At 56.8% G+C, this 57,671-nt stretch carries 48 protein-coding genes and 1 pseudogene (1 of these 49 running past the window's edge); 20 read left to right on the forward strand and 29 right to left on the reverse strand.

Going from position 1 to position 57,671, the window contains the following annotated elements:
• The 9 genes from C2U68_RS00005 to C2U68_RS00045 all read left to right on the forward strand — a co-directional run.
• On the forward strand, positions 1–580 hold a 580-nt coding region (locus C2U68_RS00005; protein WP_140910453.1), incomplete at its 5' end, for an ABC transporter substrate-binding protein.
• A gap of 160 nt (positions 581–740) precedes the next feature.
• Positions 741–1,754: an ABC transporter permease gene (locus C2U68_RS00010; RefSeq protein ID WP_140910454.1), complete on the forward strand. Its 1,014-nt coding sequence runs from the start codon at positions 741–743 to the stop codon at positions 1,752–1,754.
• A gap of 42 nt (positions 1,755–1,796) precedes the next feature.
• Entirely contained in the window at positions 1,797–3,515 is a 1,719-nt protein-coding gene (locus C2U68_RS00015; RefSeq protein WP_140910511.1) for an ABC transporter ATP-binding protein, read from the forward strand.
• Between the two features lie 38 nt (positions 3,516–3,553).
• Positions 3,554–4,867 (forward strand): alginate export family protein, encoded by a 1,314-nt coding sequence (locus C2U68_RS00020; RefSeq protein WP_140910455.1) that lies wholly within the window; start codon positions 3,554–3,556, stop codon positions 4,865–4,867.
• A gap of 63 nt (positions 4,868–4,930) precedes the next feature.
• Entirely contained in the window at positions 4,931–6,154 is a 1,224-nt protein-coding gene (locus C2U68_RS00025; RefSeq protein WP_140910456.1) for an NAD(P)/FAD-dependent oxidoreductase, read from the forward strand.
• A 10-nt stretch (positions 6,155–6,164) separates the two neighbouring features.
• Positions 6,165–8,846, forward strand: a complete 2,682-nt coding sequence (locus tag C2U68_RS00030) for a nitrate reductase (protein WP_140910457.1) — start codon at positions 6,165–6,167, stop codon at positions 8,844–8,846.
• A gap of 19 nt (positions 8,847–8,865) precedes the next feature.
• Positions 8,866–10,041, forward strand: coding sequence for an EAL domain-containing protein (locus C2U68_RS00035; RefSeq protein WP_140910458.1), 1,176 nt, complete (start codon positions 8,866–8,868; stop codon positions 10,039–10,041).
• Positions 10,042–10,140: 99 nt separating this feature from the next.
• A complete protein-coding gene (locus C2U68_RS21700; RefSeq protein ID WP_140910459.1) occupies positions 10,141–11,505 on the forward strand; it encodes an ATP-binding protein in 1,365 nt (454 codons plus the stop codon).
• A gap of 413 nt (positions 11,506–11,918) precedes the next feature.
• Positions 11,919–12,866: a histone deacetylase family protein gene (locus tag C2U68_RS00045; protein ID WP_140910460.1), complete on the forward strand. Its 948-nt coding sequence runs from the start codon at positions 11,919–11,921 to the stop codon at positions 12,864–12,866.
• Between the two features lie 22 nt (positions 12,867–12,888).
• Here C2U68_RS00045 and C2U68_RS00050 read toward each other — a convergent pair whose 3' ends face one another.
• Both C2U68_RS00050 and C2U68_RS00055 read right to left on the reverse strand, forming a co-directional pair.
• Positions 12,889–13,380, reverse strand: coding sequence for a cytochrome P460 family protein (locus C2U68_RS00050; RefSeq protein WP_140910461.1), 492 nt, complete (start codon positions 13,378–13,380; stop codon positions 12,889–12,891).
• Positions 13,381–13,390: 10 nt separating this feature from the next.
• Positions 13,391–13,624 carry a hypothetical protein gene (locus C2U68_RS00055; RefSeq protein WP_140910462.1) on the reverse strand — a complete coding sequence of 78 codons (234 nt, stop codon included), beginning with the start codon at positions 13,622–13,624 and terminating at the stop codon, positions 13,391–13,393.
• Between the two features lie 139 nt (positions 13,625–13,763).
• Here C2U68_RS00055 and C2U68_RS00060 point away from each other — a divergent pair, with 139 nt between their 5' ends.
• The 6 genes and pseudogenes from C2U68_RS00060 (at position 13,764) to C2U68_RS00090 (ending at position 23,062) form a co-directional block, all read left to right on the forward strand.
• A complete protein-coding gene (locus tag C2U68_RS00060) occupies positions 13,764–14,837 on the forward strand; it encodes a HupE/UreJ family protein (protein WP_140910463.1) in 1,074 nt (357 codons plus the stop codon).
• Positions 14,834–17,257 (forward strand): annotated as a pseudogene (locus C2U68_RS00065) (TonB-dependent receptor). Before C2U68_RS00060 ends, C2U68_RS00065 begins: the two are co-directional and overlap by 4 nt.
• Positions 17,258–17,273: 16 nt before the next feature.
• Complete coding sequence (locus C2U68_RS00075; RefSeq protein WP_140910466.1) at positions 17,274–17,996, forward strand: ABC transporter ATP-binding protein; 723 nt, start codon at positions 17,274–17,276, stop codon at positions 17,994–17,996.
• Positions 17,993–19,405 carry a DUF3526 domain-containing protein gene (locus C2U68_RS00080; protein ID WP_140910467.1) on the forward strand — a complete coding sequence of 471 codons (1,413 nt, stop codon included), beginning with the start codon at positions 17,993–17,995 and terminating at the stop codon, positions 19,403–19,405. The genes C2U68_RS00075 and C2U68_RS00080 overlap by 4 nt, the downstream gene beginning before the upstream one ends.
• A complete protein-coding gene (locus tag C2U68_RS00085; protein WP_140910468.1) occupies positions 19,402–20,784 on the forward strand; it encodes a DUF3526 domain-containing protein in 1,383 nt (460 codons plus the stop codon). The genes C2U68_RS00080 and C2U68_RS00085 overlap by 4 nt, the downstream gene beginning before the upstream one ends.
• Positions 20,785–20,980: 196 nt before the next feature.
• Positions 20,981–23,062, forward strand: coding sequence for a carbon starvation CstA family protein (locus tag C2U68_RS00090; protein WP_140910469.1), 2,082 nt, complete (start codon positions 20,981–20,983; stop codon positions 23,060–23,062).
• Between the two features lie 131 nt (positions 23,063–23,193).
• On the opposite strand, the gene C2U68_RS00095 is transcribed toward C2U68_RS00090, so the two are convergent.
• The 11 genes from C2U68_RS00095 to ccmA all read right to left on the reverse strand — a co-directional run bounded on the left by C2U68_RS00095 (position 23,194) and on the right by ccmA (position 33,885).
• The gene (locus tag C2U68_RS00095) at positions 23,194–25,422 is read right to left on the reverse strand and encodes a PKD domain-containing protein (protein WP_140910470.1); all 2,229 of its coding nucleotides are present in this window, start codon (positions 25,420–25,422) and stop codon (positions 23,194–23,196) included.
• A 294-nt stretch (positions 25,423–25,716) separates the two neighbouring features.
• Positions 25,717–27,096: an oxygen-independent coproporphyrinogen III oxidase gene (gene hemN / locus C2U68_RS00100; protein WP_186289451.1), complete on the reverse strand. Its 1,380-nt coding sequence runs from the start codon at positions 27,094–27,096 to the stop codon at positions 25,717–25,719.
• The gene (gene ccmI, locus C2U68_RS00105; protein WP_140910472.1) at positions 27,096–28,313 is read right to left on the reverse strand and encodes a c-type cytochrome biogenesis protein CcmI; all 1,218 of its coding nucleotides are present in this window, start codon (positions 28,311–28,313) and stop codon (positions 27,096–27,098) included. Before ccmI ends, hemN begins: the two co-directional genes overlap by 1 nt.
• Entirely contained in the window at positions 28,310–28,765 is a 456-nt protein-coding gene (locus C2U68_RS00110) for a cytochrome c-type biogenesis protein CcmH (protein WP_140910473.1), read from the reverse strand. Before C2U68_RS00110 ends, ccmI begins: the two co-directional genes overlap by 4 nt.
• Positions 28,762–29,292: a DsbE family thiol:disulfide interchange protein gene (locus tag C2U68_RS00115; RefSeq protein WP_140910474.1), complete on the reverse strand. Its 531-nt coding sequence runs from the start codon at positions 29,290–29,292 to the stop codon at positions 28,762–28,764. The genes C2U68_RS00110 and C2U68_RS00115 overlap by 4 nt, the downstream gene beginning before the upstream one ends.
• Entirely contained in the window at positions 29,289–31,235 is a 1,947-nt protein-coding gene (locus C2U68_RS00120) for a heme lyase CcmF/NrfE family subunit (RefSeq protein WP_140910475.1), read from the reverse strand. The genes C2U68_RS00115 and C2U68_RS00120 overlap by 4 nt, the downstream gene beginning before the upstream one ends.
• Positions 31,232–31,666 carry a cytochrome c maturation protein CcmE gene (gene ccmE, locus C2U68_RS00125; RefSeq protein ID WP_140910476.1) on the reverse strand — a complete coding sequence of 145 codons (435 nt, stop codon included), beginning with the start codon at positions 31,664–31,666 and terminating at the stop codon, positions 31,232–31,234. The genes C2U68_RS00120 and ccmE overlap by 4 nt, the downstream gene beginning before the upstream one ends.
• On the reverse strand, positions 31,663–31,830 hold the full coding sequence (gene ccmD / locus C2U68_RS00130; RefSeq protein WP_140910477.1) for a heme exporter protein CcmD: 168 nt from the start codon (positions 31,828–31,830) through the stop codon (positions 31,663–31,665). Before ccmD ends, ccmE begins: the two co-directional genes overlap by 4 nt.
• A complete protein-coding gene (locus C2U68_RS00135) occupies positions 31,827–32,588 on the reverse strand; it encodes a heme ABC transporter permease (RefSeq protein ID WP_140910478.1) in 762 nt (253 codons plus the stop codon). Before C2U68_RS00135 ends, ccmD begins: the two co-directional genes overlap by 4 nt.
• A complete protein-coding gene (ccmB, locus tag C2U68_RS00140) occupies positions 32,588–33,262 on the reverse strand; it encodes a heme exporter protein CcmB (RefSeq protein WP_140910479.1) in 675 nt (224 codons plus the stop codon). The genes C2U68_RS00135 and ccmB overlap by 1 nt, the downstream gene beginning before the upstream one ends.
• Positions 33,253–33,885, reverse strand: coding sequence for a cytochrome c biogenesis heme-transporting ATPase CcmA (gene ccmA / locus C2U68_RS00145; protein WP_140910480.1), 633 nt, complete (start codon positions 33,883–33,885; stop codon positions 33,253–33,255). Before ccmA ends, ccmB begins: the two co-directional genes overlap by 10 nt.
• Before the next feature lie 153 nt (positions 33,886–34,038).
• Here ccmA and purE point away from each other — a divergent pair, with 153 nt between their 5' ends.
• Together purE and C2U68_RS00155 are read left to right on the forward strand one after the other, a co-directional pair.
• Positions 34,039–34,536, forward strand: coding sequence for a 5-(carboxyamino)imidazole ribonucleotide mutase (gene purE / locus C2U68_RS00150; RefSeq protein WP_140910481.1), 498 nt, complete (start codon positions 34,039–34,041; stop codon positions 34,534–34,536).
• The gene (locus C2U68_RS00155) at positions 34,533–35,627 is read left to right on the forward strand and encodes a 5-(carboxyamino)imidazole ribonucleotide synthase (RefSeq protein ID WP_140910482.1); all 1,095 of its coding nucleotides are present in this window, start codon (positions 34,533–34,535) and stop codon (positions 35,625–35,627) included. The genes purE and C2U68_RS00155 overlap by 4 nt, the downstream gene beginning before the upstream one ends.
• 111 nt (positions 35,628–35,738) lie before the next feature.
• Here C2U68_RS00155 and C2U68_RS00160 read toward each other — a convergent pair whose 3' ends face one another.
• From C2U68_RS00160 to C2U68_RS00220, 13 genes are all read right to left on the reverse strand, one after another.
• Positions 35,739–36,467 (reverse strand): esterase family protein, encoded by a 729-nt coding sequence (locus tag C2U68_RS00160; RefSeq protein ID WP_140910483.1) that lies wholly within the window; start codon positions 36,465–36,467, stop codon positions 35,739–35,741.
• Between the two features lie 3 nt (positions 36,468–36,470).
• Positions 36,471–37,430 (reverse strand): acetylxylan esterase, encoded by a 960-nt coding sequence (locus tag C2U68_RS00165; RefSeq protein WP_140910484.1) that lies wholly within the window; start codon positions 37,428–37,430, stop codon positions 36,471–36,473.
• Positions 37,431–37,553: 123 nt separating this feature from the next.
• Positions 37,554–37,859 carry an integration host factor subunit beta gene (locus tag C2U68_RS00170; RefSeq protein WP_054759678.1) on the reverse strand — a complete coding sequence of 102 codons (306 nt, stop codon included), beginning with the start codon at positions 37,857–37,859 and terminating at the stop codon, positions 37,554–37,556.
• Between the two features lie 67 nt (positions 37,860–37,926).
• Positions 37,927–39,588 carry a 30S ribosomal protein S1 gene (gene rpsA, locus C2U68_RS00175; protein ID WP_140910485.1) on the reverse strand — a complete coding sequence of 554 codons (1,662 nt, stop codon included), beginning with the start codon at positions 39,586–39,588 and terminating at the stop codon, positions 37,927–37,929.
• A 97-nt stretch (positions 39,589–39,685) separates the two neighbouring features.
• On the reverse strand, positions 39,686–40,342 hold the full coding sequence (cmk, locus tag C2U68_RS00180; RefSeq protein WP_140910486.1) for a (d)CMP kinase: 657 nt from the start codon (positions 40,340–40,342) through the stop codon (positions 39,686–39,688).
• A gap of 3 nt (positions 40,343–40,345) precedes the next feature.
• On the reverse strand, positions 40,346–41,665 hold the full coding sequence (gene aroA / locus C2U68_RS00185) for a 3-phosphoshikimate 1-carboxyvinyltransferase (RefSeq protein WP_140910487.1): 1,320 nt from the start codon (positions 41,663–41,665) through the stop codon (positions 40,346–40,348).
• A gap of 5 nt (positions 41,666–41,670) precedes the next feature.
• Positions 41,671–42,552, reverse strand: a complete 882-nt coding sequence (locus tag C2U68_RS00190) for a prephenate dehydrogenase (protein ID WP_140910488.1) — start codon at positions 42,550–42,552, stop codon at positions 41,671–41,673.
• Complete coding sequence (gene hisC / locus C2U68_RS00195; protein WP_140910489.1) at positions 42,545–43,648, reverse strand: histidinol-phosphate transaminase; 1,104 nt, start codon at positions 43,646–43,648, stop codon at positions 42,545–42,547. Before hisC ends, C2U68_RS00190 begins: the two co-directional genes overlap by 8 nt.
• Positions 43,649–43,656: 8 nt before the next feature.
• On the reverse strand, positions 43,657–44,742 hold the full coding sequence (gene pheA / locus C2U68_RS00200; RefSeq protein ID WP_140910490.1) for a prephenate dehydratase: 1,086 nt from the start codon (positions 44,740–44,742) through the stop codon (positions 43,657–43,659).
• Positions 44,743–44,748: 6 nt separating this feature from the next.
• Positions 44,749–45,828, reverse strand: a complete 1,080-nt coding sequence (serC, locus tag C2U68_RS00205) for a 3-phosphoserine/phosphohydroxythreonine transaminase (protein WP_140910491.1) — start codon at positions 45,826–45,828, stop codon at positions 44,749–44,751.
• Positions 45,828–48,428 (reverse strand): DNA gyrase subunit A, encoded by a 2,601-nt coding sequence (gene gyrA, locus C2U68_RS00210; RefSeq protein ID WP_140910492.1) that lies wholly within the window; start codon positions 48,426–48,428, stop codon positions 45,828–45,830. Before gyrA ends, serC begins: the two co-directional genes overlap by 1 nt.
• Before the next feature lie 127 nt (positions 48,429–48,555).
• Positions 48,556–49,275, reverse strand: a complete 720-nt coding sequence (locus C2U68_RS00215) for a dienelactone hydrolase family protein (protein WP_140910493.1) — start codon at positions 49,273–49,275, stop codon at positions 48,556–48,558.
• A gap of 22 nt (positions 49,276–49,297) precedes the next feature.
• Positions 49,298–49,966, reverse strand: a complete 669-nt coding sequence (locus C2U68_RS00220; RefSeq protein WP_409563838.1) for a low molecular weight protein-tyrosine-phosphatase — start codon at positions 49,964–49,966, stop codon at positions 49,298–49,300.
• On the opposite strand from C2U68_RS00220, the gene C2U68_RS00225 reads away from it, so the two are divergent.
• Positions 49,965–51,665, forward strand: coding sequence for a methyl-accepting chemotaxis protein (locus C2U68_RS00225; protein WP_260839143.1), 1,701 nt, complete (start codon positions 49,965–49,967; stop codon positions 51,663–51,665). The genes C2U68_RS00220 and C2U68_RS00225 overlap by 2 nt on opposite strands.
• 128 nt (positions 51,666–51,793) lie before the next feature.
• Positions 51,794–52,627, forward strand: coding sequence for an HDOD domain-containing protein (locus tag C2U68_RS00230; RefSeq protein ID WP_140910496.1), 834 nt, complete (start codon positions 51,794–51,796; stop codon positions 52,625–52,627).
• 23 nt (positions 52,628–52,650) lie between these two features.
• Here C2U68_RS00230 and C2U68_RS00235 read toward each other — a convergent pair whose 3' ends face one another.
• Both C2U68_RS00235 and C2U68_RS00240 read right to left on the reverse strand, forming a co-directional pair.
• Positions 52,651–53,298 carry a response regulator transcription factor gene (locus C2U68_RS00235; protein ID WP_140910497.1) on the reverse strand — a complete coding sequence of 216 codons (648 nt, stop codon included), beginning with the start codon at positions 53,296–53,298 and terminating at the stop codon, positions 52,651–52,653.
• Complete coding sequence (locus C2U68_RS00240; RefSeq protein WP_140910498.1) at positions 53,295–54,605, reverse strand: sensor histidine kinase; 1,311 nt, start codon at positions 54,603–54,605, stop codon at positions 53,295–53,297. Before C2U68_RS00240 ends, C2U68_RS00235 begins: the two co-directional genes overlap by 4 nt.
• Before the next feature lie 241 nt (positions 54,606–54,846).
• Between C2U68_RS00240 and C2U68_RS21740 the strand changes: the two genes are divergently transcribed.
• Entirely contained in the window at positions 54,847–55,140 is a 294-nt protein-coding gene (locus C2U68_RS21740; protein ID WP_409563839.1) for a GNAT family N-acetyltransferase, read from the forward strand.
• Between the two features lie 67 nt (positions 55,141–55,207).
• Here C2U68_RS21740 and purL read toward each other — a convergent pair whose 3' ends face one another.
• Positions 55,208–57,671: the 3' portion of a phosphoribosylformylglycinamidine synthase gene (gene purL / locus C2U68_RS00250; protein ID WP_186289452.1), read on the reverse strand. Its footprint extends 1,424 nt past the window's final position; only the last 2,464 of its 3,888 coding nucleotides appear in the window; its start codon lies beyond the right edge, outside the window — the gene reads right to left on this strand; the stop codon is at positions 55,208–55,210.

The following is a 57,671-nucleotide window of genomic DNA, read 5'->3' on the forward strand; positions in this document are numbered from 1 at the left end:
GACCCAAGCTTGGGCGGAAAAATATCCCAACACCTTTTTAGCCGTCACCAAAGCGCTGATTCGCGCCTCGATGTGGCTGGATGCGGAAAGCAACAAGAACCGTAAAGAAGCCATCGAAATGCTCTCGCAAAAACAATACGTGGGTGCAGACGTTGAGGTATTGGCGGCCAGTATGAACGGCACCTTTGAATACGAAAAAGGCGACAAGCGTTCGCTGCCCGACTTCAATACCTTCTTCCGTCACGGCGCCAGCTATCCGTCTTACAGCAGCGCGGTCTGGTATTTAACCCAATTACGCCGCTGGGGCATGATCAACGAATACAAACCTGACAACTGGTACATGGAAACCGCGAAAAAAGTCTATCGCCCTGACATTTATCTGGCTGCAGCGAAAGAATTGATCGCCGAAGGCAAAGCCAAAGCCGAAGATTTCCCGGCAGATACCAGCATCAAGCCGTCGCAAAACTTCTTCATCGACAAAATTCCGTTCGATGCCAACAAACCTAACGATTATCTGGCCAAATTCCCGATTGGCTTGAAAGGCAAACAAACCGTCTCCGGCGGCAAGATTGTCGAGTAACAAACTCTGGTGGGTGCTCTAACAGGGACGTTGTTTGGTGCAGGGAAGCACATCTTTTTTAAAGAATTAACGGACTGGATCTTCAGGCGTATTCGAGCAGCCTGAACAAGCAACATGGGGTACTCGTCGCGTACCTTGATTTCCTGAAGAGGAACATTTTATGAGTAACAAATTGATCAAATTCTTCAATATTACGGGCCTGACCTGGTTCGTACCTTTGGTGAAAATGGCGGCCGGCGAGAACCCGGCCCAACAAATGCGCCAATTGTTTCTGATCATGGGCGTGCCCATCATCGCCTTCGCTATTTTCCTGGGCATGTGGAGCGTCTCTGCATCCGGCGTAAAAACCAGTTTGGGTGCGATTCCGGGACCGGTTGCGGTTTGGGACGAGGTCGGCGGATTGATCGACGAGCACATTTCCGAACGCACCAAAAAAGCCGAGTTTTACCAACGCCAGGAACAGCGCAACAAGGAAAAGCTGGCCGAAGATCCAAACGCGGAAATCAAGATTCGCCCTTACACCGGCAAACCGACTTACCTCGATAAAATTCTGACCAGCCTGCGCACCGTATTCGCCGGCTTTGTGATTGCGACCTTGGTGGCGGTGCCGCTCGGTATCCTGTGCGGCATGAGCCCGGTGCTCAATACCGCGTTCAACCCGCTGATCCAAATCTTCAAACCTGTATCGCCGCTGGCCTGGCTGCCGATCGTGACACTGGTGGTCAGCGCGCTCTACGTCACCAGCGAAGACTCTTGGTTCGAAAAGTCTTTCATCACCTCGGCCATCACCGTAACGCTATGCTCGCTATGGCCGACGCTGATCAACACCGCGGTCGGCGTGTCGTCGATCGATCGCGATCTGGTCAACGTCGGCAAGGTATTACGACTGGATTGGCCGACCCAGATCAAACGCATCATCCTGCCGTCTGCCCTGCCCTTCATCTTTACCGGCATGCGCTTGTCGCTGGGCGTGGGCTGGATGGTATTGATCGCTGCGGAGATGCTGGCGCAAAACCCCGGTCTGGGCAAATTCGTCTGGGACGAGTTCCAAAACGGCAGTTCCAACTCGCTGAGCCGGATCATGGTGGCAGTGTTCACGATCGGCATCATCGGCTTCGTGCTGGACCGGATCATGCATTCGCTGCAAAACCTGTTCTCGTTCCAAAAAATTTAAGGTGCCGCCATGACCGCTGCCGCCAAAATCATCGACTTATCCATGCATAAACATACGAGCGCTTCCCCGGCCAACGACTCCAGCAAACCGTTGGTGGAACTGAAAAACGTCTGCAAATCCTACGGCGAGGGCAAAAGCCGGACTTCGATTCTGAAAGACATCAATCTGGATATTAAGGAAGGCGAATTCATTGCCATCGTCGGCTTTTCCGGCAGCGGCAAAACCACCTTGGTGTCGCTGATCGCCGGCTTGATCTATCCCGATAGCGGCGAACTGTTAAAAAACGGCCAAACCATCGGCGAACCGGGGCCGGATCGCGGCGTGGTGTTTCAAAACTATTCGTTGATGCCTTGGTTGACCGTTTACGAAAACGTGGCGCTGGCGGTGGATGCGATCTTCAAGGACTGGACCCCAGAGCAACGTCGCGCCCACACCGAAAAATACGTCAACATGGTCAATCTGGGCCGGGCGATGGATAAAAAACCGTCGGAACTGTCCGGCGGTATGCGGCAGCGAGTCAACGTCGCGCGCGCTTTGGCGGCTAACCCGGACATCCTGCTGCTCGACGAACCGCTCAGCGCGCTGGATGCCTTGACCCGCGGCAATCTGCAGGACGAAATCCTGCAAATCTGGGAGCAAGACCGGAAAACGGTGATTCTGATCACCAACGATGTCGACGAAGCCATCTACATGGCCGACCGGGTAATTCCGTTAAATCCGGGGCCGGATGCCACTTTCGGCCCGGATTTCGTCATCGACCTGGAACGCCCGCGCAACCGTACCGCCCTGAACCACGACCCGGAGTTCAAACGCCTGCGCGCCGATATCACCCGTTACCTGATGGACATCGGCATGCAAAAAGCCCAGGCCGAAATCGGTGACAAGCTGAAATTGCCGGATGTGCGTCCCAACACCAGCAACGACTGGAAACTGGATACCTCGGCCCTGAAGCCGGACCAACGCGACCTGGGCAAGGCCCGCTATCTGGAGTTTGCCAACCTGTCGAAAATCTACCCGACCCCCGACGGCAACGGCACCGTAAAAGTAGTCGACGGTTTTGATCTGAAAATGAAGAAGGGCGAATTCATCTCGATTATCGGCCACTCCGGCTGCGGCAAATCGACGGTGTTATCGATGACCGCCGGTCTGAACGAGATCTCCGAAGGCGGTATCGTGCTCGACAACCGCGAAATCGACGGCGCCGGCCCGGACCGCGGCGTGGTGTTCCAGGCGCCGAGTCTGTTTCCGTGGTTGACGGCATTCGACAATGTCATGCTCGGCGTCGATAAAGTTTATCCCCATGCCAGCCAGGACGAGCGCGAGGACATCGTCGAGTATTACCTGACCCGGGTCGGCTTGGCCGACAGCATGTTCAAAAAAGCGGCCGACATGTCCAACGGCATGCGCCAACGGGTCGGCATCGCCCGCGCTTTTGCCTTGTCGCCTAAACTGTTATTGCTCGACGAGCCGTTCGGTATGCTCGATTCGTTGACCCGCTGGGAATTGCAGGAAGTTCTGATGGAAGTCTGGGAACGCACACACGTCACCGCCATCGTCGTCACCCACGACGTCGACGAAGCCATTTTATTGGCCGACCGGGTGGTGATGATGACCAACGGCCCCCACGCCAAAATCGGCAAAATCCAGGAGATCGACCTGCCCCGCCCGCGCAGCCGCAAGGCCTTGCTCGAACACCCCGACTATTACAAATACCGGGAGAGCCTGCTGACCTTCTTGTCCGAATGCGACCATACCCACTGATTTCGCTTCTCTGTATTTCATTTGCTTAGGGGATCTATATGCCATTACCGAAACATCAACTACCTACCGCCACGCTACTGTCGATGGCAATCGCCAGTACCACCGCATCCGCTGACCTGACCAAGGAAGTGGAAGATGCGCTGAATTTTTACCATTACGGCAGTAACGGCGCGGTAAAAATGGATTTGAACTATCGCTGGGAAAACCTTGACCAGGATCAAGGTCCGGTCATTCCGGGCAAGGCGCCGCGCCGGGTCGAAACCGCTAACGCCAACACCGCCCGCCTGCGGCTGGGTTTGCTGTCGCCGACGTTCTACGACTTCCAGGCCTATGCCGAATACGAAGGTAACTACGCCTTACAGGAAGACTACGACCAAGGCGGTACCACCACTAACCGCCACCGCGACTATTCGCTGATAGCCGACCCCGACCGCAGCGAATTGAATCAATTTTGGCTCAGTTACAAAGGCATCCCCGACACCTTGATCAAAGTCGGCCGGCAACGGATCAAGTTAGACGACGACCGCTTCATCGGTAACGTTGGTTGGCGGCAAATGGAGATGACTTACGACTCGATACTGCTGACACACAACAATCAGACCATTTTCGGCCTGACCGTCAACGCCGGCTATCTCGACCACATTCAAAACATCTTTGGCGAAACCGAAACCATCAACGCCCCGATCCTGAATCTGAACTACAAGGTCAACGACTGGGGCAACCTGATCGGTTACGGCTATTGGCTGGACTATCGGCAACGCGAGAACTATCACAAATCGTCGCAAACCTACGGCCTGCGTTTTGACGGTAAGTCGCCGCAGTTTTTCGATCGGGTGAATTTTCTGTATACCGCCGAATGGAGCAACCAGCTCGACTACGGCGACAACCCCAACGACTACCAAGCCGACCGCTTCAATTTCATGGGCGGTGTCAGCGCCTTCAACCTGAGTCTGCAAGGCGCCATCGAGCAGCTCAACGGTTACGGCTACACCGGCAACCGCGTTACCACCAACGGCACCACCTACAAATCCTTCCAGACCCCGTTGGGAACCAACCACGCCTTCCAGGGTTGGGCGGATTTGTTCCTGACCACGCCCGCCGCCGGTATTCGCGACGTGTTCGCCACCGCCACGTACAAAATGATGAACGACAGCCTGATCGTCACCGGCGTCTACCACGACTTCTACGACGATACCGGGGGCATCGAGTACGGTAGCGAATGGGATTTCTCGATCTTGAAGAAATTCGGCAAACACTACTCCTTGTTAGCCAAGTACGCCAACTTCAATACCGAGAACACTGCATATACCGACACCCAAAGAATCTGGCTGCAAGCCAACGTCAGCTTCTAAGTCCCCGCCGGCCGGGCGTCACATGCCCGGCCGGCATCGATTCCACAGTTGTTAGATATAGTCATGAAACTGAAACTGGTAGTCATCGGCAATGGCATGGCGGGGATGCGTACCGTCGACGAATTGCTGCAGTTGGCGCCCGAACGCTATCAAATCACCGTGTTCGGCGCCGAGCCGCACGGCAATTACAACCGGATCATGTTGACTCCGGTATTGTTCGGCGCCAAAAGCATCGCCGAGATCATGATTCACGATTTCGACTGGTACCGCAAACACGAGATCACCTTGTACTGCGGTACCGATAAAGCAGTAGTCGGCGTCGACCGTCACAGGCGTCGAGTTGTGGCTCAGGACGGCACCGAAGCGGAATACGATTATTTATTGCTGGCCACCGGTTCCCTGCCATTGATGCTGGACATCCCCGGCCGCGATTTGCGCGGTGTGTTGGGTTTTCGCGATATCGCCGACGTGCAGAGCATGATTGCCGCTGCAGCGAGTAAGACGCACGCCGTGATTCTGGGTGGCGGCTTGCTGGGCCTGGAAGCGGCTAACGGCCTGTTGCAACGCGGTATGCAGGTCAGTGTCATCAACCGCGCCGGGCATTTATTGAACAAACAACTGGATAGGCAGGCGGCCGGCTTTTTGCAACAGCAATTAGCGGACAAGGGCATAAAATTTCATTTGGGCTGTACCATCGATCGCATCCTCGGCGACGACGGCCATATTCAACAGGTGCAGCTCAGTAACGGCGAAATACTGCCGGCCGATTTGCTGGTGATGTCGACCGGTATCAAACCGAACATCGCCTTGGCCGAACGCATCGGCTTGCAATGCGAGCGCGGCGTCATCGTCGACGACCTGATGCAAACCAGCGATCCGCGGGTGTTCTCGGTCGGCGAATGCGTCCAGCACCGCGGCGAATTGTTCGGTCTGGTGGCGCCAGTGTACGAACAGGCCAAAGTCTGCGCCCGCCAATTGTCGGGTCATGACGGCAGCATTTATCAAACCTTGTCGTCGGCGACGATGCTGAAAGTGACCGGCATCGACTTGTTTTCGGTCGGCGATTTCGAGGGCGACCCCGACTGCCAAATTCTGCAATTGATCGACCACGGCCTCGGCGTCTACAAAAAAATCGTATTGCGCGGCGATATCGTGATCGGCGTGATCTTGTACGGCGACACCAGCGACAGCGCCTGGTATTTGAACCTGGTCAAGGACAAAACCCCGATCGCTGCGATCCGCGATCGCCTGATGTTCGGCCAGACGCCGTTGGCCGCCGCCGCTTAACCGTTACGCCATGACTCTAGCAACCGTTAAAACCACCTGCCCCTATTGCGGCGTCGGCTGCGGCATCGAAGCCACGGTCGAAGATCCCGCCGCGCATCGGGTCACCATCAAAGGCGATCCGGAACATCCGTCCAACTTCGGCAAACTGTGTTCGAAGGGCGCCACGCTGGGCGATACCGTCACGCTGGAAAACCGCTTGCTCTACCCTGCCGTCAACGGCCAACGTTGCGATTGGGATAGTGCGCTGGACCACGTCGCCGGCCGCTTCCGGCAGATCATCGCCGAACACGGACCGGACGCCGTCGCGTTTTATGTGTCGGGCCAATTGCTGACCGAAGACTATTATGTCGCCAACAAGCTGATGAAAGGTTTCATCGGCTCGGCCAACATCGACACCAATTCCCGTTTGTGCATGTCGTCGGCTGTGGTCGGCTATAAACGCGCTTTCGGCGCCGATACCGTGCCCTGCAGTTACGCAGACCTGGAATTGGCCGATTTGATCGTGCTGGTCGGTTCCAACGCCGCCTGGTGCCACCCGATTGCGTTTCAACGCATCCGCAAAGCCAAGGAAAGCAATCCGCAGTTAAAAGTCGTCGTCGTCGATCCGCGCCGCACCGCCAGTTGCGATATCGCCGACCTGCATCTGCCGTTGAAGCCGGGCATGGACGCGCTACTGTTCAACGGCCTGTTATGCCACCTGCAGCGCGATGGCCGCATCGACCACGACTACGTCGCCAATTTCACCAACGGTTTCGCCGAGGCGCTGCGCCAAGCCGAGGCCAGTGCCGGTTCGGTGACCGCGGTCGCCGCCGGCTGCGAGCTGGACCCGGCCGATATCGCCCAATTTTTCGCTTGGTTCGCAGCAACCGAACGCAGCGTCACGGTGTATTCGCAAGGCATCAACCAATCCAGCTCCGGATCGGACAAATGCAACGCCATCATCAACTGCCATCTGGCGACCGGCCGGCTGGGCAAACCCGGCATGGGACCGTTTTCGTTTACCGGCCAACCCAATGCGATGGGCGGCCGCGAAGTCGGCGGTCTCGCCAACATGCTGGCAGCGCACATGGACTTGGACAATCCGGTGCATGTCGACCGCGTCGGCCGGTTTTGGCAAAGCGAACACGTGGCGAACAAAACCGGATTGAAAGCGGTGGACATGTTCGAGGCCGTCGCCGCCGGCCGGGTCAAGGCGGTCTGGATCATGGCCACCAATCCGGTGGTGTCGATGCCGGACGCCGACCGGGTGAAGCAAGCGCTGCAACGCTGCGAATTCGTCGTGGTATCGGATTGCATCGCCGAGACCGACACGGCCCAACTCGCGCACGTGTTGTTGCCGGCCACCGGCTGGAGCGAAAAGGACGGCACCGTGACCAATCTGGAACGGCGCATCTCGCGGCAACGGCCATTGTTCCCGGCTTCCGGCGAAGCTCGCCACGACTGGTGGATCATTAGCCGGGTGGCGCAACGCATGGGCTTTACCGAGGCCTTCGCTTACCAATCCAGCGCCGAAATCTTTCGCGAACATGCGGCGCTGTCGGCCTTCGAGAACGACGCCGAACATCAATTACGCGACTTCGATTTGTCGGCCTTCGCCGCGATCGATCAGACCGAATTCGATGCCTTGCAACCGGTACAGTGGCCGGTTAGCCGCGACCGACCGCAAGGCCGGCCGCAGCTGTTCGACGACAAGCTTTTTTATACCGCCGACCGCAAGGCCAGATTTGTTCCGGTCGCGCCGCACGGGCCGCGCCATAGCGTCGACGCCGACTACCCGTTCACGTTGAACACCGGCCGCTTGCGCGATCAATGGCACACCATGACCCGCACCGGCTTGGCCGCCAAATTGAACGCGCATCGGCCGGAGCCCTTCGTCGAAATCCATCCCGCCGACGCCGAGCGCTTACAACTGAAGCACCGCAGTCTGGCCCACATCGAAAGCCGTTGGGGGCAAATGTTGGCCCGGGTCGAAATCGGCGCCGGCCAACGTCAGGGCAGCTTGTTCGTCCCGATGCATTGGACGGCGCAACTGAGCAGTCACGGCCGGATGGGGGCTTTGGTCAACCCGGTGGTGGACCCCTACTCCGGCCAGCCGGAAAGCAAGCAGACTCCGGTCAGGATCTCAGCCTGGCCGGCGACTTGGTACGCGACGATTCTGGCCCGGCAACCATTGGCGATCCGGGATTGCGAATATCAAGTCAAAATCCGCGGCGACCAGTTTTTCCGTTACGAGCTGGCCGGCAGCGGCGCCGGTAAAGACTGGCGCCAGTGGAGCCGGGAATTGTTTGCCGAGCACGGCATGGCCGGGGCGGGCGACTGGCTGGAATACAGCGATCTGCAGGCCGGCTATTACCGTTGCGCCTACGTCAGCGACAATCGACTGCAAGTCTGTCTATTGGTCGGACCGGATTTCGAGTTGCCGGAGCCGGGCTGGCTGTGCAGTTTGTTCCCGAAACCGGAACTGAGTCGCAGCGAACGTTTGGCCTTGCTCAGCGGCCAGCCGCCGAAAGGCGAAGCCGATATTGGCCGAATCGTCTGTTCGTGTTTCAATGTCGGCGAGAAAACCATTCAACAAGCGGTGCAAACCCATAAGTTACAAAGCGTGGCGGATATCAGCGCCTGCCTCGGCGCGGGCAGCGGCTGCGGTTCCTGCGTCGCCGAATTGAAGGAGTTTTTGCCTCAGCCCGGTTAACTCGACGCGCACAAGGACCATGCCAGAAAAATCAACGCTATTTCCCTATTTTCAGCCCATCATTGCGATAGCCAGCAGCAAAATCGTCGGTTACGAAGCCTTGGCCCGCCAATACGATGCCAAGGGCAATGTGGTTTCTGCCGGCGCCCTGTTCTCCTCCGCCGATGTGGACATCAAACAGCGTACCGAACTGGATCGACAGGTACGCTGGCAAGCCCTGGAAAAATTCTCGCAGCAAGCCGATAGCCAAACCTATCTGGCGCTGAACATTTCGGCGGCCTGGATCGAGAATCTGCGCCAACTCAATGCCTTGCCGACCCTGCGCATGCTGGAAGAATTGAATATCGACCGCCAACGCATCGTCGTCGAAATCTCCGATGCTCACGTCGATCCGCACAAGTTGAAACAGATCGTGCAGCGTTACCGCAAACACGGCCTGCGGGTGGCGATCGGCGACTTCGGCGCCGGTTCCTCGCAACTGGAACGGGTGATCGCGATCCAGCCCGACATCATCAAAATCGATATGCGGTTGTTCAAGCGTGCCGCCCGCGGCAGCAGCATCGCTACCGACATCGTGCATCTGATGTCGCGCCTGGGCCAGCGCACCGGCGCCCGCATCGTCTGCGAAGGCGTGGAAAGCGACGAGGAATTTTTATTCGGCTTGAACTGCGGCGCCCAATTCATGCAGGGTTTTTTGTTCGCCAAAGCCGAAGCCGATTTCCTGCCCATCAACAGTTTCGAACAGCACGCCGCATCGCTGCGCAGCAAATTCGTCAAGAACACGCTGCCGCGGGTACAAATGGAAATCAACGCGATCAACGCCATTAAGGCTTTGATTTACCGCTTGGCCCAAGCACTACAGGACGACTTCAACCTGAACGAACTGGTCAGTTGGAATTTCAGCCAAAGCGGCGTGATCCGGTTTTACCTGTGCAACAATCAGGGCGACCAGATTTCGCCGGATTTCAATTTCAGCGAAAACCAATGGTTTACCGATCCGCGCAAGATCGGCTTCAACTGGTCCTGGCGGCCGTACTTCTTTCAGTTGCTGGCGCTGGAAAACTGCGGCGATCGCAACCGCATCGTCACCTCCGAACGCTATCGCGATTTCGAAACCAGCCTGCTATGCAAGACTTTGGCGCTACGCCTGGACAATGAGCGAATTTTATTGGTGGATACCGTGGTAGGTGACTAGACTCATCTGTCCCGAACGGCACCGGCAACTGGCCGCGGCCGGCTTTTTACTATAATCAGTGCGACATGGTAACTGGCTGGAGCATGCAAAGGCGGCGAGATGAGCGACGACGAGAACTTATCGAAAATTCTGGTGATCGACAGCGACAGGCCGGCGATTTTGGTTGTCGGCAGCGATCCGGAATTGGCAACCCGCCTCAACCGGTTGTTCAATCGGACGGCAGTGGCCGATAGCAGCCAAATTTCCGGAAAACCGAGCTACGCCGTACATTGGTCCGGCAATGCAGCGCATGCGGCACAGGCGATTGCCGACGGCTTAGCCGCAAACGCCCCGTTTAATTTGGTTTTTGTGCTGCATCCTTTGCCGCAAGCCAGCGGCGTGGCCTTGATAAAACACCTGTGGGAATTGGATTCCGGTTTGAACGCGGTGCTTTGCAATGCCGATCCGGGACTTTACTGGCCACAGATCGCCGAAACGCTGGGCGAGAGCGATCAGTTGCTGATTTTACAGCAACCGGTTTGCGACTTGGTCGTACGCCAAGTGGTCCATGCCATGGTCAGGCAATGGCAATTGGTGAAGCAAACCCAAGACGTCATGCAATTTATCGTGATGCAGAACCAACGGCTCGACGCGACCAACCACAAGTTGCAGGACATGCAGGCGCAGTTGCTGCAATCGGAGAAAATGTCATCGATCGGTCAATTGGCTGCGGGCGTTGCCCACGAAATCAACAATCCGATCGGATTCGTCAAATCCAATCTAAATACTCTGAAGGGATATACCGAAGACTTATTAGCCCTGGCCGAGACTTACGAACAGGCCGAGGCAGCGATAGCCGACCCGGTCCTGCGTGCCGAAATCGACTCGGTCAAACGCCGGATCGACTTCGACTACTTGCGAGACGACGCGCCGGATTTGCTCAACGATTCGCTGGACGGTATTAACCGGGTTGCCAAAATCGTTCAGGACTTGAAGGACTTTTCCCATCCGCAACACGACGGCGACGCCTGGCAGTGGGCCGATCTCAACGCCAACCTCGATAGCGCCTTGAACATTGTTTACAACGAACTCAAATACAAAGCGGACATCGTCAAACACTATGGCGAGCTGCCTTTGGTCAATTGCTTGGCTGGCCAACTGAACCAGGTCTTCGTCAACTTGCTGGTCAACGCCGCATACGCGATTGACAAGCGGGGCGTCATCACCATTGCCACCGGCAGCGGCGAAGGCCGGGTCTGGCTAGAAATTTCCGACACCGGCTGCGGGATTGCCGACGAGCAACTGAACCGGATTTTCGATGCCTTTTACACCACCAAGCCGGTCGGTAAAGGGACCGGGCTGGGATTGACAATTTCCTACGGCATTCTCAAAAAACACAGCGGCGAAATCAGCGCGCGCAGCCGAGTCGGCGAAGGCACCACCTTGCGCATTGAACTGCCGGTCAATGCCGAACCAAGCCAGTGAAACCCTTACGGCATTCGCCGGCCGCCGCGGTTGCACCAGCCCCCATCCGTAACGTGAGTGTTTGATTTCGGAACGATTTTGATGGCTTTAAGTTTCACGGGAAACTCGTAACAAAGCACTTTAGCCAGCATTAAGTTTATCCCGTAACTCACTTCAAGAATATTTTACAAGATATTGATGTTAAACGTTTTGTTGTATTTTAAGCCAAATTATCGGACTAAGGCGAGTTGATGGCAACGATAAACCGAATTCCTCAGCCACGGCCGGGCGGATTCCGCGCCAATCGCGGCGTCGGCCGGCTCGAACATTGTAAACAATTAATATCCATAGAGTTTTCGTGCGACTTTAAGATAAACTGCAGCCAGGCGAACCGAAACCGAATACCTTGAAGCACGTTTCGCGGGAGTATGTTTATGCGCACACTGTATTACAGTCATCCGGATTTTCTGGCCCACGATACCGGGCTGGCCCATCCGGAATGCCCCGAGCGGCTGCGAGTCATTGCCGAAGTGCTCGCGGCACCGAAGTTCGCCGCACTGACGCATGTACAAGCGGTATTGCCGGACGACATTGAAGACAAAATCGGGTTGGTTCACGGTCGGGCCATGATCGCCAAACTGCTGGCCGAGATACCGGAACACGGTCTGACCAACCTGGATGCCGACACAGTGGTTTCGCCCGGTTCGCGCCAGGCGGCGCTACTGGCCGTCGCGGCGGTATGCGATGCAGTGGATAAAGTCTGCGGCGGCTCAGCCGACAATGCCTTCTGTGCGGTGCGCCCGCCCGGACACCATGCCATGCCTGACTACCCGATGGGTTTTTGTCTGTTCAACAACGTGGCGATAGCCGCCGAGTATGCGCGCAAGGGCTACGGCCTGGAGCGGATCGCGATCGTCGATTTCGACGTGCACCACGGCAACGGCACCCAGGCCGCGTTTTACGACCAGCCGCAAGTGCTCTACATATCCAGCCACCAATGGCCGCATTACCCCGGCAGCGGCCATCCTTCGGAACACGGTGCCGGCAATATCCTCAACCTGGCGCTGGCGACCGGCAGCGACGGCGAGGTGATTCGAGCCAAATATCGCGATACGGTATTCCCCGCCTTGAGCAAATTTGCACCGCAGTTGGTTTTGGTTTCGGCCGGATTCGACGCGCACAAAGACGACCCGCTCGCCTCGTTGCGCTTGACGGAAGCAGACTACCATTGGCTGACCGAACAATTGCGAGCGATCGCCGAGGAGTATTGCCAGGGGCGTCTGATTTCGGTGCTGGAGGGCGGCTACAATTTGCGGGCGCTGGCAAACAGCGTCGCCGCGCATGTGGCGGCTTTGATCGGTTTGGGCAACGAGGGCGTTTGACCGCCCTCTTTCCCATCCGTTGTTATTGCAGATTCGGCAGGGTATAGACGTAGTCGGCGTCCTTCATCGGCGCGTGGCAGGCGAAGCAAGGCGCTGATTGCTCCTTGTCGTACATTTTCAAAGTCTTGCCTTCCCAGATACCGAAGCCCCAACCGCCGGTCTCAGCGTATTTCTTGCTGTCTTTGACCATCGCTTCGGCGGCGGTAAATTCGCCGGGCACCGAGGCTTGTTCCCAATTCGGATGCTTGCGCTCGGCCCATTTGATCTTGGCGATAATGCTGCCGTCCGGCCAGGGCTTGGTCTTGCCGGCCCGCGCGGCATTGATGGTGATGTCGTTGCCGACGATCGCCCGCATGCTGTTCTTCTCGTGGCGTAGCGACACGCCCAACAGCCGCCAATCCCGATATTCGCCGTGCTCCGGTTTCGCCGCCGGCACGGTTTCGGCGGCAACGCCATTGGCAACCAAAATCAAAGCGGCGGCCAGCAGCCGGCCGCCGGAAATCGTTTTGTACATACACCCTCCGTTAATAGTCATGTAAACCAGCGGCGCGGATTGTAACGGCTCCATAGGGCGGCGACCAATACAAAACCGCAAAGCCCGGCCAGTATTTCTTCAGCCAGCCGCCCTCAATGTCGTTAAGAGCTTGATCGCGGGCATGGCCTGCTCCTACCATCCTTGACATAACGCCGCTGCGATGCAGATTCGCTTGGTGCTCTATCGCTCCGGTAATGCCTGCCGGAGCAATCGTTTCGTTCAACAGCAGCGTCTTTCCCCGTGGTCCCTAGTGGGACGGACTCTTAGCCCGCGGGAATGGTTTTGTTGGCTTATGCAACTTGCGCCATCCCTAAACGGCTGTTTAGAATGTGAAGTTAATCTCAAACTTCATAAACTCAACGATGCGCGATACTTTTCATTCCTCAAGCCCGGTGATTCCAGCAGCCGATAGCCGCCGGCTATGGGTGCTGGTCGCGCTGATGGCAGTGGCTGGCTGGTTTTTGTTGACGAATGTCCAACGCGACGGTTTGAGCAGCGGTTTCGCCCATCCGTTTGCCGGTAACGATCATTTGGTCACGATGTTGGCGGTTGGCATCTGGGCCGCACAATTACGCGGGCATGCGATTTGGATGCTGCCGGCCACGTTCGTCGGCGTCATGAGCCTGGGCGGTCTGGCCGGAGCGCTCGGCTGCTACCTGCCACAGATCGAAACGATTGTTCTGCTGTCATGCGCCGTATTCGGCATATTGATCGTGCGCAACCTGCGCTTCAGCACCAATACCAACTTAGCGATCGTTGCATTGTTCGGTTTTTGCCACGGCTTTGCCCACGGCCAGGAGATTTCGGCTTCCGCCGGTTTGATTTCTTACGTGTGCGGTTTCGTATCGGCAACTTTGCTATTGCACGGCGCCGGGATCGTCTTCACCAAAGGCGTAGTATTGGCGGTGGGCTGTTTTTTCTCGATGACGCTGGCGCAACAGCCTGCAATCGGTGCGGTAAAGGTGAATATTCCGGACGCGCTGCTCGCCGTTTCCAAGCGGATGCAGACCGAAGCCGTGGAGCGGGTTCAAGCGCGGTTCAGGCAAACGGCCCCTGCCGACGCCGGATGCTTCCCGCCCCAAATCGAATCGGCGCCGCCGGCCGCGGTTGCTTACCGATTCAGACGGCTATTTCCGGAGATTAACCACTCGCCGGGTTTGAGCATGACCAGTAACGGCGTCGGCCGTACCTCGCCGCCGCCATTGCCTGTTATTACCGTATCGCTAGCCTCGTCCGCCATACTGCTCGCGCCCCAGCCCTCGACGGCATTGGCCCCTGCTCCATCTCCCGCTTTCAGCCTTCCCGGCTTTCAGTGCGTTTGCACCAGTTTCTCCGCTGCCGCGCAACGGCAACTTCCGGCGATATCGCCAATGCTACCCGCCGCTAGTGGGTACTTTCCCGATTTTATTCAGCAATCAAGGCTCGCATACCCATGAAAATTCCAGAGCAACTCGCCAAAACCGTATTGGCGTTTACCATCGCTTCCGTCGTCGGACCTAGCGTTAAAGCAGACCCGCGCGCGACTACCGCGCCCGCTAAAGACAAAGCCCAGGATTCGGCGCAAACGTTGAGCGAAGTGGTCGTCGATTCGGAAACAGGCAAACCCAAGTTTCCCAACACCACCAAAGCCACGCCAAGTTTGACGGTAAACCGGGCGGATATCGAAACCAAAGTCAACGAAGTTACCATCGAGGACGCGTTGCGCTACCTTCCCGGCGTCAACGTCCGTCGCCGCTACCCGGGCGATGCGAACGCGCCGATCGCGATGCGCGGTTCAAATATCACCCAGTCCGCCCATACCATGGTGTTCGCGGACGGCATGCCGATTTACAACATGGTCAACGCCGGCCACACCGCCGCACCGCGCTGGTCGATGGTCGCGCCGAACGAAATCGAATCGGTCGACGTGCTGTTCGGGCCATTTTCCAGTCAGTACGACGGCCACTCGTTCGGCGGCGTGATTAATTTCAACACCCGCATGCCGGATAAATTCGAAGCGGAAATGAGCGCCACCGGCATCTTTCAGGACATGCACCGCGGCGGCCGCGATCAGGTATTGCAGGGGTTTCGTACCTTCGTGTCCGGCGGCGACCGTATCGATAAATTTCGGGTGTACCTGTCATACAACCACATGGAAAACCAAGGCCAACCGATGGACCCGATCGGCACATCAGCCGCCTCGCGTGGTTTACCGAGCAATCTGGCCGCCGGCGCCACGGCCATCCCGGTCACCGGGGCACAACTGATTCCGAGCCCGACCGGCGGCCGGAATTTTATTTTCGGCGACTCGGGCATCGATCGGGCCGAAACCGATTTGTTTAAACTGAAAACCTCTTACGACCTGACGGATGACTTGCAGGCTCGATTTACTATTGCCTACGAAGAACGTAACAGATACAACAACGATCCGCTGGCCCTGTCCAAAAGCTCTGCCACCGGGCAAACCCTGTTTAGCAATAGCACCAACAACAACGGGCGTTTTACCAATTACTATACGCAAGACGGCTATAACTTCACGGTGCCGTTGAATGGCTTCCGTTTGCAGGAACAGAACCGCCAAGCCTTGAATTACGGCTTGAGCCTGAAAGGCAAGATCAGCGAGCGCTGGCACATCGACACCACGGCCAGCTTTTACGACGCCTTTAAGGATACCAGCCTGCAATCCCGGGGTGCCCAACTGGACCCCAACGCCCTGGTCGCCGGCCAGTTGCCGGGACAAATCACCGATGTCAGTACCTGGTGGGCGACTTACGACCTGAAACTCGCCACCGACCAGTTATTCGGCCGCGACGATTTATCCTTTATGGGCGGCTACCAGTTGGTGCACGGCAACAATAATAACCGGGTCTATGACAGCAGCGTTTATGCGAGCGGCATGCGCGGTAACGAAGTCAGCGACTCGGGCGGACAAACCCAGACCAACAGCTTGTTTTCGCAGCTCGAATGGCGTTTCCTGCCGGATTGGAGCGTAATGGCCGGCTTGCGCTACGATCATTTTCAGACGATAGGCGGCCATTTTTACAACTACAACCGTAGCGCTACCGACGTCAGGCGCATCCAGAATTACGAAGACCGCAGCCAGGCCCGCATCTCGCCTAAAGCCGCGATCGAGTATTCGCCGGATAATTGAACTTTGCGTTATTCGTTCTCCAAAGCCTATCGTTTTCCGGTGGCTGAAGAATTATTTGCCAGCAAGAATACCGTCGCCGGAACCACATTCTCCGATCCAAACCTGGGGCCGGAAAATGGTTATTTTCATAACTTCATGGTTCAGTACGACCTGCACCAGGGCTTGGTCAGGGCCAACTTTTTTTACGACCAAATCAACGATGAAATATTTTCCTATAACCCGCTGCTGGCGGGCGGCAACGGGCCGAACACCTATCTGGCCATCGGGCAAACCGAATCGATCGGTGTCGATTTGACGTATCAGAAATACGGTTTGTTCGGCCTGCCGCTGGATTTTGCAGCCAATACCATTTTCCTGAACAAGCAAATCGTCAATAATCCCCAGGCGCCGGGGCTGGCCGGTAACGAGTGGCCGCGGACGCCTCGTTTGCAGGCCAATGTTCAGGCGACTTACCATATACTGCCGGAATGGGATGTCACGCCATCGGTCCGCTACCGTAGCGACATGTTCCACCAAATTACCAACGTCGATACGGAAGCCAACGTATTCAACGGCTCGGACGAATACACGCTGGTGGATTTCAAAACCAACTACAGACTGCCGACATACCACAATCTGAAAAGCACGATGTCGGCCGGTATCGATAATATTCTGGACCAGGATGTCTACGAAAATAATCCGCTGGCGCAACGCACCTACTATGTCAGCTTATCCGTTAAGTACTAAACCCAACTGTTCAGCCATGACGACAACCCACATTCTCGAAACCCGCAATCTGGTGGTGGAATACCAACAGCATCGGGCGATCGACCAACTGAATTTAGCGGTACCTGCGGGCTGCGTTTACGCCTTGCTGGGCGGCAACGGCGCCGGCAAAACCACGACGATCAGCACCTTCTTGGGATTTAACCGTCCCAGCAGCGGCCAGGTCTTGATCGGCGGCCGCTCGCTGCAGGACCAACCGGAGCTGGTCAAGTCCGAACTGGCCTATCTGCCGGAAAACGTGGCCTTGTACGACCTGCTCAGCGGCGCGGAAAACCTGCGGTTTTTCTGTGCGCTGGCCGGAATCGAATTGAACCGGGACCAGGCCGGCCGGCTGTTGAGCGACAGCGGCTTGCAGGCGGATGCCCACGACAAGCGGGTCGGCCACTATTCCAAAGGTATGCGGCAAAAGGTCGGTTTGGCGATCGCCAGCGCCAAGCACGCCAAAGCCATGTTGCTGGACGAGCCCACCTCCGGCCTGGACCCGAGCGCCGCCAACGATTTTGCCCAACGCATCCGCGCCGCGGCGGACGGCGGCATGGCGGTGTTAATGGCGACCCACGATTTGTTCAACGCCAAGCAAGTCGCGGACCGCATCGGCATCATGAAGCAAGGCCGGCTGGTCGAGGAGTTCGATGCCCACAGCGTGCAACACGACGAATTGGAAAGCAAATATCTGGCGCATGCCCGGGGGTTGGCATGATCGCCATTGTCATGCGCAAGGAGCTGGCCACTACGTTGCGCGACGGCCGTTTGCTGGTGCTGGGCCTGTCGCTGTTTGTTTTGTTCGCCGGCTTTTTTCTGTTTTCCAGTTACCAGTTGCAGGCACAGCGCCAGGAAAAACAGCGCGTCGGCGCGACGGCCAAGGAACAGTGGAATTCGCAGAGCGTCAAGAATCCCCATGCCGCCGCGCACTACGGTATTTACGTGTTCAAGCCGGATTTGCCCAGCGCGGCGATAGATCCTGGCTTGACGCCGTTTACCGGTCAGTCGCTGTGGCTGGAGCCGCACAAACGCAACCTGACCCGTTTCAATCCGAGTGCCGACGACGTATTGGCCAATCGATTCGGACAGGCCAGCAGCAGCTTCGTGCTTTATGCCTTGTTGCCGCTGTTGATCGTCGCGCTCAGTTTCAATTCGGTGTCGCAAGAGCGCGAACGCGGCACCTTGCGCATGTTGCATAGTTTAGGAGTGGCGCCGCGGGCCTTGTTGTTCGGCAAGTTGCTCGGGCTGTTGACGGCGTTCTGGCTGGTGATGTCGCCCGCCGTGTTACTGGCGGCGCTGACGCTGGCCGGCCAATTCGAGCTGGCTATCGACGACCTGCTGCGTTTGAGTTTACTGCTGGCCGGCCTGCTGGCGTATTACACGGTGTTCGCCGCCTTGTCGATTGCCGCCTCCGCCTACTTTCGCACCAGCCGCAACACCTTGTTTTGCTTGCTGGGGTTCTGGATGGGCAGCGTGTTCGTCGCTCCGCGGCTGGGCGCCGCGATCGGCGATGTGCTTGCGCCCAACCCCAGTGCCAGCCAATTTTGGGATGCGATCAAGACCGATATCGCCCAAGGCCTGCCCGGCGACGGCTCCAAGCAACAACGCGAAACGGCCTTCGAAGCCCAAGTGCTGACCCAATACGGCGTTGCCAGCAAAGAACAGCTACCGGTGGGTTTTGTCTCGCTGAATCGGCAATATAACGACGTTTACTCCAGCAAAGTCCACCAGTTGCATTTCGATCGCCTGCGCGCCAACTTCGCCACTCAACAGCAACTGGCGCATCTGGCCGGTTGGCTGGGGCCCAGCCTGGCGCTGCGTTCGTTGTCGATGGCCATAGCCGGCACCGATTTGGCGCACCAACGCGATTTCGAAGACGCCGCCGAGAGATATCGGCGTTATTTCATCGATCTGACCGAAGACTGGGACCGCGAACGCAGCCACGGCACCGAACGCTCCGCCAAAGGCGCGGAAACCGATTGGCGCAGCGTGCGAGACTTTGCTTACGCCGTTCCCACGGTCGGATTTTCGCTAAAAGCCAGCCTGCTGCCGCTAGCGGTGCTGGGCGCCTGGTTGGGGGCGGCACTGTGGCTGTTGGCCAATTCGGCACGGAGGTTGGCACCATGATGGCTATCGTCAAAGTGGAATGGATCAGAATCCGGCGCAATCCGCTGAACGCGGCGATATTACTGATTTTTGCGGTCTTGATGGGGCTCAGCGCCGTCTGGTCCGGGCTCAGGGCCAGCGAGATTCGCGCTGCCGCGGCGGCGCCGCAAATCGCGGCATCGGCCGCCAATGCCGCGGAAATGCACGACGCGCCGAAGGCGGACGCGCATGACGGCGGCGATGGGGCCTACGCCGCCAGCAACGACCGGGCACCACTGCAATTGCCGCTGCTGGGCGGTTTGGTGCTGAATGTCAGCCAAGCCGATTTGGTCGGCACGTCCATTAAAGTCTCCAGTCGCAGCCGCCATACCGACGGCCGCAACAGCGACCAATTGTTCAATCCGTTGAGTTACGAATTCGGTTTACTGGACTTTGCCAGCGTGTTCGCGCTGTTGACGCCGCTGGTCGTCATCGCCTTGAGCTACGGCTTGGTGCAGGAGGAACGCGAAAGCGGGGTCTGGCGCCTGGTCTGCACCCAAACCGCGCGGCCGTGGCAATTGGTGTTGTGCAGCCTGGGCTGGCGTTTGCTGTTGGTGGCGCTGGTCGCTTGCGCCAGTTCGCTGCTGGCGTTTTTGCTGGATAGCGGTTCTGACCTGGCGGCGCTGGCTTACTGGTGTTTGATCAGCCTGAGCTACGTGCTGTTCTGGTTCAGTCTGGCCGGCTTGTTCCTGCTGCTGCCGATTTCTTCGGGCGCGGCGGCGATAGGCTTGCTCGGCAGTTGGCTGATCTTGACCTTCGGCGTGCCGGCGACGCTGCATTGGGCCGCCGACCAGACCCGGCCCAAGCCGTCGCGCATGGCCGCCATTATCGAAATCCGCCGGTTGCAGGAACTCTCCAACCAGCAGCGGCAAAATTTGCTGGCGGACTGGTTTAAGGCCCATCCCGAGCTGCTGGGCGACACGCCGCTTGCCAAGCTGTCGCGGGAAGTCGCCGGCTTGCCGGCCGCCCTGGAACTGGACAGCCAGATTCGGCCGCTGATGCTGCAATTCGAAACCCACCGCGCCGAGCAATTCGGATTCATGCAACGCTGGTCCTGGACTTCGCCGGCCTTGGCCGTGGCGTTGATGGCGGATCGTTTATCCGGCCTGGACGCACCCCGGCACGCCAGCTTCGTCGCCGCCGTCAACGATTTCGAAGACCGCTGGCGAGCGTACTTCGTGCCGTCCATCATGGCCCGCGCCGCCTGGAGCGAAGCGCAGCAAGCGGCGCCGCCGCAATTCGATTTCGATCAGTCCTTCGACATTGCCGAGCTCAACGGCCTGATCGGCTTGCAGGCGCTCTCGGCGGCATCGATGCTGGCAGTTCTGCTCGCGCTACGGCAGCGCTTCTCGCAATTTTAGCGTTGGCGGCTCCGGTCCCGGTCGGTACACAACACCGCGATCTTGCCTATGGGCAAGCGCGATGCGGCCGGACCGGCTGCACTCGGTTGCGAACGGCAGGGTTTTAGGGATAAAGCGCCTGCCGCGAACGCCGGCGGCGTGCTACCATTTTGCGAAATCCATCGCATCCCAATCCGACTTTCAGACAGGAATCGTCATGTCAGGCAACAAGCACTCGCTTCCCATCAACCTATTCTGGGGCCTCGTCGCTCTGGCCGCGGCCGGCGCCATCGCCGGTATTGCTTTGCAGCGCGGCGAAACCATCAGCAGCATGTGGCTGATCGTCGCCGCAGTCTGCGTTTACGCGCTCGGCTACCGCTTTTACAGCGCCTTCGTCGCCGCCAAAGTCCTGGTGCTCGATGCCAGCCGCGCCACGCCGGCCGAACGCTTCGACGATGGCCGCGACTTCATGCCCACCCACAAATGGGTGGTGTTCGGCCACCATTTCGCCGCCATCGCCGGCCCCGGCCCGTTGATCGGGCCGACGCTGGCGGCCCAGTTCGGCTATCTGCCGGGCACCTTGTGGATCCTGATCGGCGCGGTGCTGGGCGGCTGCGTGCAGGACTTCGTGACCCTGTTTTTCTCGGTCAGGCGCGACGGCCGCTCGCTGGGGCAGATGGCCAAGGACGAATTGGGCAACATTGGCGGCGGCGCCGCGATGCTGGGCGTGATGACGATTATGGTGATCCTGATTGCGGTGCTGGGCCTGGTCGTAGTCAATGCGATGAAACACAGCCCCTGGGCGACCGCCACCGTCGCCGCGACGATACCGATCGCGATGTTGATGGGCATGTATCTGAACCATTTGCGGCCGGGGCGGGTACTGGAAGCGACGCTGATCGGCGTGTCGTTACTGGTGTTTGCCGTGGTCGGCGGCGGCTGGATCGACGAAAACCCTGCCATTCGCGGCTGGTTCGATTACGACGCGCCGGAACTGGCGTTGATGGTGATTGGTTACGGCTTCGCCGCCGCGGTGTTGCCGGTCTGGCTGCTGCTGGCGCCGCGCGACTACCTGTCCACCTTCATGAAACTGGGCACCATTGCCGCGCTGGCCGTGGCGATTCTGATCTTGCGGCCCGAGCTGAAAATGCCGGCCTTGACCCAGTTTATCGACGGCAGCGGCCCGATCTTCGGCGGCAAACTGTTTCCGTTCGTGTTCATCACCATCGCCTGCGGCGCAATTTCCGGCTTTCATGCGCTGATTTCGTCGGGCACCACGCCCAAGTTGCTGGCTAACGAAACCGACGCCCGTTTTATCGGCTACGGCGCAATGATGATGGAATCCTTTGTCGCGATCATGGCGATGATCGCGGCGTCGGTGTTGGAGCCGGGGGTTTATTTCGCCATCAACAGCCCGGCCGGCGTGGTCGGCAAGGAAGCGGCGGAAGCGGTGGCGAAAATCAGCAGCTGGGGCTTTCCGGTGGCCGTCGAGCAAATGCAGCAACTGGCGCAGACCATGGGCGAATCGACCTTGTTCGCCCGCACCGGCGGCGCGCCGTCGCTGGCGGTCGGCATGGCCAGTTTGTTCGCCCAGGTGTTCGGCCAACATCTGCTGGCGGCCTGGTACCATTTCGCGATCATGTTCGAAGCCTTGTTCATCCTGACCACGCTGGACGCCGGCACCCGCGTCGCCCGCTTCATGCTGCAGGATATCCTCGGTAACTTCAATATCGGCCGTGGCAGCAGCGGCGGTTATGCCAGCATCTTACTGACCAGCGCCGCCGTGGTTGGCGCTTGGGGCTATTTCCTGTACATGGGCGCGATCGATCCGCTGGGCGGCATCAACAGCCTGTGGCCCCTGTTCGGCATCGCCAACCAAATGCTGGCGGCGATCGCGCTGTGCGTGGCGACGACGATTCTGGTCAAATCCGGCAAGCTCAGGTACGCCTGGGTGACCGCCCTGCCGCTGTCTTGGCTGATTATCGTCACCAGCAGCGCGGCCTGGCAGAAATTGTTCGCCGAGGATTTACGCATCGGTTTTCTGGCGCACGCCGCCGATTTGTCCGCAAAAATCGCCAGCGGTTCGCTGCCGGCCGCGCAACTAAAAAATGCCCCGCAATTGATTTTCAACGATTACCTGAACGCCGGCCTGACCTGCCTGTTCATGCTGATCACCTGGCTGCTGCTGGCCGACATGCTGCGCGTGATCTACCGGGTAACCAGCGGCCAGCCCTACCCGCAATCCAGCGAGTCGCCGCATATACCGAGCCGGTTGGTGGAGAATTGGGTTAGGGATTGACCGTCCTGATCGGTTGCTGCTGCCGGCCACAGACTATGCGCCGGAATTGGCGCCCGAATTTGTTGACACCTTGACGAAAAAAAGGCGCCGTGATCGCGGCGCCTTTTGCTGTTGCGGACTTGGTTTCCGGCCTACCAGCTAAAACTAGCGGACACTTGGCCGCTGCCGTCGTAGCTATAACCGCTCTTAACGACATTGGTCACGGTAAACGCGCAGGTTCCGGACGAATTCACCGGTAAGTTCGCACTACTGAGACTGGCGGTACCGGTCGTACCGGTGGTAGCCGAGGTAACACCGGTTACCGTAGTCGAGCCGCTGCTGGTTTTCACCGACCCGCTCCAACTTCCGTAGAGGGTTGCGCCGGAAACGGCAGAAACACCGTCATTGATAGTCACCGTTGCCACGCATTGCGCCTTGTTTTTCCCCACCAGCCGCCGTGTCACCTTGGTGCTGGCGGCTTTCATGCTAAGCGCCACTGGCGCTTGAGCTACCGAGATGACTTGACTGGCACTGCCTTTCAAGCCGCTGCTGTCGGTCACCGTCAAGGTGGCATTGTAAGTTCCGGGCGTGTTGTAGACATGGCTGACGCTGGCGGAATTGCTGTTTGGCGTACCGTCACCGAAATTCCAGGCGTAAGCGGTGATCGAGCCATCCTGATCGACCGAGCCGGTACCATTCAAACTCACGGTCAGCGGCGCACTACCGCTGGTCGGCAAAGCCGAAATCACGGCAGTCGGCGCTATCGTTGTGGCACCGCTTTTCGGATAAGTACCGGTAATCAGGTATTGGCCGACACTGGCATAGTCAGAGTATCCGGTAGTCAAGTCGCCGTAGCCAATGCCGTCAATTTGCAGAAAATACTGGCCCGGCGCCAGGGTCGCCGCCAATGAAGCCGACAAGCTGTCCGCCGGGTTTGCGCTAGCCAGGACGGTGCCGGAACTGGTCATCAACTTTAACGAAATATCCAGATTGGCTGATACCGCCCCGGAGGCGGCGTTGAATTGCACATTGCCGCCATCGGTATAGAAACTGAATACATCGAGATCGGTACGGCTCTCGATAATGCCAATTTGCAATACCGCGCCAGCGCTGCCGGACAGCGGCGCCGCAGTGGCTGGCGTTCCACCGAAATCGTCGGCGCGTTGCGGCGCACCCGCCGCCACGATCACAGCAATATCGTCTTGCTGGTTATTGGCGTCCGGATATTCGCCCTTGCTCCATTGAGTTACCGGTTGGTAATAGCCGACCCCCATAATTGGCGCCCAACCGGTGGCCCCGCTGCCCTGGCCCGCATAGTAACTGCTGCTGGAGGTACCGTCGTGAGTCAAATTCAGAGCGTGGCCCACTTCGTGCGAAACGGCATCGGCGACATATCTCGGATTGCCGCCGCCCAACTTATCGAAAAACACCCAGACTGGGTTGTAATAGTCGGGACTGCTCGACGAATAATAGGAAAACACATTGATGTAGGCAACACCGCCGCAGGCTTGGCTGCAAAGCTCGGGCATCGATTGCGTGATCGCGGCACGAATACCATACACGGCGTCCGAACTACTGGTGCGCTGCAGCGCTGCGGCCGCGGGTTCCTGCGTCGTCACATCCACATCGAAAGGCGCGTAATCCTCCGCCACCCGCTGCCAAATTTCGCGAATATTGTTCTGTTCCGCACTGCTAAAACCGGATGGATTACCATCGGTATCATAGGCCTTGGCATTCAACGTACCGTTGTACCAAGCGCTGTTGCTGGCCTGGTAGCCGTTAAAATCCAGATATATGGTGCGGTTCGATCCGGGTTTACTATGGAGCGTAAATGGATCCGCACTCGCCGCTGCCGTTGCGTTGAACGTATCGGTTCCGGCGGCAGTGGTAGCGTAAGCGCCGGTGACACCGGCAATCCGGCTCTCCGGCAAAGGGGTCGGCTCATGCGCGGCATCGATGTACAACAAGTGGCCGCTTTGGTCGATCCAAGCGCTAGAGTCGGTACGTAAGATCGATTGCAAACGCTCTGCCGACATGCCGTAGTGTTCGGCAACCCCAGGTAATTGATCGCCTAAAGCTTCGATCGCAGCCTGGCCGTTGACTTTTTCCTTAAGCGTAAGTTTGGGAAACGGCATTTCAGTAGCATCGGTACTACCTGCCCCAATCTGATTTTGGGCCAGCGCGTCAGCCGTTTCAGTCCCAATCGCGCTTTGTTGCCCGGAACCGTTCAATCCCGACACGAAAGCTTGGTAACGGCCATCGCTGAGCTGCTTCAAGCCATAGTTATAGCCGGCTAGCGTTTGTTCCGCCGCTTCGCGGCTTGGAAAATAAAGCGGCACAGTTAAAAGATTGGCGGCGATTAGGGAAGCGGTTAGTGACATGAGATTTCCTGATTTACTTTATAGAATCGGCAGCATGCGAGTCCCTGTGGCCTGATATGGCCATGGGCAAAGTCGGATAGTTTTCGAGCCTTTTGGCAGGCAGATACAAACCATCTCGCTTTGAGGGGTCAGCTCAAAAAGCTATCGAATTTACAGATGAAAAGTGAAAGAAAACCTACATAAAGCATTAAGATCCGATGAAAATCGGTTTCCGGACCGGAGATGGGCAATCATTGCGGAAGATTTTCGGCACAGCCTTGACCGAAAAATCCGCAACGTTGGAATCGAAACGAGTCAAATGACTCGGGAGAATTGTGGTTGTTTCTGCACCAGATACTTGTCAAACACCATGCAGATATTGCGGATCAGCAGGCGGCCGGCGCTGGATACTTGAATGCCGGCGGCGGTTAAATCCAACAAACCGTCCGTTTTCATCGGCTGCAGGTTTGCCAATTCGGCGGCGAAATAGTCGTTAAAGACGATACCGAATTCCCGTTCGATGTGTTCGAAACTCAGCTCGAAATGGCAAATCAGTTGGGTAATCACGGCCCGGCGCAGTTTGTCGTCGTCGTCCAGATCCACGCCACGAAACACCGGCAATTTACCTTGCGCGATGGCTGCGTCGTATTCGTCCAGTTCCTTGTAATTTTGCATGTAGGCGTCGCCGACCCGACCGATCGAGGTCACGCCCAAGCCGACCAAATCGCAGTCGGAATGGGTGGAGTAGCCCTGGAAGTTGCGGTAAAGCTTGCCCTCGCGTTGGGCCACGGCCAACTCGTCGTCCGGTTTGGCGAAATGGTCCATGCCGATGTAGACATAACCAGCATCGGTCAGTTTTTGGCCGACCATTTGCAAAATCTCCAGTTTCGCCGCCGGCGACGGCAAGGCCGCTTCGTCGATTTGGCGCTGAGTTTTGAAACGGCTGGGCATGTGGGCGTAATTGAAAATCGAAAACCGGTCCGGGGCATAGGCCAACACCTGATCCAGGGTATCGGCAAAGCTGCGCACGGTTTGTAACGGCAAGCCGTAAATCAGATCGATATTGGTGGAGCGGAAGCCTTCCTTACGCGCCGCTGCCAGCACCGCGAAGGTTTGTTCCTTGCTTTGCAGCCGGTTGACGGCTTTTTGCACGTCCGGATCGAAGTCCTGCAAACCGAGGCTGATGCGATTGAATCCCAAGGCTCTTAGCTCGGCGATGGTGCGGTGGTCGGTTTCGCGCGGGTCGACTTCGATCGAATACTCGCCGCTATCGTCACTGTGCAGATTGAAATTGGCCCGAGTCGTGTCCATCAACCGCCGCATTTGCTCGGCGTTCAAAAAGGTCGGCGTTCCGCCGCCCCAATGCAATTGGTTGACCGGCCGGCTCCGATCGAACAGCGCCCCCTGCATCTCGATCTCCTGGCACAGATTGTCCAGATACGGCAGCGCATGGGCGCGGTTTTTGGTGACGATCTTGTTGCAGGCGCAATAAAAACAGACGGTGTCGCAGAACGGAATATGGAAGTACAGCGACAGCGGCCCGCCGGCGGCATTGGATTTTTCGATATGCCGCCGGTATTCGACCTCGCCGAAGCCTTCGTGCAACTCCAATGCGGTCGGATACGAGGTATAGCGCGGGCCGGACTTGTCGTAGCGTTTGATCAAGTCCAGATCGAATTTTATCGATTGATCCATTATTTCAGTTCCTGATCGATAGTCACGCTGACGGCCGCCGTCGGCGATCCATCCAGATTGACTTCGGCGCTGCCGACCAGATCGCCCGGTTGCGGCATCGCGTTACCGGATTTGGATATGCGGGCAACGATACGCAGTTGTTTGAAATCGGCCAGATGGGTTTGCGGCTGCATGGCCATGCTGTCGTTGAGTACGGCTTGCAGCGGCAGGTCTTTTACCTGTTGCTTGACGATAGCCAACGGCATTTTCGGACCGCTCAGGGCCTGGGCGTAAACGAATAGCGTGTCGTCCGGTTTTGCCTTGGTTTTCAGCTCGTCAGACAGGGCGGCATCGATTTTAATTTCGACCGGGGTCGTGGCAGGCGTACCGGCAGTGCCTTGCTGGGTTTCAGCCTCCGCCATCGCAATCATTTTCTGCAATTGCTGCCGGGTTTCGTCTTGCTCCGGCAACATGGCCGACAGTTTTTGCCAATAGGCAATGGCTTGGGCAAAGTCGCCTTCCTCGGCCTTGGCCATGCCGCCCAGCCACAGGGCAGTGTGGTCTTCCGGCACCAGAGTTAATGCCTGATAGACCAGTGCGGCCGGTTCGCCGCGCATCTGGCCGTTACGCGCCATCGACAAGGCGTCGGCATAGTGCAGCATCACCGCCGGTTCGTTCGGTTTACGCCGGTTCAATTCGGCGAACGCTTGGGCGGCGCTATCGTATTGTTGCATGTACAAATAGGCCCGACCCAACATCATCCAGCCCTCAAGATCGTCCGGTTGTTGTTGCAGGCGCTGTGCCAACGCGGCGACCATATTCTGCACATTATCGGCTGCTTTAGCCTGATTTTGCGCCAGTTCAGCCTTGGCAAGCGCTTGCGGCTCGCCCAGCGTCAGGTAGAGAAACAAGCTCAATACAGGCACCGCCAGGCCAAGCAGCGGAATCACCCAGCGCCCGGTTCCGGGCCTGAGCGCAGCCTTAGCCGGTGCGTCTTGCTGGATTTCATCCAATAAAGCCAGTTGCAATTCCTGGTACTGAGCATCGAACTGGCTTTGGGTCAGTACGCCGTCTTGCAGTTGCTGTTTCAGTTCGGCCAATTGTTGCCGGGCGATGGCTTTATTGCGGGTTTCGCCGTCGGCATCATGCAAGGGCGCGGTTTTAAATAGAGGCGGCAACAAAATGGCCAAAGCCACAGCCACTAATCCGGCTATCGCCAGCCAAAACTCGATAGTCACGCGTCGTCACCCTGTTCCAGAATTTTTTTCAATTTCTCCCGCTCGGCAGCCGACAATTCCTTATCCGCACTGGCGCCTTTGGCGCACAAAGTCCAAACCACGGCCAGACCCAAGACCAGGAACAACACCGGCCCCAGCCAGAGCAAAAATGTTTTCAGTTTGAACGCCGGTTTATACATGACGAAATCGCCGTAACGCTCGGTCATGAAATTGACCACGTCCTGCTGCGATTTGCCTTGTTGCAGCATTTCGTAGACTTGGCGGCGCAGGTCCTTGGCCAGGTCGGCGTTGGAGTCGGCGATGGTCTGGTTCTGGCAGACCAGACAGCGCAGCTCATTGATCAGGCTCTGGTAGGCCTGCTCCTGTTCCGGTTGCTTGAAGTCGCGGTATTCGATGTCGGCCCTGGCCTGAACCAGGTGCAACGACAACATCAGGATCAGCCAATATTTCATGCGCTTTCCGCCTCTAGTTGTTGAATCAGCGGTAAAAACAGTTTTTCCAGATCGCCGGCTTGAATCGGTCCGGTATGTTTGTAACGCACCACACCGCGCTTATCGATAACAAAAGTCTCCGGCACGCCGTAAACGCCGTAATCGATGCCGGTACGACCTTCGCTATCCATCACGCTGACCGTGTAGGGGTTGCCCTGCCTTGCCAGCCAGCCCTGGGCAGCGTCGGCCTGATCTTTATAATTCAGTCCGACCAGCGTGACTTTGTTCAGTTTGGCCAACTGGTTCAACAGCGGATGTTCTTCCCGGCACGAGACGCACCAGGAGGCCCAGACGTTGAGCAGCCAGACTTTGCCTTTCAAGTCGGCCTGACTCAGACTCCGCTCCGGCGTTGCCAGAATCGGCAACGTGAAAGCCGGCGCCGGTTTGTCGATCAACGGCGACGGGATTTCCCGCGGGTTCAATTTCAAGCCTATCGCCAGAAATACCGACAAGGCGATAAACAGTAGTAGCGGCAATAAATATTTCATCGATTTTCAGCGGTTTGTTTACTCGACAACCGATAGCGGCGATCGCAGGCAGCCAGCAACCCGCCCAATGCCATGAACACGCCGCCCAGCCAGATCCAGCGGATGAAGGCTTTATAATAGACTCGCAAACTCCAGGCGCCCTGCTCTCCCAACGGTTCGCCCAAGGCCACGAACAAATCCCGAAACAGGCCGGCATCGATCGCAGCCTCGGTCATCGGCATGGTTTGCACCCGGTACACGCGCTTTTGCGGCGCCAACTCGGCGACGGTTTCTCCGTTATGACTGACGGTCAAATGGCCTTGTTCGGCGCGGTAGTTCGGGCCGTCGCTCGCGGTGACGCCGTGAAACTGGAACACGTAACCGAATAGATCCAGCGTTTCCTCCGGCGCCAGACGCACGTCGCGTTCGATGCTGTAGACCGACGTGAAGCTGATGCCGATCACGAACACCGCGATCCCGATATGTGCCAAGGTCATGCCGTAAAAGCCGGCCGGAATTTGCTTCAAGCGCTGCCAGGACCAGCTTTGCAGGCGTTGTTTAAAGGCAAAAGCGCTGACGGCCAGAGTCCACAACGCAAGGGCCACGCCCAACGCGGCGCCCCAGGAGTAAAACGGCATCGCCAACGGTGCCAGCAAGGCGATGCCGATGCAGCCGGCAATCAAACCGCGCAGGCGCGCGCCTAACGCTTTGATATCGTCGCTCTTCCAGCGCAGCAACACGCCGATCCCGACCACCAAAGCCAGCGGCGCCATCAACGGGATGAACACGGCATTGAAATACGGCGGACCGACCGACAATTTACCCAGGCCCAATGCATCGACCACCAGCGGATACAGCGTGCCGAGCAGAATGCTGGCGGCGGTTACGACCAGCAAAACGTTATTGACCAGCAATACCGACTCTTTCGAAACCAGTTCGAAGCGGGCGTAGCTTTTGACCTGCGGCGCGCGGATCGCGTAAAGCAGCAACGAACCGCCGACCACCACACCCAGAAAAATCAGGATGAACAAACCGCGGGCCGGATCGCTGGCGAAAGCATGTACCGAGGTCAACACGCCGGAGCGCACCAAAAAGGTACCCAGCAGACTCAACGAGAAGGCGAAAATCGCCAGCAGCACGGTCCAGGTCTTGAACGCGCCGCGTTTTTCGGTGGCGGCCAAGGAATGGATCAATGCAGTACCGACCAACCAGGGCATGAACGAAGCGTTCTCGACCGGATCCCAAAACCACCAGCCGCCCCAGCCCAGTTCGTAGTAAGCCCACCAACTGCCTAGCGTGATACCCAGCGTCAAAAACATCCAGGCCACATTGGTCCAGGGCCGCGACCAGCGCGCCCAGGCCGAATCCAGGCGTCCCTCCAGCAGCGCGGCAATCGAAAAAGCGAAGGCTACCGAAAAGCCGACATAGCCCATGTACAGCATCGGCGGATGAATCGCCAAGCCGGGATCCTGCAACAACGGATTCAGGTCTCGGCCTTCGGCCGGTGCCGGAAACAGGCGTTCGAACGGATTGGAAGTCAACAGCAAAAACAATATGAAGCCGACGCTGACCAAGCCCATCACACCCAGCACCCGAGCCCGGGTGGGATCGGGAATCCGGGCGCTGAAGGCGGCGACCAAGCCGGTCCAGATCGACAAGGCCAATGCCCACAGCAGCAAGGAGCCTTCGTGTGCGCCCCAAACGCCGGAGATCAGGTACAAAAACGGCAGTTCGGTATTGGAGTTTTGGGCGACATAGGCCACCGAAAAGTCGTGGCTGATAAAGGCATAGGTCAAACAGCCGTAGGCCAGCGCCATGAACGCCAACTGACCGAATGCGGCCGGCCGGGCGACATGGACCCAGCCGCTAACGGCCTTGCCGGCCCCGAATATGGGCAGCGTGCCTTGAACCAGCGCCATGCATAGCGCCAGGATCAGCGCGAAATGGCCGATTTCCGGGATCATGGTTGCTCCGCCGGTTTCTTCAGACTACCCGCCACTTCCGGCGGCATGTAATTCTCGTCGTGTTTGGCCAGGACTTCCTCGGCGACGAATACGCCGCGATTATCCAGCCGGCCTTTGGCGACGATGCCCTGCCCCTCGCGGAACAAGTCCGGCAAGATGCCGGAATATTCCACCGCGACCTCCTGGCTGAAATCGCTTAGTTTGAAACGCACCAGCAAGTCGGCGTTGGGCCGCTGCACGCTGCCTTTGACGACCATGCCGCCCAGCCGGAATACCGCATTGTTTGGCGCCTTACCGGCGACGACGTCGCTGGTCGAGAAGAAATACATCAGATTTTCGTTGAATGCCTTCAACGCAAAAAAAGCCGCCAAGCCCAGGCCGGCCAACATTAACAGGATTAACAGCAGGCGCTGTTTGCGGATCGGTTTCATTTGGACTGCGCGCGTTTTTGTTTGATGGCCAGTTGCCGGAATAATTGTTTGCGTTGCCAGACCGGCCACACCAGGTTCGCGGCCAACACCAGCGCCGTGACGCCGTATGCCGGCCAGACATAAGCGGCGTAACCGCCCATGTACCAAAAGCTGTCCCAACTCATGCCTGTTTCTCCAACATGTTTTTCACCCATTGCGACGAGGTTTCCCGTTTCAGCAATTCCAGCTTGGCCGCCTGCAATACCGCAATCAGGTAGTAAAACTTGAACGCGATCGCCATCAGCAACAGCGGCACCAGCATCGTAATGTGAATCGACGGTTTATCCAGTTTGCTGACCGTCGCCGGCTGATGCAGCGTATTCCACCATTCCACCGAATAGTGGATGATCGGAATATTGACCACGCCGACCAAAGCCAGGATAGACACCGCTCGGGCGGCGCTGCGTTTGTCCTCGATCGCACCGTACAAGCTGATCACGCCCAGATACAGGAACAGTAGGATCAGCTCCGAGGTGAGCCTCGCATCCCAAACCCACCAGGTACCCCACATCGGCTTGCCCCAAAGGGACCCGGTCACCAGCGCGACGAAGGTAAAGCCGGCGCCGATCGGGGCGCTGCTGATCAGCATTACCTCGGCCAGTTTCATCCGCCAAATCAGAGCAATGCCGCCCATTACCGCCATCATTACGTAGACGAACAAGGACATCCAGGCCGCCGGCACATGGATGTAAATGATCCGGTAGCTGTCGCCCTGTTGGTAGTCGGTGGGTGCCAGATACAAGCCGCCATACAGGCCGGCGCCGAGCAAAAGCAGAAAAACGGCCGTCAGCCAAGGGATGAAACGGTCGGCCAGCGCGTAAAAATGCGGCGGCGAAGAAGTACGGTGAAAAAACCGGCTGACCGGCGCGGGTATCCAGGACATCAATTAACACTCATTTTTAACGCAATGGAAGTCGGCAACGGCGCCAGGGCCAGCGCCGCCAGCAACATCGCCAACAAAATATTCAACTGGGCGCCGACCGGCAATCCGCCGGCGGCACGATCGACCGCGCCGCTGGCGAATATCAACACCGGCACGTATAACGGCAACACCAGCAAAGACAACAACATACCGCCGCGGCGCAGACCGACCGTCAAGGCCACGCCGATAGCCCCGATCAGGCTCAATAACGGAGTAGCTAAGATCAATGTCAGCCATAAAGTTCCCATCGCCTGCTCGGGAAGCCCCAAGAACAAGGCCAGCAGCGGCGCGACCAGCAACAGCGGCAGCCCGCTGACCAGCCAATGGGCGACGATTTTGCCCAACACCAACACCGACAAGGCATGCGGGCTAAGCAGCATTTGCTCCAACGAGCCGTCTTCGAAATCGCTGCGGAACAGGCTATCCAGCGACAGCAAGGTCGCCAGCAAGGCCGACACCCAAATCACGCCCGGCGCCATCGCTTGCAACAAATTGGGTTGGGCGCCGATCGCCAGCGGAAACAAGGTCACCACCAGCACAAAGAAAAACAGCGGATTGGCCATTTCGGCGCGGCGGCGGAACGCCAGCAGCAAATCGCGGCGGATGATAGCCATAAAGGCGCGGATCAATGGCATGCTTGTAGGCGGATACGTTTCAGATTCAGGTCCGCCATGCGCAGATCGTGGTGCGAGGTCAGTACCGCCATACCGCCGTGGCTGATGTGGTCGGCGATCAGCGACTCGATCAAGGCGATACCCTGTTTATCCAGCGAAGTGAAAGGTTCGTCGAGTATCCACAACACATTTTGGGTGATCAACAAGCGAGCCAAAGACAGGCGCCGTTTTTGCCCGGCGGACAGCGTGTGCACCGGATTGTCGTCGAAACCGGCCAGTTTGACTTTGTCCAGCGCGTGGTCGATTTGGTACTTGCCAGGACTGCCCAATGCCAACGCGAATTTGAGATTTTCCAATACCGTCAGTTCCTTTTTGGTGCCGTCGGCATGGCCGACGTAGGCCATATCCCGGTAATAAGAGCTTTGCTCGGCCGGCTGGCCGCACCAGATGATCCGGCCGGAATCGGCTTCGCGCAATCCGCACAGGATGCGCAGCAGCGTGGTCTTGCCGCTGCCGTTGGCGCCTTCCAGTAACAGCGACTGCCCGGCCTGCACCTCGAAATTCAATGCCGAAAACAACAAGCGTTCGTCGCGAAAGCAGGATAAGTCCCTGACTTCCAGCGTCGCATGTTGCACGTTTTCCATTCTACTGTCCCTAGGTTCGGTGGTTCGAGTCATAAGAGGGGCGCTATCTTAACACTAACCGCGGCCCGCTTCCCAACTTGGGGACCGAGAAAATCGCGCTAATTATGCGATAATCGGCCGGATACGATTTATGGCAAACACCGGAGATTTTGCATGACCGCATTGATAGGCATCATCATGGGTTCCACATCCGACTGGGAAACCATGCAGCATGCTGCGCAGACCTTGGAGCATCTGGACATTCCCCACGAAGTGGAAGTGGTATCGGCGCACCGGACCCCCGACAAACTGTTTCGCTACGCCGAAACCGCCGAGAGCAAAGGTCTGGAAGTCATTATTGCCGGCGCCGGCGGCGCGGCGCATTTACCGGGTATGACTGCGGCTAAAACCGCATTGCCGGTGTTGGGAGTGCCGGTCCAGTCCAAAGCTTTAAACGGCATGGATTCACTATTGTCCATCGTGCAAATGCCGGCAGGGATTCCGGTCGGCACCCTGGCCATCGGCAAGGCCGGCGCCATCAATGCCGCGCTGCTGGCCGCTGCCATTATCAGCAACAAGCACCCGCAATACCGGGCCGCGCTGGATGCCTACCGCCAACAACAAACCGACAGCGTCATCGCGACTCCCGACCCGCGTCAGGTGGCCGGATGAAGGTTGGCATTCTGGGTGGCGGCCAACTCGCCAGGATGATTGCGCTGGCCGGCTATCCGCTGGGCCTGAAGTTCATCGTCCTCGATCCCGATGCCAACGCCGGAGCCGGCGGCTTGAGCGAGCATTTGCTCGGCGCTTACGACGACCCTGCTCTATTGGCCGAATTGGCCGAAAAAGCCGATGTGGTGACCTACGAATTCGAGAACGTGCCGGCCCACGTTGCCGAATTCTTGTCCAGCCACACGCTAGTCTATCCGCCGGCCGGCGCCTTGGCCGTGGCGCAAGACCGTTTGCTGGAAAAAAACTTCTTCCGCGAATTGGGTATCGGCACCGCGCCGTTTGCCGCGATCGATAGCCTAACAGACTTGCAAGCGGCGATGGCGGATATCCGCTATCCGGCCATTTTGAAAAGCCGGCGCATGGGCTATGACGGCAAAGGCCAGGCCGTATTGCGGTCGGAAGCCGATCTGGCTCCTGCCTGGGACAGCATGCAGGGTGCGGCTGCTATTGTCGAAGGCTTCGTCGATTTCCAACGCGAAGTCTCGATCATTGCCGCCCGCAGTCCGTCCGGCGAAATCGCTTATTACCCGCTCTCGGAAAACCGACACCGCGGCGGAATTTTGCGCATCGCCGAATGCCGCGACAAAGATCCGGCGCAATCGCTGGCCGAAGACTACGTCAGGCGCCTGTTGGAAAAACTCGATTATGTCGGCGTCGTTGCGCTGGAATTGTTCGATGCCGGCGATGCATTGCTGGCCAACGAATTCGCGCCCAGGGTCCACAATTCCGGCCATTGGACTATCGAAGGCAGCGAAACCAGCCAATTCGAAAACCATTTACGTGCGATTTTAAACCTGCCGTTGGGTTCGACCGCACCGCGCGGTTACGCCGCCATGGTCAATTTCATCGGCGGCCTCGCCGACGACGGCCAAGTGCTGGGCATCGCCAACGCCCACCTGCATTTGTACGACAAAGCGCCGCGCAAGGGTCGCAAAGTGGCGCACGCGACCATACGCACCGACTCGGAAGCCGCTTACCGCGCGGGCTTGCAACAGTTGGCCGATCTGGCCGCTGCCACCGACGATTCCTGAGCAGTTGCCTGCCGCCGGTCGGCTGTCAGCCGAAGTAATTGTTTTTGGCAACCGAATCGATGGAGACCATGCGATTTGAGCCGAAGTGTCGGAACCAGACTCGCCCGGAGCTCACAGATACAGCGGCGCCATGCGCCGCCAATAATGGCCTTGGTGTGCCCGCCCTTCCCATTCGTATAACGCGTGCGGCACGCTTTTTTCGGCCAACACCCGGCTCAATGCGTGGTTATTGGCCAAGAACGGATCCTGTTTACCGATCACCAAGGTAATTTCCATCCGCCGGATAGCCCACAATTGCGCCTCGCAGGCCAGATTAGGCAAAAAATGGCTCGGCGTGTGGAAATAAATATTTTCGTCGTAATAGCCGTCGAACAGGTTTTTGAAACATTCGACTTCCAACGTCAAATCAAATCGGCCGGAAAATGCCACTAATTTCCTGAACAAGTGCGGATGGCGAAATGCAATGTTGGCGGCATGAAAAGCCCCCAAGCTACAACCGTGCGCAATCACACAAGGGTGCGGATTTTTCAGTGCCATGAACGGCATGATCTCGTTCAACACATAGTCTTCGAAGTCTATGTGCCGCTGAATGCGGTCTTGCGGTTTACGCCAAAAACAGTAAAAGGTCTCGTGGTCGATACTATCGACGCAATAAAGCTGTATGTAGCCAGCCTCTATTTTGTTACGCAGCCGTTCGACGATGCCCAGGTTTTCGTATTCGAAGAAGCGGCCGTCGCGCGTCGGGAAAACCAGGACTTTGGCGCCGGCGTGGCCGAATACCAAAAACTCCATGTCTCTACCCAATCGCGGGCTGTACCAGTGGTGGTATTCGCGGTTCATAACCTATGCCGGCAATACTCCGAAAAATTGCTGCAATTCGGCAACCAATTGCCGATCCTGTTCGTGTTGACGGGGGTATTCGAAATGCCCGGCCTCCAGCACGAACAAACGCTTCTCGCCGGACCAGGCGTTGTAAATTGCAAATTGTCCGGGCGGAGCCACAACCGGATCGAACAACGCAACTGCCGCATGTAAGGGCTGATTGGCATGGCGCGCGGCAACCGCGGCATCGTAATAGGCTAATGTGTCAAAAATATGAGGATGGTATTGGCTGTGCGCCTTCAGCGCAGCGGCACTGCCGCTGCTGGGCAAACTCAAACGCAAAGGTTGGTTGCCGAACGTCGGTACGTTCAAATGCAACCGTTTGATCCTGCGGTCCCACGGTGCAGCCAACGCACCGAGGCCGCCGCCGAAGCTGATTCCCATATAGCCGATACGCTCTGCACATTGCGGATATATAGCCGCCAGAACCGTCACTGCCAGCCAGATATCCTCGACGCAACCGCCAATCACGTACCGATTCCGATCGTCTATCGCATGCAACACGTGTTGGTTAGGCTGTTCCGGCAAATGTCCGTTGCGACTGCGCGAAATACCGCGCATGCAAGGAAACAACAACGCGGCGCCGGCGATTTGCAGATGATAATCCGGTTGATCCCTGCCGCCGTAACCGTGGCCGACGACGATGGCTTGGGTTATGGCTTGATTCTCGGGCTCCAGCAACCAGCCGCCGATCTTGAAATCGTCGGTAGAAAGGTAATGCAAATCGTAGACCCGGTAACCGGCACGAGTAGACTGGTATTCAAGCGAATAATCCGCTGCGATATCGACGGTTCGTTGGTATTTTTCCTGCCAGAAATTGCAAAAATCGAGCGGCTGCTCCGGCGCGGGGACTGTCAGTAAATCGCTAAGGTTAAGACCATATCCCGGATCGTAACTGTAGTTGTGATGAAATAAACTCACTGACGATTACTGTATTTGGATTGCGATCCACAAACGGGATGAGATGAATGGTGATGGCTACTGCCGTCACGTTAGAAGCGTGAAATGAGGGAACGAAGCCAAGCACCCCGTTCCGATTACGGCTTAATCAACGATTTTGTATTTTTCCCTGGAAGCGTCGACCATATCCCGCAACTCCTTTCCAGGCTTGAAATGCGGCACATGCTTTTCTGTCAACGACACCGAATCCCCGGTTTTCGGATTCCGGCCCAGACGGGCGGAACGGTGGTGTAATGAAAAACTGCCAAAGCCTCTGATTTCGATTCGTTCGCCACTGGCCAATGTATCGCTCAAGTGATCGACTACACATCTGACCGCCAATTCCACATCTTTAAGCGCGAGGTGCGGCTGCTTACGCGCCAGCATCTCTATCAATTCTGATTTCGTCACATCCAGCCCTGAATAATCAAAAAAGGGTGGCATGAGTGCACCCATGCCACCCTCGAAGATGGTTTTATTACTTGTCCATTTGTTTAAAGATATCGCCCAACGTTGCAGTACCTGCATTTTGCTGGGAATAATCTTTTATGGCGTTGGATTCTTCTTCGGCATCCTTCGCTTTAATAGACAACGAAATAGACTTGGTCTTTTTATCGACACCGACGAATTTGGCTTCGATTTCGTCGCCGGCTTTCAGCAACTTGCTGGCGTCTTCGACGCGGTCGCGCTGAATTTCGGAAGCTCTCAAATAACCTTCGACATTGTCGGCCAGAGTGACGACGGCGCCTTTGGCATCGACTTCTTTGATGATGCCTTTGACTAAGCTACCTTTCTCATGCAAAGCGATGTAGTTTTGGAAAGGGTCTTGTTCCAGTTGTTTGATGCCGAGAGAGATACGCTCACGCTCGGAATCCACTGCCAAGATAACAGTTTCAACTTCGTCGCCTTTCTTGTAGTTGCGAATCGCTTCTTCGTCGTTCTCGTTCCAGGAAATATCGGACATGTGCACCAAACCGTCGATGCCGCCTTCCAGGCCGATGAAGATACCGAAATCAGTGATCGATTTAATTTTGCCGGAGATTTTGTCGCCTTTGTTATGAGTCGCTGCAAATTCATCCCAAGGATTGGATTTGCATTGTTTCATGCCCAAAGAAATACGGCGGCGTTCTTCGTCGATTTCCAGAACCATGACTTCAACTTCGTCGCCCAACTGAACCACTTTGGACGGGTTGACGTTTTTGTTGGTCCAATCCATTTCGGAAACGTGCACCAAACCTTCGACGCCTTCTTCGATTTCGACGAAGCAACCGTAGTCGGTCAGATTGTTGACCTTACCGAACACGCGAGTGCCGGCTGGGTAACGACGAGCAATGTTTTGCCATGGATCTTCATCCATTTGCTTCATACCCAAGGATACGCGGGTTTTGTCTTTGTCGAATTTCAGGACCTTGACTTTAACTTCCTGGCCGATCTCTACGCACTCGGACGGATGGCGAACGCGACGCCATGCCATATCGGTAATGTGCAACAAGCCGTCGACGCCGCCCAGGTCGATAAACGCACCGTAATCGGTGAGGTTTTTGACGATACCGGTAACAATCGCGCCGTCTTGCAGCGTTTTAACCAATTCTTCGCGCTCTGCGCTGTATTCGCTTTCGACGACAGCACGACGCGACAACACGACGTTGTTACGTTTTTGGTCGATTTTGATGACTTTGAATTCCAGATCGCGGTTTTCCAGGAATGCGGTGTCGCGAATCGGGCGCACGTCAACCAAAGAGCCAGGCAAGAAGGCACGCAATGCGCCAACCGCCACGGTGAAACCACCGCGAACTTTGCCGTTGATGCGACCGATAACGGTCTCTTGGGTTTCGAAAGCTTTTTCCAGTTCCGCCCAGGCTTTACTTTTCTTAGCTTTGTCGCGGGAAAGAAGTGTGGCACCCAGGCCGTCTTCAAATAAATCAAGAGCAACTTCGATCTCGTCACCGATATTGACTTCCAAGTCGCCGTCGGCATTCAGGAATTGCCATTTCGGAATGACACCCTCTGATTTCGCCTGCGTACTGACGATGACAAATTCGTTTTCGATGTCGACAACGGTACCAATCAACATCGCGCCAGGACGCATTTCCGTCTTGGCATAACTCTCTTCAAACAACTCTGCAAAGCTTTCGCCCATCTTTACTTTCCCAAACTTGCCACAACACCAGCAAGTTTTAACAATTATCAAAAAATTAATAAAAGCTACCGGCTAACGCCGATAACTGCCAAAAGTCTCATTCGACTAGATTTACTACCTGATCAATCACCTGTTGAATAGACAAGCTGGATGAATCGATAAAATGCGCACCTTCCGGCACGGTGAGCGGCGCCGAAGCCCGCTGAGTATCGCGACGATCGCGCTCCTCTATCTCCCGAGTGATTTGCGGAAGGTTAGCATCAATTCCCTTTTCAATCAACTGTTTATATCTGCGCAACGCCCTTTCTTCGGAACTAGCGGTCAAGTAAACTTTAAACTGGGCATCCGGAAATACCACGCTACCCATGTCGCGCCCATCGGCGACCAGACCTGGAAGCTGTTGAAAATCCTTTTGTTTTTGCAGCAACAATGCCCGTACAGGCGGATAGGCAGCAATGATGGACGCCGCATTGCCGGTAGTTTCAGTGCCTAGCAAATCGGTTATGTCTTGACCGTTTAAAAGTACCCGTAAATTGTCGCCACAATCAAAACTCAGCGTCATGCTTTCCGCAATATCGCAAACCGCATCGATATCAGTTAAATCCAGTTCGGCCTGCAAGCAGGCGATCGCCAGCGAGCGGTATATAGAGCCGCTATCCAGATAATTCCAACCCAGAAGCCTTGCCACAGCTCGGCTAACCGTGCCTTTACCAGCCCCGCTGGGGCCATCAATCGTTAAGACCGGAACTGACATAACTTACATCGTGCCTAAATTCAATCCCAATTGCGTCGCTAACGCCGGAAACTCTTTAAACGAGGTATTGACGTTGGCGCAATCGTTAATCGTGATCGGGCCGTTGGCGCGCAGGCCGGCAATCGAAAACGACATGGCGATGCGGTGATCGCCGTGGGAATCGACTTCGCCGCTACCCAATTGGCCGCCATTGATGACCATGCCGTCTTTGGTCGGTTGCGCGTCGATGCCGAGGATTTGCAAGCCGTCCGCCATCACCTGAATCCGGTCGGATTCCTTGACCCGCAATTCCTCAGCGCCAGTCAACACGGTTTGACCCTCGGCGCAGGACGCGGCGACGAACAACACCGGAAACTCGTCGATCGCCAGCGGCACCAGATGCTCGGGAATATTGATGCCTTTCAGCTGCGCCGAACGCACCCGCAAATCGGCCACCGGCTCGCCGCCGACTTCACGCTCGTTCAAGACTTCGATGTTGGCACCCATCAGGCGCAGAATGTCGATCACGCCGGTACGGGTCGGGTTGATGCCGACGTGCTTCAAAGTCACATCGGAATTCGGCGCAATGCTGGCGCCGACCAGAAAAAATGCCGCCGAAGAAATGTCGCTCGGTACGTCGATATTGGTTGCGGTCAACTTGCCTTCGCTGCTGATCTTCGCGGTGGCGCCGTCACGGGTGACCGGGTAGCCGAAACCGGCCAGCATGCGCTCGGTATGGTCGCGGGTCGGCGCCGGTTCGGTGACGCTAGTCTCACCTTCGGCGTACATGCCGGCCAGCAACAAACAGGATTTGACCTGAGCACTGGCGATCGGCATGTCGTAATGCATGCCTTGCAATTTGCCGGCCTTACCTTTGATATGCAGCGGCGCGGTGCCGTTGGGTTGGGTTTCGATTTCGGCGCCCATTTGTGCCAGCGGCACGGTGACGCGTTTCATCGGCCGCGACTCCAGCGACTTGTCGCCGGTCAATACGCAGTCGAACGGCTGGCCAGCCAACAGACCGGACAATAAACGCATCGAAGTGCCAGAATTGCCCAGGTACAACGGTTTTTCCGGCGCCTTTAGACCGTGCTTGCCGACGCCGTGGATCGTCACCTCGCCGTTGACCGGACCTTCGATCTTAACGCCCATCGCCCGAAACGCTTCCAACGTGGAAATGGCGTCTTCGGCATTCAAAAAACCGGTTACATGGGTGACACCCTCGGCCAGCGAACCGAGCATGATCGAGCGGTGCGACATGGACTTGTCGCCGGGTACGCGGATTTCTCCGTTCAGGCTGCCGCCGGGTTGGACTTGGAAAATGACGTTAGTGGATGAGGACATAATGGTTAAGTGGGATCGTCAAAAGTTTCGAGAAAACGTTGCCGGGCTTGCTTGGCATAACTAAAGGTGTCAAACAATGATGATGCCTCATCGTTTTGCAACAGACGTTCGATTTGGCCAAGCTCGGCTTGAAATTGTTGAATCAGCGGAATGATTTCCTGTTTGTTGGCCAGACAAATGTCCTGCCACATGGTCGGATCGCTGGAGGCGATGCGACTAAAATCCTTGAAGCCGCCGGCGGCGTATTTGAAAATCTCGCGCTGCTCGTCCTTGCGCCCGAGCATGCCGACCAAGGCAAAGGCCAGAATATGCGGCAGATGGCTGGTGGCCGCCAACACCGTGTCGTGATGCTCGACCGTCATCACCGATACGCTGGAACCGATGCGCCGCCAGAACTCACCGAGTTTATCGACGGCTCCGGCGTCGGTTGAAGACAAAGGTGTCAGAATCAAGCGGCGGTTCTTGTATAAATCGACCTTCGCCGCCTCGACGCCACTGCGCTCGGCGCCGGCAATCGGATGCGCGGGTACGAAATTGCTCGGCACGTCACCGAACACCGCCCGCGCCGCGTCGATCACGCTGCCCTTGGTACTGCCGGCGTCGCTATACAGCGTTTGTGAGTTCCAATGCGGTTTCAGCTGTTCGAAGATGGCCTGCATGCTGCCGACCGGCGTGCATATGATCACACAATCGGTGCCGGCCATGGCCTGGGCCGTATCGGTGTAAAACGCATCTACCACGCCCAATTCCAGAGCGCGTTGCATATTGGGCAGATTTTTTTCCCGACCCAATGCCACCACCTGCTGGCACAAGCCTTCGGCACGAGCGGCCTTGGCGATCGAACCGCCGATCAGGCCAATGCCGATGATGCACAGGCGATCAAACACCTTGTAACACCTGGCTTAACGCATCGATGAAAATTCGGTTTTCCCGTTCGGTGCCGATACTGACCCGCAAATGGTTAGGCATTTCGTAATTGGCCACCGGGCGGACGATGACGCCTTTTTGCAGCAAGGCCTGGTATAGCGGCAACGCCGGTTGTTTCATATCGAACGACACGAAATTGCCGGAAGAAGGGATCCAAGGCAAAGCCAATGATTTGAACGCCGCCGTCAATTGGGCCATACCGGCGTTGTTGACCGCCACGGTCTCGGCCAAGTATTCAGCGTCGGTCATCGCCGCTTCCGCCGCCGCTAAGGCCAACATATTGCCGTTGAACGGTTGCCGCACCCGATTCAGCAAATCCGCGACTTCCGGCGACGACACGCCGAAGCCGATGCGCAAGCCGGCCAAACCGTAAGCTTTGGAAAAAGTGCGGGCAATCACCAGATTCGGATATTTGATCGGCCATGCCATCGATTCGGTGCGAACGGCCGGATCGACGAACTCGTAATAGGCTTCGTCCAGCACGCACAGCACGGATTTCGGCAACGAGCCGATAAAATCTTCCACGGCTTGCGACGCCAGCAAAGTTCCGGTCGGATTGTTCGGATTGGCGATAAATACCACCCGGGTTTTATCGGTCACCGCCGCGCGCATTGCGTCCAGATCGTGACCATAATCCTTGGCTGGCACAACCACGGCCTTGGCCCCGACGGCTTGGGTCAGTATCGGATACAAGGCAAAGGCGTGCTGCGAGAATACCACTTCGTGCTCGGGCGCGACAAAGGTGCGCATGACCAGTTCCAGAATCTCGCTGGAACCATTACCCAGCGTGATCTGTGCTAAATCCACACCCCAGCGGGCAGAGATCGCTGTTTTCAAGGCGTAACCGCTACCGTCAGGATAACGGGCGATTTCCGGCAAGGTGTTTTGAATCGCTTCGGCGACCTTGCGGCCGGTACCGAGCGGGTTTTCGTTGGACGCCAGTTTGATGACTTCGCTCAAACCCAGCTCGCGCTGCAATTCCTCTGCCGGTTTACCCGGCACGTAGGGCATCAGTTGTTGCACGCCTTCCAGGGCAAGTTGTAAAAATTGATTCATGGCAAACGTTAAATAACGGCTTTTGGATAGGAACCCAACACTTTCAGCATCTTGACGTTGTTTTCCAGCGATTTCAGCGCTTGGGCGACCTCTGTGTCGTCACGGTGACCTTCGATGTCGATAAAGAACACGTACTCCCACAGGCCCTGCCGCGAAGGCCGCGACTCAATGTGGGTCATGCTAATACCGTATTGAGCAAACGGCTGCAGAATGCGATGCAGGGCACCGGGCTGATTACCAGTGGAGACCAGAATGGAAGTCTTGTCCAATCCGGTCGAAACCGGTTGCAAACGGCCGATGACGATAAAACGGGTGGTGTTGTTGGCTTCGTCCTCGATGTGTTTTTCGATGACGTTCAACTCGTACAACTCCGCAGCGGTCAAACCGGCGATTGCAGCCTTGCTATGGTCCAGCGAAGCCAGACGGGCGGCCTCGGCGTTGCTGCTCACCGCAGTACACGGTACGCCGGGTAGATTCGCAGTCAGCCATTGCCGACACTGGGCCAACGATTGCTGGTGTGAGAACACTTCGCTAATGCCGACCAAGCCATCCATCTTGCCGAGCAGGTTCTGGTGCACCCGAATCTCGACTTCGCCGCAAATCTGCAGCGGACTGTCCATGAAGCGGTCCAACGTGTGGGCAATCACACCTTCTGTGGAATTTTCCACCGGCACCACGCCGAACTGGCAATGGCCGGTCTCGACCGCCTGAAAGATTTCATGAATGGTCGGTACCGGAATGTCTTTGACCGCATGACCAAAATGTTTGAAGGTGGCTTGCTGAGAAAAGGTACCGGCAGGGCCGAGAAACGCCACTTCCAGCGGTTTTTCCAGCGCCAGACAGGCCGACATCAGCTCCCGAAACAAATGTGCGGCGGCATCGTCGCCTAACGGTCCCGGGTTGAGTTCCTTGATCCGCCGTAATACCTGCGCCTCCCGATCCGGGCGATAAAAACTGCCGGTCTCGCCTTCGGCCTGCTTGGTGCGGGCCACTTCAAGCGCGCATTCCGCGCGCCGGTTCACCAGTTCCAGAATCTGTTGGTCTATCGCGTCGATACGATCGCGCAGCTCGGACAACGGAATAATCGGTGTCATAAAGCCTTAGTGGGTACGCTCGAATTCGGCCATGAAGGCTATCAACGCATCAATGCCGGCTTCCGGCATTGCATTGTAAATGCTGGCACGCATGCCGCCGACCGAGCGGTGGCCGGCCAAAGTGCTCAAACCGTTGCGCTCGGCTAGAGCCAAAAACTCCTTGTCCAGCGCCGGGTCGCTCAACACGAACGGCACATTCATCCGCGAACGGTAAGCCTTGTCGACCGGGTTTCGGTATAAGCTGGAATTGTCGATAGCATCGTACAGCTTCCCGGCTTTGCGGATGTTGCGCTGCTCGATCGCGCCGACGCCGCCCTCGCCTTTCAGCCATTGCAGAGTCAAGCCCAACAAATACCAGTTGTAGGTAGCGGGCGTGTTCAGCATCGAATCGGCTTTGGCTTGTTGGGCGTAACTGAATACGGCCGGCGTATTTTTCGCTTCCAACCCGACCAGATCGTCGCGCACGATAACGACGGTTACGCCGGACGGCCCCATGTTTTTCTGAGTGCCGGCGTAAATGATGCCATAGCGGCTAACGTCTACCGGCCGCGACAAAATATTCGACGACATGTCGCAAACCAGCGGCAGCTCACCTACCTGGGGCACATCGTTGAATTCGACGCCGTGTATGGTTTCGTTCGAGGTGTAATGCAAATAGGCGGCGCCGGAATCGATCTGCCACTCGGCGTAAGCCGGAATCGTGGTAAAGGAGGCCGCTTCGGCGCTGGCGGCGATTTGCACTTCGCAATACTTGCCGGCTTCCTTGATCGCAGCAGTAGACCAAGCGCCGGTATTGACGTAACAGGCCTTGGTTTTGCCGTTCAGAATATTTTGCGGAATCATCGCAAATTGCGCGGTGGCACCGCCTTGCAGAAACAACACCTGATAACCGGCCGGAACCGCTAGCAATTCGATCAGGTCCGCCTTCATTTGCTCGGCAATCGCCATGAAATGTTTGCCGCGATGGCTCATCTCCATCACCGACATGCCACTGCCCTGCCAGTCCAGCATTTCTTGCTGGGCTTGCAACAGCACGGCTTCCGGGAGCATCGACGGGCCGGCGCTAAAATTGTAAATTCTTGCCATTACTCTTCCTCTCCCGCAGCGGACGGGGTGCCGTCCTCGAATTCCTGATCGCCGATTTCGTCGCCGTCTTCATCGCCAAGGCCATCAATGCGGTCCACGCCAACCACTTTCTCGCCTTTGTCCAGCCGAATCACGGTAACGCCCTGCGTATTTCTGCCGACGACCGAAATCTCTTTGACCCGGGTGCGCACCAGCGTGCCGCCGTCGGTGATCAGCATGATTTCGTCGGTATCGTTAACCAATACCGCGCCGACCACGGCGCCGTTACGTTCCGAGGTTTGAATTGCGATCAAGCCCTGGCCGCCGCGGCGGTGTTGGGTGAATTCTTCCAACCGGGTGCGTTTGCCGTAGCCGTTCTCGGTGATATTCAAGACCGTACCCTCGCTGGAAACGATCAACGAGATCACTTTTTGGCCGTCCTGCAAGCGGATGCCGCGCACGCCGGCCGCGGTTCTGCCCATCGAGCGCACGTCGGTCTCGTTAAAACAAACCGCCTTGCCGTCACTGCTGAACAGCAGCACGTTCTGCTGGCCGTCGGTAATCGCGACGCCGACTAAGGTATCGTTTTCGCTCAAATCGATCGCGATCTTGCCGTTGCTGCGTTGGCGCTCGAATTCGGGTAGCGGCGTTTTCTTGACAGTGCCGGATGAAGTAGCCATGAAAATGTATTTATCGGCACTGTATTCGCGCACCGGCAGCATCGCATTGATTTTTTCGCCCTCTTCCAGCGGCAGCAGATTTACAAATGGCTTGCCGCGCGAGGCCCGGCTGGCGACCGGCAGGTTGAATACCCGCAGCCAGTAGACTTTACCGGCCGAAGAGAAACACAGAATCGTGTCGTGGGTATTAGCGATGATCAATTTCTCGACGAAGTCGTTTTCCTTGGTCGCGGTCGCCGATTTGCCGCGGCCGCCGCGGCGCTGAGCCTTGTAATCGTTGAGCGGTTGGGTCTTGACGTAGCCTTCGTGCGACATCGTCACCACCATATCTTCTTCGGTGATCAGATCCTCTGCCGACAGGTCGGAGTAATCCTGCACGATCTCGGTGCGACGTTGGTCGGCATACTGGTTACGGATCTCCTCCAACTCCTCGCGGATCACTTCCATCAGGCGCACGTCGCTACCGAGGATATGCAGATATTCGTCGATCAACGCCAGCAACTCCCGGTACTCGTTGACGATTTTTTCCTGCTCCAATCCGGTCAGGCGATGCAGGCGCAAATCCAGAATCGCTTGAGCCTGATTCTCGGACAAGCGGTAAACGCCTTCCGCCAAACCAAATTCAGGCCCTAAATCTTCAGGGCGGGAACGGTCGGCATCGGCCCGGTCCAGCAAAGAAGCTACCAGACCGGCATTCCAGGTTCTGGCTAACAAGCCGGCTTTGGCTTCCTGCGGATTCGGCGAGGTTTTGATCAGCTCGATCATCTCGTCGATGTTGGCCAGAGCGACTGCCAAACCTTCCAAGATATGCGCCCGTTCGCGCGCCTTGCGCAGGTTGTAAATGGTTCTGCGGGTAACAATCTCGCGACGGTGGTCGATGAAGGCCAGCAAAATGTCCTTCAAATTCATGCAATGCGGCCGGCCGTCGTACAGCGCCACCATATTGATGCCGAACACGGTTTGCAGTTGGGTCTGTTTGTACAGGTTGTTCAGCACCACATCCGGCACTTCGCCGCGGCGCAACTCGATGACCATGCGCATGCCGTCCTTGTCGGATTCGTCGCGCAGTCCCGAGATGCCTTCCAGCTTGCCTTCCTTGACCAACTCGGCGATTTTTTCCAACAGCCGCGCTTTGTTGACTTGGTAAGGCAATTCGGTGGCGATGATGGCCTGGCGACCACTGTCGCCGATATCCTCGAAATGGCAACGCGCCCGCAGATAGATTCGGCCGCGGCCGGTGGCATAGGCTTCGTAAATACCGGATGCGCCGTTAATGATGCCGGCAGTCGGAAAATCAGGACCGGGGACGATTTGCATCAATTCGGAAATCGACAAATCGGAATTTTCGATCAGAGCTAGACAGGCGCTAACGATTTCGCCCAGGTTATGCGGCGGGATATTGGTGGCCATCCCGACCGCAATGCCGGCGGAGCCGTTGACCAGCAGGTTCGGCACCCGGGTCGGCAGCACTCTGGGTTCGGATTCGGATTCGTCGTAGTTGGGGACGAAATCGACGGTTTCCTTGTCCAGATCGGCCAGAAGTTCATGGGCGATTTTGGCCATACGGACTTCTGTATACCGCATCGCCGCCGGCGAATCGCCGTCGACCGAGCCGAAGTTGCCTTGGCCGTCGATCAGCATGTAGCGTAACGAGAATGGCTGCGCCATCCGGACGATAGTGTCGTAAACCGCGGTGTCGCCGTGCGGGTGGTATTTACCGATCACGTCACCGACCACGCGGGCCGACTTTTTATAGGGTTTGTTCCAATCGTTACCGAGTTCGCTCATCGCGTACAACACGCGGCGGTGAACCGGTTTCAGACCGTCCCGCACGTCGGGAAGCGCTCTACCGACGATCACGCTCATGGCGTAATCGAGGTAGGATTGTTTCATCTCGTCTTCGAGATTGACCGGGATAATTTCTTTAGCGAAGTCTGACATGGATCCGTGATTCTGGTGCAGTCGACGGTTTACCCGTTCGACAGGACAGCCCGATGCATCAATTCCATTTACTCGGTGCTGGCCGGATTATAAAGCGCCGAATTATAGCAAACGCCACCCTCTGCCGTCAGGCAAAAATCTCGGCCAAGAAGTTTTGCAGCGCTTGCCAGGAGCGGCGGTCGGCCAGCGGTTGGTAAACTGTGCCGAAGCCGGGGTTATTGGCAACCGGATTGGTAAACGCGTGCATCGTGTTGCCGTAACTATGAACTTGCCAATCGGCACCGGCCCGGGTCAACTCGACCTGCAGCGCCTGCACCTGCGCCGACGGTGCCATCGGATCGTCGTGGCCGTGCAGCACCAATACTTTGGCTTTGATCCGTGGCTCCGGGATATTGTCCGGCGGCAGCAACAAGCCGTGAAACGATACCACGCCGCGAAGATCGGCGCCGGAGCGGGCCAAATCCAGCGCGCATAATCCGCCGAAACAAAATCCGATAGCGGCAATCTTGGCGTTATCGGCCCAAGGCAGCAATTTCGCCGCCGATAATGCGGCATGCAACCGTCGCTGCAATTGCGCCCGGTCGGCCATAAAAGGTTGCATCAGGCCGGCATTTTCTTCCGGATTTTTGCCAAGAACACCACGACCGTATGCGTCGGCGGCAAAACCCAAATAACCCAATTCAGCCAATAGTTTTGCCTTTTCGGCAACAAAACCGTCCCGTCCGCCCCACGCATGATGAATCAGTACAACCGGGCGCGGGCCGGCGATCGCGTCGTCGTAGGCAAAAAAGCCTTCCAGAGCCACGTCGCCATCCAAATAACCTACGGTATTCGACACAATCGCCATAAGCGCTCCCCGACCAACGTCTTTAAAGTTGCAAATCGCCTTTAGCCTGAAGTGCTTGCAAAAATCCCTCGGAGGCTTGTTCGACCAAATCCAAAACCCGTTCGAAACCATAGCTACCGCCATAGTAAGGATCAGGCACATCCCTTTGATTCAGGTGCGGCGCATACTCGAGAAAACGCCGAATCTTGTGAGCCTGATCTTGCGGACAAACCTCGCTCAATATCGCATGGTTATCGTCATCCATGGCCAGGATATGGTCGAAATTCTCGAAATCCTCGGCTACTACTTTACGCGCCCGGATATGCTTCAATTCGATACCGCGTTCCCGAGCCGCTTTCTGCGCCCGCAAGTCCGGCGCATCGCCAATGTGGTAAGCGTGAGTGCCGGCCGAATCGATCTGAAACCGTTCAGCTAAGTTCTTTTCGGCCACCAAGTGGGCAAAAACACCTTCGGCCGTCGGAGATCGACAAATATTGCCCATGCATACAAACAAAACCTTTATTTTCCGCATTGTTATTAAGTTTTCAGAATTGTTGACGCTAAATTGTAAGCTATACTCAGCCCGTCTGTCTTGCGGACCCAGCCGTCTAATACGAGCTGATCTAGCTAAAAATACAACATGTTTCGGGAGCTTTAGGATGTTAATGATGAACTGGCATTCTGTGGGGGTAAAAGTGGTAGCAATTACCATGTCCGTCCTCACACTAGTCGGCGTAGCGATATTAATCGTGTATTCGAGTGCCGAAAAACAAAAACTGATCGACAGTCAAATAGCCTCTTCTCGCCAGCTGTTGATCCTTTCTGAATCAGTTCGCGACAACGTGGTTAAGAAGTGGGAATCCGGCGTTTATTCTCCGGAACAGTTGATGGGTTTAATTGAACAGTTCGGACAAGCCAAAGCCCGCGAATTGGTGATCGCGACGGTACCGACCGCCAACGCTTGGGATGTGGTGGAGACCGAAGCCAAAGGCCACGGTTTTCGTTTCAAGGCGCCTAGCCTGAATCCCCGCAATCCGCGAAACGCCGCGGACGATATCGAACGCACAGCATTGGAGTATTTCAGAAACAACCCTTCGGCCAGCGATTACAGCTATGTCGACGAAGATAAAGAAGAAATACGCTACCTGCGTCCGGTAAAAATGGTCAAACAGTGCGAACTGTGCCATGGCGATCCGAAAATGTCCCAGACCTTATGGAAAAACGATAAAGGGGTCGATTTGCTGGGTTACCCGATGGAAAACCGCCGAGCCGGAGAATTACATGGCGCATTCGAGATCATTACGCCGTTCAGCGTGGCTTTAAACGAGTTGAAACAGCACGTCTACTACGCCATCGGCTTCCTGATCATCACCTTGATTATCATCGGCTTCACCGGATACTTCATGATGAACAAAATCATCATCGGACCGTTGACAGCTCTGGCGCTGAAGCTGCAAGACATCGGTAGCGGCGACGGCGATTTGCGCGCCCGCCTAGACGCTAGCGGCAAATCGGAGTTTGCCTGGATCGCATCCAGCTTCAATTCGTTCGTCCGCAAAATTGCTAAAACCATCGACCAAATCAGCGTGACCAGCGAAAAACTCGCCAGCGCTTCGCACAAATTAGCCAATATTACTCAGTCCACCCAATCGGGCGTCGAGCGACAATTGCACGAAACCACGCTGGTCGCCAACGCCATGAAACAAATGACTGCTACCGTGCAGGAAGTGGCCCGAAACGCAGTCCGCGCGTCGGAGGCTGCAGAAATTGCTGATCGAGAAGCGTCCTCCGGCAAAAATATCGTCAAAGACGCCGTAAACGGCATCAATAACCTGGCCTCCGAAGTGGAAAACGCGTCCAACGTGATCCACGAGCTGGAAAACGATAGCAATAGCATCGGTGAAGTATTGGGCGTTATCCAGGGCATTGCCGAACAAACCAATCTATTGGCTTTAAACGCAGCCATCGAAGCGGCTCGCGCCGGCGAACAAGGCCGCGGTTTTGCCGTGGTAGCCGACGAGGTCAGAACCTTGGCCAGCCGGACCCAAAACTCGACCTTGGAAATTCAAAAAACCATAGAACGCCTACAAGACCGGGCAAAACAAGCGGTAAACGTGATGGAAAACGGCAGAAGCCGAGCCACATCGAGCGTTGAACAGGCCGCTTCCGCCGGCGGCTCGATTACTTCGATCAGCGAACGTATTGATACGATCAATGATATGAACAATCAGATCGCCAGCGCCGCCGAGGAGCAAACCGCGGTGGCTGAGGAAATCAACCGTAACATTACCAATATCAGCCGGGTATCGGAAGAAACCTCGATTGGGGCAAAAAACACCGCGGAAGCCTGCCACGAACTGATGGCTCTGGCCGATCAATTGCGTTCGATGGTCGGCAACTTCAAAACCTAACATAACCCTCAAACGGAAGCCGGACCGGCCGCTACGGCTTTAGTTCGGCTTCCAAATCCCCAGTAAACCCACAACTGGCGGCTATACTTAAGGTGCACATCCACTAACGCACTTTTAGGAAATAGGACATGCCCACTTCCATTAACCAGTTGTTCGATCAAATTCATAAGATCCCTCAAGTACCTGAGGTCGTCAGATCCATCATCAACCAACTGAACAATCCGAATGCGGACATGCTCAACATCGCCCGTGATGTTGAGAAGGAACAGGTCATCGCGCTAAAAATTTTGCGATTGGTCAATTCGGCACATTTCGGCTTGTCGCGAAAAATTGGCTCTATCAACGAAGCGGTTGCCATGTTGGGATTAAATCAACTGAAAACCTTGGTAATCGCGTCCGGAATGATTGGCGCTATGCCCGAGATAAAAAACTTCGATGTCAAACGAAGTTGGCAGAACAGTTTTCGCACTGCTGCATACAGTAAATGGCTGGCGGAACAGGCGGGAGTCGCTGCCGATATCGCGTACACCGCCGGCCTGCTGTCCAATCTGGGTAACGTGTTGATTCACATTGCCTGCCCAAGCGAAGCCAATGAAATAGATCAACACGTCAAAGCCGGCGGCGCGGAGCGGCTGGACATCGAGAAAAACCGTCTTGGCTTTACCAGTCAGCAGGTTTGCGCCGAACTTTGCCGACGCTGGCGTTTCGCCGAAATCCTGATCGAGACGTTAGAACAGTCTGCAGAGCCCTGGTTATCGGAGCAGCCAAATAAATTAGGTTACGCGGTCTGCCTGGCCGGTTGGATCAGCGAACGCCAGGACCGAGGCATGGAACCGGCGGAAATTCTGGCCAATCTTCCGGAACAAATCACCCGTCCGCTTGGATTCCCGGCAGATCTGCTGAACGAAAAGATGCCGGCGGTTTTGGTACAAAAATCCGAACTCGACGGGCTATTAGACTGAATCAAGCCCGGATTGGCGTTGACTCAACGCAGCGTCAATCCCAAATTGACGGCAATATGCGCTAATTCGGTCGTGGTATCCACCTGCAATTTTTTCTTGATTTGCGTGGCGTAGTTCGCCACGGTTTTATGCCCGAGGCACAGTTGGTCGGCGATTTTATGCACCGTCATGCCTTGGGCCAACAAACTGAACACATCAAATTCCCGCGGCGAAAAACCGGCGATAGCGGCCTGATGATCGGAACGCGGCGTATCGGTTTGATTCAGGCTTTTGATCAAACCCTGTTCTACGTACTCGCCGCCATCCATGATCGCAGCAATAGCTTCGGCCAGAATGCCGGGCGCGCTGTTTTTGGTAATATAGCCTTTCGCACCGGCGTTCAGTGCCCGGCCGACATAAACCTGTTCGTGGTGCACGCTGAATACCAAAATCTTCGCGGCCGGATCGCGCTGCATAATTCGGCGGATGGTTTCCAACCCGCCAATACCCGGCATGGATAAATCCATCACCAACATATCCGGTTGCAGTTCCTGGTAAAGTTGAATCGCCTGTTCGCCGCGTTCGGCCTCGCCTATCACTTCGATCGCATCGCCTGCAGCCAACAGCATCTTAAATCCGGCCCGTACCACTAAGTGGTCGTCAACCAACAATATCTTGATTTTCGTTGTCATAACGGAATCCTGGCATCGACAACCATTCCTGCACCGGGACTGGAAACCACTTTCAGTTCGCCGTCCAACGATTTGATGCGCTCCTTAATCCCCAATAGCCCGAAACCGCGCTTTACCGCCTGCAAATCGCAACCCTGGCCGTCGTCCTGCACTTTAAGATGAAGACAGGCCGCAGGCGATTCCATCCGTTCCAGATCGATGGCCACACGCCCGGCCCCGGCGTGCCGCACCACATTGGTCAGACATTCCTGAATCACCCGGAATATCTGAACCGTCAGATTTTTATCCAGGTCGTCGACTGCATCGCTGCAGCGGATATTCAATTGCAAGCCGGCATTCCGCTCCGACCAATGGTTGACCATTTCTTCCAATGTCGCTTTCAATCCCAACTCACTGAGCACTAGCGGATGCAACTGTTGCATCATCGAACGCACCACCGTCATCAAATGATCGCAAATTTCGCTGATCGACGCGCTAATCTTAACCGTATCGGCTTTTTGGTGGCCGGCTGTGACGGCCATCACCTTAATCGCCGTCAGGGATTGGCCAAATTCGTCATGTAATTCCTGAGACAAGCGTCGGCGTTCTTCTTCCTGGATTGCCAGCGAATGCTGGGTCAGTGCTCGGTTTTCCTGGCGAGCTTTTTCCAACTCAGTCGTCATGTGATTGATTGCATTGGCAATATCGTCGAATTCTTTGGTGGAAAACGGCGGCAACTTGAGTCGGTACTGGCCGGTTTCGATAATCCGTAAAGCGTCGACAATAACGGCAATCGACTGCAGCGACTTATTAAACACCAGATTGACCGCTAAAAAAGTCAACAAGGTCAGCAGCGAAATCGACGCTAAAAAACCGACGCTTTCGCCCCATACTTCGGTAATTTCGTCCAGCGGTTGCGCCTGAATGATCAGCTTCAACTCCTGTCCCTGTTCGGTTTTCAACTGATGTTCGACTTGCGGATAATCGCTTTTCACCAAGCCGATGAACCAAGCGGGGGGCATTTCCTCGGGAGAGCTAGGCAAGGTTTCGCCGGCAAAATGAATCAGTTGGCCGTCCGGTTTTTGCAATTGGATGGTCAAGTGGCGGGTCTGACGCAGCGCACTGAAGCGGGATAAATCGCTGCTTTGTTGAAACACAGGAGTGTCGGCTATGCCCAGTGTAATCAGTTGCAACGCCAAATGAATCGACGCGTCGACCTCTTTTGCCACTGCCTGTCGGGCTTGCCATATTGCAATCGCCCCGCCCAACAGCAAAATGCAGAGCGACGACAACAACACACGAAGGATAATCTGGTAGCGAAGACTCATTGCACAGTGACACTCAAAACCGGGTATTATCCGGCGTGGTTCCAAATGCAGCCACAGGAAAAATTCACTTTCTGGCTTGTGCCCGATAGCCGGCCTATTCGCCATCGTTTACGCCGCCGACATTCGACAGCCGGAGCCAAAATTCGACATAAAAACCCGCCCCTACCGGCCCACAGATCAAGCGGCGGTGATCTGATTTTGGCAGGCATGCGGTCTGCTGCGCCACTGGAACGATCCGTATCTGGATATCGAACCCAAACTAAGTGTGCAACCGGAATTGTTCCTGGTTGGAGTCGATGCCGACGCCGACATTATCGGCACCGCAATGGCCGGTTACGCCGGCCACCGCGGCTGGTTCAACTACCTCGCCGTGGCGCCGGACAAACGCCGGTCGGCGTTGGGGAGGCAGTTGATACACGCCGCAGAAACGGAACTAACCAAGCGCAGCTGCCCCAAAACTGAATTTGCAAGTTCAGGTCGGCAACGGCGCCGCGCTGGCGTTTTACCGAAACCTGGGTTACCTGCAGGACGATGAGGTCAGCCTCGGCAAAAGGCCCATCTCGGACCTCGACCCGAGCTAAGCGCATTCTCCCCGCGAAGCCCTAACCGACCCAAACTCTCGCATTTCTGAACATCCGCAGCCAAGCGCCATCTTCGGCCCAGTCCGCCGGATGCCAGGAGTTTTGTAATGCCCGGAAGCAGCGCTCGGGATGCGGCATCATGATAGTGAAGCGGCCGTCAGCCGTGGTCAGGCCGGTAATGCCGTTCGGCGAGCCGTTCGGGTTGGCCGGGAAAGTCTCGGCGACATTGCCGTAGTTATCGACGTAGCCGACTGCCGCCAGCGCGTCGGCCGGATTCAAGCTGCCGAACTCCGCCCGGCCCTCGCCGTGCGCGACCACCACCGGCAGCAGCGAACCCGCCATGCCGGTAAAGAAAATCGACGGCGAAGCCTGAATCTTGACCATCGCCACCCGCGCTTCGAATTGCTCGGACAGATTGCGTTTGAAGGCCGGCCAGTGTTCGGCGCCGGGAATGATGTCCTTCAAGCCGGACATCATCTGGCAACCGTTGCACACGCCCAGACCGAAGGTATCCGGGCGGGCAAAGAAGGCGGCGAATTCGTCACGGGCCTTGGCGTTAAACAGAATCGATTTGGCCCAGCCGCCGCCGGCGCCGAGCACGTCGCCGTAGGAAAAACCGCCGCAGGCCACCAGGCCTTTGAATTCGCTCAGGCTGACCCGGCCGCCGATGATGTCGGTCATGTGTACGTCGATGGCATCGAAGCCGGCGCGGTCGAAGGCCGCCGCCATTTCCACGTGGCCGTTGACGCCCTGCTCGCGCAGGATCGCAACTTTCGGCTTTACTTGCCCGGCAAAACCGGCGGCGATGTCGTCGTTCGGATCGAACGTCAACTGTGCCGTCAGACCGGGGTCCTTATCGTCGGCGATGCGTTCGAACTGTTGCTTGGCGCACTCCGGGTTATCGCGCAGTGCCTGCATCCGGTAACTGACTTCCGACCAGATTTGCTGCAACTCGGCGCGCGTAGCGCTGTAGAGTTGCTGGCCGGATTTAAAAATCCGCAACTGCTGGCCCGCCGCCACGCGGCCGACCACGTGGCTGCAGTCGTCCAGGCCGGCGTGATCCAGCAGACGGGCGACTTGGTTCAAGTCGCTGTTTTTGATTTGCAGCACCGCGCCCAACTCCTCGTTGAACAGCGCCGCCAGAGCGTCGCCGGACAAATCGGACAAGTCCAGATCGACTCCCTTACGGCCGGCGAACAGCATTTCCGCAACCGTGGCCAGCAACCCGCCGTCGGCGCGGTCGTGGTAGGCCAGGATCAGGCCTTGCTGGCTTAGGGTTTGGACGGCGTCGAAGAAACGTTTGAATAGGTCGGCGCTATCCAAGTCCGGCGCTTGATTGCCGAGCTGATTGTAGACTTGCGCCAATATCGAGCCGCCGAGGCGGTTTTTGCCTTGGCCCAGGTCGATCAACAGCAATACACTGTCCTCGTTCTTCAATTCCGGCGTCAGCGTGTCGCGCACGTCTTGTACCGGCGCGAAGGCGGTGATGATCAACGACAGCGGCGAGGTCATGGTTTTGTTGCCCTGATCGTCCTGCCACACGGTTTTCATCGACAATGAGTCTTTGCCGACCGGTATCGCTATGCCCAATTCCGGGCAGAGATCCATACCAACCGCTTTGACGGTATCGAACAAGGCCGCGTCTTCGCCGGGGCTGCCGCAGGCCGCCATCCAGTTGGCCGACAATTTCACGTCGTTCAACTTGCCGATGCGGGCAGCGGCCAAATTGGTCAAGGCTTCGCCGATAGCCATGCGACCCGATGCCGGGGCGTCGATCAAGGCCAGCGGCGTGCGCTCGCCCATCGCCATCGCTTCGCCGGTGTAGGCCTGAAAGCCGGACGCGGTGACCGCAACGTCGGCCACCGGTACTTGCCACGGCCCGACCATCTGGTCGCGAGCGACCAGACCGGTGACGGAACGGTCACCGATGTGGATCAGGAAGCTCTTGTCGGCAACGGCCGGAAACGCCAATACCCGTCTAATTGCTTCGGCCAGCTCGACTTGATCTAAAGCCAAATCCGGCAAGGTTTTGTGCAGCCGCTGCACGTCGCGGTGCATTTTCGGCGGCTTGCCGAACAATACCGACATCGGTAAATCAATCGGAGACGACTGCCCAAACCATTCGTCGCTCAGGGTCAAGTGTTCCTCGTCGGTGGCATGGCCGATCACCGCGTACAGGCAGTGTTCGCGCTCGCAGAAGCTTTGAAACAGTGCCAGGGATTCAGGCTTGATCGCGACCACGTAGCGCTCTTGCGCTTCGTTACACCAGATTTGCATCGGCGACATGCCCTTGTCGGCGTTTTGCACCTTGCGCAATTCGAAGCGGCCGCCGCGATCGCAATCGTGAATGATTTCCGGCACCGCATTGGATAAGCCGCCGGCGCCGATGTCGTGAATCGACACGATCGGGGTATGTTCGCCCAGCGAGTTGCAGTGGTTGATCACCTCCTGGCAACGACGCTGCATTTCCGGGTTCTCCCGCTGC

Source organism: Methylomonas koyamae (genome assembly GCF_006483455.1).
GTDB lineage: Bacteria > Pseudomonadota > Gammaproteobacteria > Methylococcales > Methylomonadaceae > Methylomonas > Methylomonas koyamae_B.

Coding starts and splice junctions, on each gene's coding strand:
- C2U68_RS00240 (WP_140910498.1), bottom strand. CDS start 54,605: ATGAGTCTTCGCTACCAGATTATCCTTCGTGTGTTGTTGTCGTCGCTC.
- hemN (WP_186289451.1), bottom strand. CDS start 27,096: ATGGATCAATCGATAAAATTCGATCTGGACTTGATCAAACGCTACGAC.
- ccmB (WP_140910479.1), bottom strand. CDS start 33,262: ATGCCATTGATCCGCGCCTTTATGGCTATCATCCGCCGCGATTTGCTG.
- purE (WP_140910481.1), top strand. CDS start 34,039: ATGACCGCATTGATAGGCATCATCATGGGTTCCACATCCGACTGGGAA.
- C2U68_RS00220 (WP_409563838.1), bottom strand. CDS start 49,966: ATGGTAATTGCTACCACTTTTACCCCCACAGAATGCCAGTTCATCATT.
- C2U68_RS00160 (WP_140910483.1), bottom strand. CDS start 36,467: ATGAACCGCGAATACCACCACTGGTACAGCCCGCGATTGGGTAGAGAC.
- C2U68_RS00110 (WP_140910473.1), bottom strand. CDS start 28,765: ATGAAATATTGGCTGATCCTGATGTTGTCGTTGCACCTGGTTCAGGCC.
- aroA (WP_140910487.1), bottom strand. CDS start 41,665: ATGTCCTCATCCACTAACGTCATTTTCCAAGTCCAACCCGGCGGCAGC.
- pheA (WP_140910490.1), bottom strand. CDS start 44,742: ATGACACCGATTATTCCGTTGTCCGAGCTGCGCGATCGTATCGACGCG.
- C2U68_RS00010 (WP_140910454.1), top strand. CDS start 741: ATGAGTAACAAATTGATCAAATTCTTCAATATTACGGGCCTGACCTGG.
- C2U68_RS00120 (WP_140910475.1), bottom strand. CDS start 31,235: ATGATCCCGGAAATCGGCCATTTCGCGCTGATCCTGGCGCTATGCATG.
- ccmE (WP_140910476.1), bottom strand. CDS start 31,666: ATGAAACCGATCCGCAAACAGCGCCTGCTGTTAATCCTGTTAATGTTG.
- C2U68_RS00115 (WP_140910474.1), bottom strand. CDS start 29,292: ATGAAATATTTATTGCCGCTACTACTGTTTATCGCCTTGTCGGTATTT.
- C2U68_RS00230 (WP_140910496.1), top strand. CDS start 51,794: ATGCCCACTTCCATTAACCAGTTGTTCGATCAAATTCATAAGATCCCT.
- C2U68_RS00155 (WP_140910482.1), top strand. CDS start 34,533: ATGAAGGTTGGCATTCTGGGTGGCGGCCAACTCGCCAGGATGATTGCG.
- C2U68_RS00235 (WP_140910497.1), bottom strand. CDS start 53,298: ATGACAACGAAAATCAAGATATTGTTGGTTGACGACCACTTAGTGGTA.
- C2U68_RS00075 (WP_140910466.1), top strand. CDS start 17,274: ATGACGACAACCCACATTCTCGAAACCCGCAATCTGGTGGTGGAATAC.
- ccmA (WP_140910480.1), bottom strand. CDS start 33,885: ATGGAAAACGTGCAACATGCGACGCTGGAAGTCAGGGACTTATCCTGC.
- C2U68_RS00090 (WP_140910469.1), top strand. CDS start 20,981: ATGTCAGGCAACAAGCACTCGCTTCCCATCAACCTATTCTGGGGCCTC.
- C2U68_RS00035 (WP_140910458.1), top strand. CDS start 8,866: ATGCCAGAAAAATCAACGCTATTTCCCTATTTTCAGCCCATCATTGCG.
- C2U68_RS00030 (WP_140910457.1), top strand. CDS start 6,165: ATGACTCTAGCAACCGTTAAAACCACCTGCCCCTATTGCGGCGTCGGC.
- C2U68_RS00215 (WP_140910493.1), bottom strand. CDS start 49,275: ATGGCGATTGTGTCGAATACCGTAGGTTATTTGGATGGCGACGTGGCT.
- C2U68_RS00050 (WP_140910461.1), bottom strand. CDS start 13,380: ATGTACAAAACGATTTCCGGCGGCCGGCTGCTGGCCGCCGCTTTGATT.
- hisC (WP_140910489.1), bottom strand. CDS start 43,648: ATGAATCAATTTTTACAACTTGCCCTGGAAGGCGTGCAACAACTGATG.
- C2U68_RS00225 (WP_260839143.1), top strand. CDS start 49,965: ATGTCCGTCCTCACACTAGTCGGCGTAGCGATATTAATCGTGTATTCG.
- C2U68_RS00015 (WP_140910511.1), top strand. CDS start 1,797: ATGCATAAACATACGAGCGCTTCCCCGGCCAACGACTCCAGCAAACCG.
- ccmD (WP_140910477.1), bottom strand. CDS start 31,830: ATGAGTTGGGACAGCTTTTGGTACATGGGCGGTTACGCCGCTTATGTC.
- C2U68_RS00080 (WP_140910467.1), top strand. CDS start 17,993: ATGATCGCCATTGTCATGCGCAAGGAGCTGGCCACTACGTTGCGCGAC.
- rpsA (WP_140910485.1), bottom strand. CDS start 39,588: ATGGGCGAAAGCTTTGCAGAGTTGTTTGAAGAGAGTTATGCCAAGACG.
- C2U68_RS00025 (WP_140910456.1), top strand. CDS start 4,931: ATGAAACTGAAACTGGTAGTCATCGGCAATGGCATGGCGGGGATGCGT.
- C2U68_RS00020 (WP_140910455.1), top strand. CDS start 3,554: ATGCCATTACCGAAACATCAACTACCTACCGCCACGCTACTGTCGATG.
- C2U68_RS00060 (WP_140910463.1), top strand. CDS start 13,764: ATGCGCGATACTTTTCATTCCTCAAGCCCGGTGATTCCAGCAGCCGAT.
- cmk (WP_140910486.1), bottom strand. CDS start 40,342: ATGTCAGTTCCGGTCTTAACGATTGATGGCCCCAGCGGGGCTGGTAAA.
- C2U68_RS00095 (WP_140910470.1), bottom strand. CDS start 25,422: ATGTCACTAACCGCTTCCCTAATCGCCGCCAATCTTTTAACTGTGCCG.
- serC (WP_140910491.1), bottom strand. CDS start 45,828: ATGGCAAGAATTTACAATTTTAGCGCCGGCCCGTCGATGCTCCCGGAA.
- C2U68_RS00135 (WP_140910478.1), bottom strand. CDS start 32,588: ATGTCCTGGATACCCGCGCCGGTCAGCCGGTTTTTTCACCGTACTTCT.
- C2U68_RS21700 (WP_140910459.1), top strand. CDS start 10,141: ATGAGCGACGACGAGAACTTATCGAAAATTCTGGTGATCGACAGCGAC.
- C2U68_RS00045 (WP_140910460.1), top strand. CDS start 11,919: ATGCGCACACTGTATTACAGTCATCCGGATTTTCTGGCCCACGATACC.
- gyrA (WP_140910492.1), bottom strand. CDS start 48,428: ATGTCAGACTTCGCTAAAGAAATTATCCCGGTCAATCTCGAAGACGAG.
- C2U68_RS00085 (WP_140910468.1), top strand. CDS start 19,402: ATGATGGCTATCGTCAAAGTGGAATGGATCAGAATCCGGCGCAATCCG.